This window comes from Qipengyuania polymorpha (assembly GCF_019711435.1).
In the GTDB taxonomy this organism is placed as follows: domain Bacteria; phylum Pseudomonadota; class Alphaproteobacteria; order Sphingomonadales; family Sphingomonadaceae; genus Qipengyuania; species Qipengyuania polymorpha.
Window position 1 is genome coordinate 898,826 of sequence record NZ_JAIGNK010000001.1, and the last position, 55,852, is coordinate 954,677.

Consider the following 55,852-nt stretch of genomic DNA (forward strand, 5'->3'; position numbering starts at 1 on the left):
GTCGGGCTTGGGATATTTGATCGGCGCGTAAAGATCGGCGCGCTGCAGCATCTCGTGATCGCGGTGGTGCTTCATGGTGATGGGCAGGCCGATTTTCAGCGTGCGCATCCACATGTCGATACCGGCGAGCACGGTGCCGAGGTCCTCGCCATATTTGGCGACGGCGGGCTGCGCGTTCTTCACCTTCTGGAGCTCGGTCGCAATCCAGCTGTCGCGCACGGCGGCGTCGTAATCCATGAGTTCGGTGTGCTCATGGCCCGCGGCGATGGCAGCAGCGATACTTTCGGCGGCGAGCATCCCGCTCTTCATCGCAGTGTGCGTGCCTTTGATGCGCGGCACGTTCACGAAACCTGCCGAACAGCCGATGAGTGCGCCGCCCGGGAAGGCGAGCTTGGGTACGGACTGCCAGCCACCTTCATTGATGACGCGCGCGCCATAGGCCACGCGCTTGCCGCCCTTGAGGATGGCAGCAACTTCCGGGTGGTGCTTCCAGCGCTGGAATTCCTGGTAAGGCGAGACGTAGGGGTTCTTGTAATCGAGCGCGGTCACGAAACCCAATGCAACCTGCCCGTTTGCCTGGTGGTAGATGAAGCCGCCGCCCCAGGTGCCGGTCTCGCTCAGCGGCCAGCCCTGCGTGTGGATGACCTTGCCCTGCTCGTAAACTTCGGGGTCGACGTCCCACAGTTCCTTGATGCCGAGGCCATAAACCTGCGGCTCGCAATCGGCCTCGAGGTCGAATTTGGCCTTCATCTTCTTGGTGAGATTGCCGCGCGCGCCTTCTGCAAAGAGCGTGTATTTCGCGTGGATTTCCATGCCGGGCTGGTAATCGCCCTTGTGGCTGCCATCCTCGGCGATGCCCATGTCCTGCGTCACCACGCCGGAGACAGCGCCCTTCTCGTCAAACAGGACTTCAGCGGCAGGGAAGCCGGGGAAGACCATCACGCCCAGCCCCTCGGCCTGTTCGGCCAGCCAACGGCAGGTGTTTCCGAGCGAGGCGGTGTAATTGCCGTCATTGCTCATGAAGGGCGGCAGGAGGAATTCGGGCAGGTCCGACTTGCCGCCTTCCGACAGCACCCAGTGGTGGTTCTCGGTTACCGGCGTTTCGGCGAGCGGGCAGTCCATGTTGCGCCAGTCGGGGAAGAGCTCGTTCATCGCCTTCGGGTCGACCACTGCGCCCGACAGGATATGCGCGCCGATTTCGCTGCCCTTTTCCAGCACGACGACCTCGAGGTCCTCGTTGATTTGCTTCAACCTTATGGCTGCCGAAAGGCCGGCCGGGCCGCCGCCGATGATGACGACGTCGCAGGGCATCGATTCGCGTTCGCTCATATCTCTCTCTTTTCGTCGCGTAAGCTTTGTCAGTGCCTTGATTGCTGCGCCGTTTAAGGTCAAGACCTTGGGCGGACGGACAATGCTGGCAGAAACACCGGAAACCCGCGAATTATCGCCTGCAGACGCGCTGGAAGCAGCGCTCGACTGGTGGCGCGAGGCAGGCGTCGAGGACGATTACCGCGACGAGACCACCAGCTGGCTGGCAGAGCCCGAAGAAAAGCAGGCCGTAGCGTCGCCCAAGCCCAAGAAACCGCCCGAAGAACCCAAGCAGACCCCGCTCCAGCGCGCTTTCGAAGGTACCGCCGCAGGGGAGCAAATGGGTGGTACGGCAGATACCTACCCCGACAGTCTCGAAAATTTTCGCGAATGGTGGATGAGCGAGAAATCGCTCTCGCCGCTTGGTCCTGAACGCCGCCTTCCGCCGCGCGGAGTCGAGGGGGCCAAGCTGATGGTGCTGGTGCCCGCGCCGATGGATAGCGACGAGGACGCGCTGCTGGCGGGCGCGCCGGGCAAGTTCGTCGAGGCCATCTTGCAGGCAATGGGTATCGCGCCGCACGAGGCGTATCTAGCCAGCGCCCTGCCCGCGGCCCTTTCGCTGCCCGACTGGAATGACATGGCTACACGCGGCTTGGGTGAACTCACCCGCCACCACGTCGCGCTCGCCAAGCCGCACCGCGTCTTGGCATTCGGCCGCAGCCTTGCCCCGCTATTCGATGTGCCACCCGAGATGGCGCGCGAGCCTGCTGTCGTAAAGGCGGGCGAGAACACCCTTCCCCTCATGCTTGCGCCCGAACTCGCCGAGCTTGCCCGCTCGGCCCCGCGTCGCATGAACTTCTGGAACCGCTGGCTGGACTGGACCGCATGACCCTACGCCCACTGCTCCTTGCGGCTGCTGCTGCAACTGCCACCCTCGCCGCCCCGCTCGCCGCGCAATCGGACAGCGTCGAGTATTTCTCGCGCTCGCATTCGGCTGCCCTGCCGCAGCTGCTTCAGGCCGAGGACCGGTTCTATTACGCCTCGCTGTTCGAGGCGATCGATGCGCAGAACTGGGACCGGGTCGAAGTCATGCTTGCCCAGCGCAGCGAAGGGCCGCTGCACGGGTCCGCGCTCGCCACTTATTACCTCGACCCGAAAAGCCCGCGTATCGAACTCGCGCGCATCGAGGACTGGCTACGGCGCTATCCTGACAATCCGCAGGTCGAGGGCATCATTCGCCTCGGCAAGACCCGCGGCCTCTCATGGGAGCCGGGCCTGCCGCGCGAAAACTCCCTCTCGCGCCAGCAGGGCATCACGCGTCGCACCCTGCCGCGCACAGTTAATGACGGGACCATGCCCGCGGATGTGGCCTCCGCCATCCTCGACCGAATCAAGAACGACGATCCCGACGGCGCGCGTTTGTTGCTCGACGGGGTGGATGCCTCGCTTTCCGGCCCCGCCCGCGCAGAGTGGCGCCAGCGGGTCGCGTGGAGCTATTACATCGAGAACCGCGATGCCGAGGCCTACGGCATGGCACAGCTGGTCTCGCAAGGGTCGGGCGAATGGGTGGCCGAGGGCGACTGGGTCGCCGGCCTCGCCGCATGGCGCATCGGGGACTGCAACCGCGCAGGCCAGTTCTTCAACGCGGCTGCTCAGGGGGCATCGAACCCCGAACTCAAGGTCGCCGCGCATTACTGGGCCGCGCGCAGTCTCATCCGCTGCCGCGATCCGCAGCCGGCCAATGCCCACCTGCGCGCCGCATCGCGCTATGACGAGACGCTTTACGGCATGCTCGCCGCCGAACAGCTCGGCAAGGATTTGCCCGCAGGCCATACCGCGCCCGACCTGACCGCCGAGGACTGGCGCCGCCTGTCCGGCGAACCGGCGGTGCGCGAAGCGGTGATGCTCGCCGAAATCGGCCGCCGCGATGTCGCTGACGAGGTCATCCGCTGGCAGGTCCGCTATGGCGACCCGGGCGATTTCCCCGCCCTCACCCGCCTCGCCCGCGCGCTGGGGCTGGCAGGGGCGCAGACATATATGGCCTATAACGCGCCGCGCGGGACCAGTTCGCCGGAAAACCTGCGCTGGCCGGTCGCCTATCACACCCCGCATGGCGGATGGCGTGTCGACCCCGCACTGGCCTTCGCCCACGCCTTGCAGGAATCCAATTTCCGCGAGCGTGTTGTCAGTCCTGCGAACGCCATCGGCCTCATGCAAATCCGCCCGATTGCCGCGCGCGAATATGCCTCTTCCATCAATATGAGCGCAGGCGCAGACCTCAAGGACCCGAGAACCAACCTCGCCTTCGGCCAACGTACGCTCGAGGCCCTTGCACAAGCAGGCTACACCCGGGGGCATCTTCCGAAAGTCATGGCGGCCTACAACGCCGGCCCAACCCCGGTTTCGCGCTGGAACAGCGAGATTAACGACCAGGGCGACCCGCTCCTGTGGATGGAGTCCATCCCCTATTGGGAAACGCGCGGTTACGTGAATATCGTCATGCGCAACTACTGGATGTATTTGCGCCAGGCCGATGCCGAGGCACCAAGCCGCAAGGAACTGGCCGAAAACGACTGGCCGATGTTCCCGAGGGCGCGCTGATGGGTATCGACGAGAGCCGCACATTCAAGCCGGTCAACATTGCGCTGCTGACGATTTCGGACACGCGCAAGCTGGCCGAGGATACCTCGGGCGACATCCTTGCCGACCGCATCAAGCTCGCGGGTCACAAGCTAGTCGCGCGCGAAATCAGCCGCGACGACAAGAACGAAATCGCCGCGCACCTTCACCGCTGGATTGACGACGAAGAGGTCGATGCCGTCATTACCACCGGCGGCACGGGCTTGACGGGCCGCGACGTCACGCCGGAAGCGCTCGACCGCGTGAAGGACAAGGACATCCCCGGCTTCGGCGAACTCTTCCGCTGGCTGAGCTTCGAGAGCATCGGCACCAGCACTATCCAGAGCCGCGCCTGCGCCGTCATCGCGCGGGGTACCTATATCTTCGCCCTGCCCGGCTCGAACGGCGCGGTGAAAGACGGGTGGGACAAGATCCTCGCACTCCAGCTCGACAGCCGCCATCGGCCGTGCAACTTCGTCGAACTGATGCCCCGGCTGCGCGAGCGCTGATGGCGAAGCGGCCAAGCAACCGGCTGGTGCGAAAGGCCATTCGCGATCTTATAGAACCGCAGATCGCCGCGCTCGGCTTCACCGGAAAATACCCCGAATTCCGCCGCGACTGGCAAGGCGAAACGCATTTCATCCTGTTCCAGACCCGCAAATATGGTGGCGGGTTTTCCTACAGCGGCGCGTGGCGCAAGCGGGTGCGCTATGTCCAGTCGCCGACCTATTCGCTGCCTGCCGATGAAGCGGCGTTCGTGCACACGGACTTCGACGACCGCGCGACCGTGGTCCGCATCAAGGAGGTCGGCCTTGTCTCGACCCGCGAACATGCGTGGCGCAGTGTCGGCGACTTCGATTACGAGCACATCGTTGAAGATGAAGCCGCATGTCGCAGCTTGGTGGAAGAAGCCCTGCTCCTGCTTCCTGCTCTCGACCATTGGCTGAAGACGCGCGAGGCCGACCGCGGAATCGATGCTCGCGGACACCGGATGCGCAGAGCGGTTTCGAACGAAGCGCTCTGGCATTTCGCCATGGCGAAGGTCGGCCAGTTTTCTCTCGAGAACCAGAGGCCCCAGACGCCTCACCTATCCGCTCAGGATCAAAGCGGTAAGGCACCCGAGTACTTAATCATCCGCAGTTGAAAGCCCGTAAATTTCGCTCGACAGGGATGGCTGTTCTCTATACGTTCTTCCCATGGAGAAACGTCTGGACCCGGCTGTCGCTGGCAGGGGTGCGCAATCGCGGGCCGTACCAACGCGTTTCGGCCTTGCATCGCGCGAACGCGATGGCGACTGGCGCGACCATATGGAGGCACTGGACGGCCCGCCCCCCAAGCTGCGCACCCATGTGACCGTGGAAAACCCGAAGACGATCCTCAGCTTCAACCAGTCACCGGACATCTTCTTCGACCGCTCCATCAACGCCTATCGCGGGTGCGAGCATGGCTGCGTCTATTGTTTTGCGCGGCCGACACACGCCTATCACGACCTTTCGCCGGGCCTCGATTTCGAGACACAACTTTTCGCCAAGCCCAATGCAGCAGAATTGCTGCGCGCGACGCTGGCGAAACCCAAATACCGCCCGAAACCGATTGCCATGGGGACGAACACCGACCCCTACCAACCCATCGAGCGCGAATACCGCATCACCCGCTCGGTGCTGGAAGTCTGCCTCGATGCACGACATCCGGTGACGATTACGACCAAGTCGGACCGCGTGCTCGACGACCTCGAATTGCTGGCGGAAATGGCCGGGCGGCGCCTGGTTGCGGTGGCGATATCGGTGACGAGCCTCGACCCGAAGCTGTCCGGCAAGCTCGAACCGCGCGCAGCTTCGCCCGCCAAGCGACTCGCGGCATTGCAGAAACTCTCCGAGGCCGGCGTGCCGACACATTGCTCGGTCGCGCCGGTCATCCCGGCCATCACCGATGAATTCATGGAGGAGATCGTGCAGCGCGCCGCCGCTATAGGAGCCGACAGCGTGGGCTGGATCCCCCTGCGCCTGCCGCATGAAGTCGCCCCGCTGTTCCGCGAATGGCTTGCGGTCCACTACCCCGAACGCGGCGACAAAGTGATGAGCATCGTCCAGTCGATCCGGGGCGGAAAGGACAACGACCCGAGCTTTTTCTCGCGCCTGAAACCCTCGGGCGTCTGGGCCGATCTCTTCCGCGCAAGGTTCCGCCTGGCGTGCAAGCGCGCAGGACTGGGCAAGGCGAAGTTCGAGCTGGATTGCACGCGGTTCAGGCCGCCGGCCGTGGGCGGACAGTTGCGGCTGCTTTAGTGAACGTGCGCGTCGGCCGTACCCTTATGGGTGGCGAAGACACGGTGATTTCCATCCTTGGCGACGAGGACCACCTGATAGGTTTCCGCCCGTCCGGGCACTTCCATGCCGGGCGAACCCAGCGGCATCCCGGGAACCGCGAGACCCACCGCATCGGGCTTCAGCGCAATCAGGGTGCGGATGTCTTCCGCCGGAACATGCCCTTCGATCGCATAGCCTTCGACCTTTGCCGTGTGACACGAGCGCAGGTTGGCGGGAATGCCGGCAGCACTCGCCACTTCGGACGTATCGGCCATCTCCTGCACATTCACGATGAAGCCTGCCTCGCGCATACGCTCCACCCAGACGCCGCAGCACCCGCAATTGGGGTTCTTCATGACCTCTATTGTGGAAGCGGCCGCAGCCTGCGCACAGGCAATCAGGGCAAGCGGCGCGGCGAGAGATGCGATTCGAAATTTTCTCATCGGAAAACCATGCCGCGAGACGCCTTGCCCCACAATGACTAACCGAATTCGGAACCAGTCGCCCCCGGCGAAAACCGCACCAGCCTGCTGTCGGCCAGCGCCGCCGTTCGGTTGACAACCGCAAGTTGGTAATCCGGGTCCTTGATCATCTCGAAGAAGGCGCCAGAGTCTGGATATTGAGCCACGAAGCCATCGTGCCAGCGCATGGCATCAGGGCCCGTCACCACCGTCTGGAAAGCACCGCGCCAAACAATGCTGCCGCCGACGCGGCGGAAGATGGGGCCGCTGGTCTTTCCGTATTCCTCATAGGCGCGGCGGCCGCTCCAGCCCTTAGCTGCATGCTCGTGGCCCGCGGGATATTCGGCCTCTTCGCGGTAGAGCAGGAGGTTGAGCATGTGGATGGGCTCGTCGCGCGGGAGGTTCTTGAAAGCCTCGAAATTGGCGCGACTCGGGTCGATGTAGCTCTCGGTCACGGCTCTCTCCTCATACCTCGATTTCACGGTAAGTGCCGGGTGCAATTCCGTCCACGCTCCACTCGCCGATGCGCCAGCGGATGAGGCGCAGCGTGGGCAACCCCACCGCAGCCGTCATGCGGCGCACCTGGCGGTTGCGGCCCTCGGTAATTTCCAAGGCAATCCAGCTATCTGGCACGCGCTTGCGATAGCGCACCGGCGGATCGCGGTCCCAGACTGGCGGCGAGTCGATACGCCTGGCGCGCGCTGGCCGGGTCATGCCGTCCTTGAGTTCGACCCCTCGCGCCAGCTTCGCCAGCGCCTCGTCCCCTGCCTCGCCTTCGACCTGCACGAGATAGGTCTTCGCCATCTTGTAGCGCGGCTCGGCAATGCGCGACTGCAGCCGACCGTCGTCGGTCAGCAGCAGCAGACCCTCGCTATCCTTGTCGAGGCGGCCAGCGGGATAGACACCCGGCACATCGACCAGATGCGCCAGCGTGTCCTCCACCCCATCCTTGCCACCGGTGAACTGCGAGAGCACGCCATAGGGCTTGTTGAGCAGGATGAGGCGGCTCACGCCGATCTACGCTTCGGGCAGCTTGTAATCGCTAAAGCGGTCACGCAGGTCCTTCTTGCTGATTTTGCCAGTCGCGGTGTGCGGGATGTCGTCGACGAATTCGACCGCGTCGGGCAGCCACCACTTGGCGACCTTGTCCGACAGGAAATTGACGATGCTCTTGTCGTCGCAATCCTGCCCGTCCTTCTTCACGACGAAGAGCACCGGGCGCTCGTCCCACTTGGGGTGGTACATGCCGATGCAGGCGGCTTCGGCCACGGCGGGGTGGCCCACCGCCGCGTTTTCGAGTTCGACCGAGGAAATCCACTCGCCACCCGACTTGATGACGTCCTTGGTGCGGTCGGTCAGCTGCAGTGTGCCGTCGGGATGCAGCATGCCGACATCGCCGGTGTTGAACCAGCCATCCTCGGTCACAGCGTCCTCTTCCGCCTTGAAGTAGCGTTTCACTACCCACGGCCCGCGAATTTGCAGCGCGCCCGAGGTCTCGCCATCGCGCGGCAGGACCTTGGTCGGGTCGTCGAGGTCGACCGTGCGCAGTTCGACGCCGAAAATCGGGCGGCCCTGCATCATGGTCTTGGCGACCTTGTCCTCGAAGCTGAGCTCGTCCCAGTCATGCGTCGGCCCGCCGACCGTGCCGATGGGGCTGGTCTCGGTCATGCCCCATGCGTGCTGGACGCGGGTGCCGTTCTTCATCAGCCGCTCGATCATGAACTTGGGCGCGGCCGAGCCGCCGATGGTGGCAGCGCGCAGCTTGGGCAGTTCGAGATTGTTCGCGTCACAATACTGGAAATGCGCGAGCCATACCGTCGGCACGCCAGCGCTGTCGGTTACCTTCTCGCGCTTCATCAGCATATCGAGCACGGCGGGGTCGTTGACCTGGCTGAAGACGAACTTCATCCCCGCCATCGCGCCGGCATAGGGCAGGCCCCAGCTCGCCGCGTGGAACATGGGCACGACGGGCAGATAAACCGACGATGTCATGCAGTTCAGCGCGCTCGGCTGGAGGCCCGCCATCGCGTGGAGGATGGTGCTTCGATGCTCGTACTGGACGCCCTTCGGATTGCCCGTGGTGCCGCTGGTGTAGCAAATCATGCAAGGGTCGCGCTCGCTGCCCTCGACCCATTCGAAATTGCCGTCCTCGGCGCCGATCCAGTCTTCGAAGGCAGTGGTGTGCTCGCCGCTGTCGAAACAGATATAATGTTCGACGTTCGGCCAGCGGTCCTTCATCTTGTCGATGATGGGCTGGAACATGGCGTCGTAGATGACCACGCGGTCATCGGCGTGGTTGATGATGTATTCGAGCTGGTCCTCGAACAGGCGCGGGTTCACCGTGTGGAGTACCCCGCCCATGCCCGCTACGCCGAACCAGCTGACGAGATGGCGCGCATGGTTCATTGCGATGCTGGCGACCTTGTCACCGGGATTGAGGCCCAGCTTCTGCAACGCCTGCGCCATCTTCAGCGCATCGCGGCGAATGCCTGCCCAGTCGGTGCGGGTTTCGGTCCCGTCCGCCCAATAGGTGAGGATTTCGCGCGTTCCGGCCTCACGTGCCGCGTGGTCGATCACATGCGTCACGCGCATGGTCCAGTCCTGCATCGCTCCGAGCATTCCAGCCTCTCTCCTTGCCTGTGCGCCTATTGGTGGCGCTTGCCGGTCAGGCGACGAGGCGAAGGTGCGAAGACCCGCCGCGCCGCTTGTCGAGCTGCACCTTGGCAAGGCCGGGCACGCTTGCCAAGCGTTCTGCAAGTTCCCCGTCGAGCGCAAAGTCGCGGCCGAGGCGCATGACGGGTTCGGTCTCGCCGCCAATCCGTAGCGTCACCATGACCTCGTCCTGCCCCTTGCCGGCTTCGGACAATTCGCGCTGGAGCGCCTCGACCGCCGCCACGTCAAGAATGTCGAGCGTGAGCATCATCGGTGTCGAGCCTTTCACTTCCGCGAGCGGGGTGCCGCCGCGCACGGTGATGCGGGGCGGCTCGTCGGGACTGGGCGAATCGAGTTCGACCTGCAGCAGGACGCAGGTCTGTTCCTCAGCCCATTTGAGGAACCGTTCGACCATGCCCTCCTCGAAACAGGCGGCGCTGAACTGGCCGGTGGCATCGGAAAAGTCGGCGCGGATGAAGGGTTTACCGCGGCGCGTGGTGCCCTTGTTCACCTTCTCGACCATCGCGGCCATGACCGCGTTCGAGCGGCCACCTGCTGGCGCACCGCCCGACATCAGCGAGGCATAGGTCCGCGCGCCATTGGCCGAGGCTATGTCCTTCCACGCGGCGACCGGATGGGCGGAGAAATAGAAGCCGAAATTCTCGCGTTCGCGTGCCATGCGTTCGGCGCGCGGCCAGTCCTCGACCTCGCGCAACCGGAGCGTCTCGCCGGGCGCATCGTCGCCGCCGAACATGCTCGCCTGCCCACTCGTGCGTTCACGGTCGGCCGCGTCTGCCACGGCCAGCAGCATGTCGGCGTTTTCGAAGACCTTGGCGCGGTTGGGCTCGAGGCTGTCGAGGCCGCCTGCACAAGCGAGCGCCTCCAGCTGGCGCGAGTTCATCGAGCCTTTGGGGATACGCTCGAAGAGGTCCTGCAGGCTATCGAACTGGCCCGAAACCTCGCGTTCGGCGACGATGTTTTCCATCGCCTTTTCGCCGACGTTGCGGATGCCAGCGAGCGCATAGCGGACGGCATAACCGGTGTCGGTCTGCTCGACGGTGAACTCGGCTTCGGACTTGTTGATACACGGTGGCTCGACCACGATCCCCTGCCGCCGCGCGTCGTCGACGAAGATGGTCAGCTTTTCCGACTGGTGCATGTCGAAGCACATCGAGGCGGCGAAGAACTCTTCCGGGTAGTGCGCCTTCAGCCACGCGGTCTGGTACGCAAGCAGCGCATAGGCGGCGGCGTGCGATTTGTTGAACCCGTAGCCTGCGAACTTGTCGATCAAGTCGAACAGCTCGTTGGCCTTGGCCTTCTCGATGCCGCTGATTTCCTTGCACCCGGCGACGAAGCGTTCGCGCTGGATGTCCATTTCGGCCTGGACCTTCTTACCCATCGCGCGGCGCAGCAAGTCTGCATCGCCGAGCGAGTAGCCCGCCAATATCTGTGCGGCCTGCATGACCTGTTCCTGGTAGACGAAGATGCCGTAGGTCTCGGCAAGGATGCCTTCCAGCTTCTCGTGCGGGTACTCGATGGGCACCTCGCCCGCCTTGCGCTTGCCGAACAGGGGGATGTTGTCCATCGGGCCCGGTCGATAGAGCGAGACGAGCGCGATGATGTCGCCGAAATTGGTCGGCTTCACCGCCGTCAGCGTGCGGCGCATGCCTTCCGATTCCAGCTGGAACACGCCCACCGTGTTACCCGCCTTCATCAATTCGTAGACCGCCGGGTCGTCCAGTTCGAGTTGCGACAAATCGATGGTGATGTCGCGTTTCTTGAGCAGGTCGGTCGCCTTCTTGAGCACCGACAGCGTCTTCAGGCCGAGAAAGTCGAATTTGACCAGCCCGCTGCTCTCGACATTTTTCATGTCGTATTGCGTGACCGGCATGTCGGAGCGCGGGTCGCGATAGAGCGGGACCAGCTGCGCCAGAGGACGGTCGCCGATGACAACGCCGGCCGCGTGGGTCGAGCTATTGCGGGGGAAGCCTTCCAGCTGCATCGCGAGGTCGATGAGGCGTTTCACCTCGTTGTCGTTGTCGTATTCGGCCTTGAAATCCGCCGCTCCGTTGAGCGCACGCGGGAGTGTCCAAGGGTCGGTCGGATGGTTCGGTACCATCTTGCAGATACGGTCGACGTGGCCATAGCTCATCTGGAGGATGCGACCCGTATCGCGCAGCACGGCGCGCGCTTTGAGTTTACCGAAGGTTATAATCTGCGCGACGTGGTCGTGACCGTATTTTTGCTGGACGTAACGAATGACTTCGCCGCGGCGCGTTTCGCAGAAGTCGATATCGAAGTCGGGCATCGATACGCGTTCCGGGTTGAGGAAGCGCTCGAACAGCAGGCCCAGTTGGATGGGGTCGAGATCGGTAATCGTCAGCGCCCAAGCGACGAGGCTGCCCGCACCCGAGCCGCGCCCTGGCCCCACGGGAATGTCGTGGTCCTTCGCCCATTTGATGAAGTCGGCAACGATAAGAAAGTAGCCGGGAAAGCCCATCTGGTTGATGATGCCGACTTCGTAATCGAGCCGGTCGAAATAGACCTTGCGCGCTTCCTCGGTCATCTCGCCATAGGGTTCGAGTCGCTTTTCGAGGCCCCGCCGCGCATCCTCCTCCAGCATCTTCGCCTCGCCTTCGAGGTCGCCTGCGAGGCTGGGCAGGATAGGCTTGCGATAAGGCGGCGCGTAGGCGCAGCGCTGGGCGATGACGAGCGTGTTGGCGACCGCCTCGGGCAGGTCGTCGAACGCCTCTTCCATCATGTGGGCGGTCTTGACGTAGCTTTCCGGATTGGACTTCGGGCGCTCTTCCGCATCCACATGGGTCGAGTTCGCGATGCACAGCATGGCGTCATGCGCCTTGTACATATGCGGTTCGGCGAAATTGGCGGGATTGGTCGCGACCAGCGGCAGGTCGCGTTCGTAGGCTAGGTCGATGAGCGCCGCCTCGGCCGCTTCCTCGACAGGATTTCCGCGCCGCGCCAGCTCGATATAGAGGCGCTGCGGGAACAGCGCTTCGAGCTTGTCGAGCATCGCCGTGGCGTGGCTGTTCTGCCCCTCGGCGAGCAGCCTTGTCACTGCGCCTTCGCTTGCGCCGGTCAGCGCAATCAGGCCCTCGGTGCGGCCTTTCAGGTCCTCGATACGGATATGCGGTTCGAACTCCAGCGGGCGTTCGAGATGCGCTTTCGAGACGAGATGGCAGAGATTGTCATAGCCCGCCTCGCTCTGCGCGTAGAGCGGGAGGTAATCGACCACGCGGCCTTCCTCATCGCGCGCCACGCCCAGCAGCGTGCCGGTAATCGGCTGCACGCCTTCGGCCTTGCAGGCATTGGCGAACATGACCGCGCCATAGAGGCCATTGCGGTCGGCCATGGCGATAGCGGGGAAACCTCGTTCCTTGGCAAGCTTGGCCATGGCCTTGGGGTCTATAGCCCCTTCTAGCATCGAATAGGCCGAGAGCACGCGCAGGGGGACGAAAGGCTTGTATGGCATGGGTCCCAAGGTAGGATTTCAGGCCGAAATCTCCAACACTCAGGCTACGGTTATTCTCCACCGCTTGTGGAGAACATCACCCTTCGTCGGATGCGGCAATCTTGCGGCGCGTGTCGCGGATGGTCGACCACGCGCCATAGGCGACGAGCGCCACGAGGAAGATCCAGACCCAGACCGGGATATTCTCACCCACTATCGCGAGATAGAGATAGGCGGAAACGAAGAAGAACCCCGCCAGCATGGTCGGCACGACGGTGGACTGCCCTGCCCTCGCCCGCTTTACCAGCCAAGCGATGGAGGCGAGGAAAAAGGGTATAGCGCCGACGTAAATTCCGCCGAAAATATACGGGTTCACGCCATAATCGGTGCCAAGCGAGAGGAACCAAAGATTGATATCGGAAAGCATGTTCCGCCTTTCGTAGCGCGCTGCGCGAAGGTTACAGCAGCTTCTCGATATCCTTGGCGATGCTCGCAGGCGCGTCGGCGGGACCATAGCGCTTCACGACATTGCCTTCGCGGTCGATCAGGAACTTCGTAAAGTTCCATTTGATTGATTTGGAGCCCATCAGGCCGGGCGCTTCCTTTTTCATCCAGTCGAACAGCGGGCTGGCATTGTCGCCATTGACCTCGACCTTCTGCATCAGCGGGAAGGTGAGGCCGAAATTGACCTTGCAGAACTGCTCGATTTCTTCCGCCTCGCCCGGCTCCTGCGCGCCGAACTGGTTGCAGGGAAAGGCGAGGACTTCGAAGTCCTTGTCCTTGTAGTCCTGGAACAGCTTTTCCAGCCCGTCATACTGCGGCGTGAAACCGCACTTGCTCGCGGTGTTGACCACCAGCAGCACCTTGCCGAGCTTGTCCTTCAGGTCGAGCTCGTCGCCCTTGTTGGTGGCAACGGTGAAATCGGCGATGCTGGTCATGAAAGGGTCAGTCCTTGCGTCGGTAGATGAGGTCGAAATAGTCGTTCCAGGTCAGGCCCTGGTCCTTGCTGGCCTGCCCGTGTTGCCGCACGCTGCCATCGTCCTGCAAGCTATATGTCATTCGCACGAGCAAAGGCGTTCCATCGCGCGCTTTGCCCCATGGCCCGGTGAGCACCATCTTCCCCTCGACAGCACCGCCGTCGAAGAAGGTGCGTCCGGGCGTCCCGCCGACCCATAGCTGATGCCAGCCTTCGGTCTTGGGGTCGTAGGCTGAAAGGCTGGTTCCGCCGCGGCCCTGCAAGGGCATCCATGTCTCGCGGATTGCACAGCCTGCGCTGACCTTTTCGATACGGCTGTCGGCGACCTTGGCTGGCTCGCCTTCGGCGGCGTTGGGATAGACATCCCATTCGCCGACCCAGAAGTCGAACGCCTCGTAATTCGCGCCTTTGCATTTCGGTGGCTGGGGCGGCGTGGCTGGCGGCACCTCGGGTGTCGCAGCCTGAGCGAAAATCAGCGAAAGAAGCGAAACGAACATGGAAACAGTCCTCCCGCTGTAAGCCGTAGCCGACAGCGGAAGGACCTCAATTCTTCATCTGCGAAGGGCTGTTCCGACCCTACGAGCGCGGGAAATCTGAGCGGCGCGAAAGGTCGGCCACTTCCTCCGCGTGGTATTCGCGGTCGCCGAGCTTTTCGATGTAATAGGCCGAGCGTTCCTCCTCCGGCATCAGCATCATGTGCTGCACCAATTCGGCGAAGCTGCCCGTGCGCAGGCCCTTGGCGCCATCGAGAACGCCGTCGCCGTCGTCCTTGCGGTGCAGCGCGGCGCGGTCGTCCCACTGGATGCCTTGGCGGTGGCAGTCGTCACCCTTGTAGGTGCTGGGATGGTCGGTCATGCAAAAATCCTCCTTTTGCATGCCTAACGGGCGAAAGCCGCTGCGGGTCCGCTATTCGAGCACGCCCTCGTGAAGCCGCACCACGCGGTCCATCCGCGAGGCAAGCCGCTCGTTATGCGTGGCGACCAGTGCGGCACTTCCCTCGCCCCGTACCAGCGCGAGGAATTGCTCGAGCACGCGGTCGGAGGTTGCCTCGTCGAGATTGCCTGTCGGCTCGTCGGCGAGGACGAGGTCAGGCCGGTTCGCAAGACCGCGCGCAACTGCGACACGCTGCTGCTCGCCGCCAGAAAGTTGGCTCGGGCGATGGTCGAGGCGGTGGCCGAGGCCCAGAGCGGTCAACAATTCTTCCGCACGCGCATCGGCCTCGTCGCGCGGCTTGCCCGCGACAAGCTGCGGCAGGACGACGTTTTCCTTTGCATCGAAGTCGGGAAGCAGGTGGTGAAACTGGTACACGAAGCCCAAGTGGTCACGGCGCAGTTCGGTGCGTGCGTTCGCATTGCTCTTTTCGGCGGAGTTTCCAGCGATGAGGATTTCGCCGCCGAAACCGCCTTCGAGTAGGCCAACCGCCTGGAGCAGCGTCGATTTGCCCGAGCCCGAAGGCCCCAGCAGCGCGACAATCTCGCCCGGCATGACTTCGAGATTCACGCCGCGCAGCACATCGATGCGCACACCGCCTTGCTCGAAGCTGCGGGTCAGGCCGCGAAGTTCGACCACGGGGCGCAGGTGACCATTACTCATAGCGCAGCACCTGTACCGGGTCCGTGCTCGCCGCCTTCAGGGCGGGATAGAGCGTGGCGAGGAAGCTCATGACCAGCGCGAGGCCGACAATCATGGCGATTTCGACGGGGTCGGGCTTTGAGGGAATGGTGCTCAGGAAGCGAACCTGCGGGTCCCACAGGTCCGCGCCGGTCGCCCAGCTGATGCCCTTCACGATTTGCTCGCGGAAGGTCAGCACCAGCGCGCCGAGCGCGAGGCCGGCCAGCGTACCGATGGCGCCAACGGTGAAACCGGTGGTGACGAAAATTTTCGTGAGACTCCGCCGCGATGCACCCATGGTTCGCATGATGGCAATGTCGCGGGTTTTCGCTCTCACCAGCATAACGAGGCTCGACAGGATATTAAACGCCGCCACCAAGACCATGAAACTCAACGCGAACGCCATCGCTGCACGCTCGACCTGCAGTGCCTCAAAGAGGGTCGCATTGATTGTCTTCCAGTCGCGGACGACCGCCCTGCCCGCCAGCGATTCCGTCACTGGCTGGAGAATTTCGCCGACCTCGTCGGGGTCGGTCACCTGCACTTCAATCATGCCGATGGTCTCGCCAATCAGCAGCAATGTCTGCGCGTCCTGCATTGGCATGACCACGAAAGCGCCGTCGTAATCATAGACGCCCACTTCGAAGATGGCCGCCACCTCGTAACCGACCTGACGCGGTACGGTCCCGAAGGGTGTTGAGCGTCCCTGCGGATTGATGATGGTAATCGTATCACCCACCCGCGCCCCGATATTCTCCGCAAGTCGCACGCCGATGGCGACCTTGCTTGCCCCAGGCTGGAGCCCGTCCATATTGCCCGCAATCACCTTCTGGCCAAGTTCGCGCAGGTCCTTGTTGGTATTGCCGCGAAGGAGGATGGCCTCGACCCGTCCGTTGAAGGTGGTCAGCAGCGGCTGCTCGATAAGCGGGGAGGCTTCGACCACGCCAGGTGTCTGCTCGATTTCCTGAAGCACTTCCTCCCAGTTATCGAGCCTTCCGCCATAGGCTTGCACAATGGCGTGACCGTTGAGGCCGACAATCTTGTCGAGCAGTTCAGCGCGGAAGCCGTTCATGACGCTCATCACGATGACGAGCATCGCGACGGAGAGCATGACGACGGTGATGGAAATGCCCGCGACCAGCGCGATGAATGCCTCGCTCCTGCCCGGGAGCAGGTAGCGTTTGGCGATGGTCCGTTCGAAAGGTGAAAGCAGCAAGGTGGCCCTTGGCGTTGTTTGGATGTCGGGACAGGCGTTTAGGCAGAGTTTCGTGGCGGCGCAATGAACGGCTGCAAAATCTCCCCCACGTCCTGCCTCACAAACCTTGTAATCGGGCCATAACATCGCCATTGGGGCGGCATTCGGTTGGCAGCGCGGACAGCTTCATGAATTGCACCCACCCCTTCCTCGACGCGGATGGCGACAAGCTGCGCGAAGAGTGCGGCGTTTTCGGCGCTATCAACGCGGCCGATGCGACCGCGGTTACCGCGCTCGGCCTCCATGCCCTGCAGCACCGCGGGCAGGAAGCTGCAGGCATCGTCGCGTGGGACGGAGCGGAATTCCGCACCCGTCGCGGGCTCGGCCATGTGGCGGAGAACTTCTCCAGTCAGGAAGCGATTGCCGAACTGCCCGGCCATATGGCGGCGGGCCATGTACGCTATTCGACCACCGGCGGCGCTGGCCTGCGCAATGTGCAGCCGCTCTATGCCGACCTCGCCAGCGGTGGTTTCGCCGTGGCGCATAACGGCAATATCTCGAATGCCGGCACCCTGCGCGAGGAACTCGTGCAACGCGGCGCCATCTTCCAGTCGACCTCCGACACAGAAGTCATCATCCACCTCGTCGCGACGAGCCGCTATCCGACCATCGTCGACCGGCTCATCGATGCGCTGCGCCTGCTCGAAGGTGCCTATGCGCTCATCGTGATGACGCCCGAAGGCATGATTGCCTGCCGCGACCCGCTGGGCATCCGCCCGCTGGTGATGGGCCGCATCGGCGATGCTACCGTCTTCGCCAGCGAAAGCGTGGCCTTCGACGTGGTTGGCGCCGAACTTATCCGCGAGGTCGAGCCGGGCGAACTCATCCGCGTAGATTACGACGGCAACATCGACTCGCTCCATCCCTTCGGTACCCACAAGCCGCGCCCCTGCATCTTCGAGCACGTCTATTTCAGCCGCCCCGACAGCTTCTTCGCCGGACGCAGCGTCTACGAAGCGCGCAAGGCCATCGGAGCAGAGCTCGCCAAGGAAACGCCGGTCGAGGCCGACCTCGTGGTCCCCGTGCCCGACAGCGGTGTTCCGGCAGCTATCGGCTATGCGCAGGAAGCGGGCATTCCGTTCGAACTCGGCATAATCCGCTCGCACTATGTCGGCCGTACCTTCATCCAGCCTTCGGATGGCGCGCGCCATTCGGGCGTGAAGCGCAAGCACAACGCCAACCGCAGCCTGGTCGCGGGCAAGCGCATCGTCCTCATCGACGACAGCATCGTGCGCGGCACGACCTCGCTGCAGATTGTCGAGATGATGCGCGATGCAGGCGCGGCGGAGGTCCATTTCCGCGTCGCCAGCCCGCCGACCGCGCATAGCTGCTTTTACGGCGTGGACACCCCCGAACGCAGCAAGCTGCTCGCCGCCCGCATGGATGTCGAACCGATGCGCGAATTCATCAAGGCCGACAGCCTCGCTTTCGTCTCCATCGACGGACTTTACCGCGCCGTGGGCGAAAAACCGCGCGTGAAGGAATGCCCGCAGTTCTGCGATGCCTGCTTCACCGGCGATTACCCCACCTCGCTGACCGACCTCGCCAAGCGCGACGACAAGCAGGCCCAGCTCGCATTCCCGGTGGGCAAGGTAGCGTAACATGACCAAGGTACTGGAAGGCAAGCTCGCCCTCGTCACGGGCGCCAGCAAAGGCATCGGTGCGGCAACGGCGCTGGCACTTGCAGAAGCGGGTGCTCACGTCGTGCTGACCGGCCGCGATGTTCGCGCGCTGGAAGCCATCGAAGACCGCATTCATGAGGCTGGCGGCGCATCCACAATCGCGCCCGTCGACCTTGGCGAGAGCGACGGGATAGCCCGCCTCGCCTCGGCCATCGCGAGCCGCTGGGACAAGCTCGACATCCTCGTGATTTCGGCGGCCTACCTGCCCGCCCTCACGCCGGTCACGCAAATCGACGGCAAGCAGTTCAGCCAGGCTGTGACGACCAACCTCCTCGCCACGCAGGCGCTGCTCGCCAATTTCGACCCGCTACTGAAGCGCGCCGAAGCCGGACGGGTCATCGGCCTCACCAGCAGCGTGGGCGAGAACCCGCGTGCCTACTGGTCGGCCTATGGCGCGACCAAGGCGGCGTTCGACAACCTCCTTGCCTCCTATGCGCAGGAGGTCGAGAAAATCGGCAATGTCCGCGTCGCCACCATCGACCCCGGCGCGACGCGCACGGCAATGCGCGCCAAGGCCTATCCGGGCGAAGATCCGGCGACGGTCAAGCCGCCCGAGGACGTCGCTACCCGTATCCTCGAGCTACTGGTTAACGACTACCCGACCGGCTACCGAGAGCGGGTAGAATAGCTGCGTTAACCCTCCCGCGTGACCTTTTCTTAATACTGGTGGGCGACACTCCGACAATTAACGCGCGCGTCTCCTGTGCGTGGAAAATCGGTATTCGAACTCAGGGCAAGGGATCGCCGGACATGAACTACCAGACGCAAGACCGCTATCTGACAGCCGCGCAGGAAGATCGCTGCGCACCGCGTACACGCATCACCATTCCGGGCCAGCTCCGCGCCAGCGGCGGCCGCGCTTTCCAGACGGTGGTGCACGACCTCTCCATCTCGGGCTTCTCGGCTGCTGCGATCAACCGCATGCACGAAGGCCAGATGTGCTGGCTGACGCTGCCGGGCCTCGAGTCTCTGCAGGCGCAGGTCGTGTGGTGGGAAAACTGCATGGTCGGCTGTGCGTTCAGCGAGTTGCTCTCGCCCATCGTGCACGACAACATCCTCGCCCGCTACAGCGGCCAGGGCGCTTACCGCCCTTACTAAGATTTTTCGCGAGACAGGCCCAAAGAAAAGGCGACGACACCGACAGCTTTGGCGGCGGCCTGATGGGCCTGGCCTGAACCTTGTCCGGATGGCTCGTCGTCGGTGGCGGTGCGCTCTCGTAGCCTCCGCCACCACTCGTATCGGGCTCCGACAGCCTACTGCGCGTTCATCGCAATCTGGCGCACCAGCGCCTGGAACTTCGCCCTATTTTCGGAGCTTGTCGCCGTCGGCCAATTGCTTGTTACGGCAACCACGAGATTGCGGCTCGGGTCGATCGTAATCGCCTGCCCGAAAATACCCTGCGCGCCGTAAAGCCCGCCGGGATAGGTCCACCACTGGTAGCCATATCCATAACCCTTGCCGAAATCGACCTGCGGCGCGCCTGCTTCGGCGAACCAACCATCGGGCACTACGCCCTTGCCGCCTTCAAGCACGAATTGCCCGAAGCGCGCATAATCAGCGAGGGTCAGCGAGAGGCAGCAGCCGCCGATATTCCCGCCGGTAAGGTCCTGCATCCAGAACAGCGGACCCTCGAAACCTGCCGGTCCCACGATCTTCTCGGCTGAATAGGCGGCGAGCGACTTCCCTGTCGCTTCCTCGACGAGCAGCCCGAGGAGATTGGTCTCGAGCGTCTTGTAAACGAACTTCTCTCCGGCAGGCGCTTCGCGCTTCAGCGTGCGGGCATAAGTGACCGCCTGCGATTCCCCCTCGACGGGAGTGACTGCGAGCATCTTTGCGACGTCGCTTGCAGGGTCGGTATAATCCTCGTTCCATGCCACGCCCGAGGTCATCGTCGCGACCTGGCCGACGGTCACACCGTCATAGGCTGTCCCGGCGAGCGCGGGAATGATGTCGGTAACCGGCGTGTCGAGGCTTTCGATGTCGCCATCCTTGATGGCGGCGCCGAGCAACGTGGAGGTAAAGCTCTTGGCGACCGAGAAGCTGGTCCAGCGGTCGTCGGGTTCCATCCCGAGGCCATATTCCTCGAACAGGATCTTGCCATCCTTGAGAACCATGAGACCCGCCGCATTGGTATCGGCCATGAACTGGCGCGCCATTGCGGCAGTCGCTGCATCAAGCGGGGTGCCTTCAAGGAAATCCACCGAGCGGTACGCGGGAGCAACCTCGAGCCCAGCAAACAACCCTTCCATGTCGCGAAAGGCTGCCGAACGTCGCTCGTCGCTCCAGAACAGGATGGAATCGGAAGGGTCGAGGCTGGCCATCTGCTCCGGCATCGACTGGGTCACAGTCGGCACGGCAATGGGCGCCGGAGGCGCATCGGCGACGTTCATGCACCCGGCAAGCGCAATCGCCAAAGCCGAAACCAGAACCTTCTGCATCCTCATTCTCCTTCTTTGACCAGCGTGACCTGGTGCACATCGATACCGCCGCCGCGAAAACCGCCCTCGCAATATCGCAAATAATAGCGCCACAACTCGCAGAATTGCGCGTCGAAGCCCGGTGGCAGACGACCCTCCTCAACCGCGCGGTCAAAGTTCTCAAGCCAGATGCGCAGCGTTTCGGCATAGTCGAGGCCGAAGTCGGCCTGGTCCTGCCATCTGAGGCCACGCTCTTCGGCAAGGCGGCGGAATTCGCTGGTGCGAATGAGCAGCCCGCCGGGGAAGATATAGGCCTGGATGAAATCGGCGCTCTTCGCATATTCATCGAACAGCTCGTCGCGCATCGAGATGTACTGGATGGCCGCGCGGCCGCCCGGTTTCAGGTTGCGCGCGATGCAGTCCATGAAAGTCGGCCAGTATTCGCGGCCGAGCGCTTCCACCATCTCGACGCTGACGATGCCGTCGAACCGGCCCGACGTATCGCGATAGTCCTGCCTGAGGAATTGCGGCCCGGGATGATGCTCTCTTGCCCAGGCAAGTTGCTGGTCTGAGAGGCTGATTGCCGTGACCTCGCTCCCGCGATCCTCGAAATAGCCGGCAAGCGCCCCCCACCCGCAGCCGATTTCGAGCAGGTGATGCGGCGTTCCGATTCTCTCGGCCAGCGCCTGCCATTTGCGCTTCTGCCCCGCTTCGAGCGAATTCGTGCCGACGTTTAGCGCCGAGGAATAGCTCATCGTCGGGTCGAGCCATTCACGGTAGAAATCATTGCCGAGGTCGTAATGCGCAGAGATGTTCTTCTGCGCGCCCGCATGCGTGTTGCGATTGACGAGGTGCGCCAGCTTCAACCCGTGGCGGAATGGCCCCTTGGCCCGCGCCGTGTCCCCAAGGCGCTCGGCGTGCTGGACGAAAAGCGCGAACAGCGGCACCGGGTCGGGGCTCCACCACTCGCCCGCTTCCCACGCCTGGTACCAGCCCACCGAGCCATTGCTGGCGAGCCGCACCAGCGCATTGTAGCTGCGCAGTTCGACGGTGCATTCGAAACCCGGAGCGCGGCCGCCCAGCACGCAGGGACTGCCATCGGGCAATGTGCCGTGGATGGTCCCGCTGGTAAGCGCTGCGTCGATCTTGCCGAGTATCTTGGAGAAGGCGGGAGAAATCAGCCGGGCGAGCCACCCCGGCTTGCGCGCAAAAGGCTTGGAGCCTTCGACAAGGTCGCGTCCGCGCTGGCTGGTCTGCATGTCCATACAGGCCGCCCTATGCCGCGCCCTGCCCCATGCGACAAGTCCGCTACGGCTTGCTTGCCCGATAGGCATCGAGCGCCCGCTCGCGCGCTTCCTTGTGGCCTATCATCTTGACCGGATAGTCGCCGCGCTTGTCGTCGGGCGGGTCGTGGATGCAGTCGTCGCCCAGCTCCGCCAGTTCGGGGACATATTCGCGGATATAGCCCGCCGCGTCGAACCTTTCGCTCTGTGTCAGCGGCGCCATGATGCGGCTGAACATATTGCTGTCGACGCCAGTGCCCGAAATCCACTGCCAGTTGACACCATTGTTGCCGTAATCGGCATCGACGAGGCAGTCCCAATACCATTGCTCGCCGTGTCGCCAGTCGATGAGCAGGTGCTTTACGAGGAAGCTGGCGCAAATCATCCGCACGCGGTTGTGAAGCCAGCCCGTCTGCCACAGCTGCCGCATACCGGCATCCACTATGGGGTAACCGGTCATCCCCTTCTGCCAGCACTTGAGGTCTTCTTCGATAAGGTGGCCCGCATTGGGGTTCCGCCACAGGGTGCGCTCGTCATAGTCGCGATAGCTGTCGCGCGGATAGTCGGGGAACTGGTCGATGACGTTCTGCGCATAGTCCCGCCAGATGATTTCCTTCGCGAAGGTCTTCCACCCTTCGCTGCGCTTGTCCTTGAGCTTGTGCCACGCCTGCGCGGGACTGATTTCACCCCAATGGAGATGCGGCGAGAGGCGCGAGGTGATGTCCTGCGAGGGGAGGTTGCGGCCCTCGTCGTAATCGGCAACCTCGTCCGCCCACCAGTCGAGGCGGTCGTGCGCGGCGGCCTCGCCGAACTCCCAGAAGTCGCGAATACCCCCTGCCCAGTCAGGCTTCGTGGGGAGCAGTTCCCAGTCGGCAAGGTCATCGCTCTCCGGCCAGCTGTCAGGCGAGGAAATGGTCTCAGGCTCGCCCAGCACATCGCGCGGGGGCATGACCTCCAGCATCGCCTTCGAGAAGGGCGTGTAAATCTTGTACGGGTCGCCCGAACCTGTCGTGACCGAGCCCGGCGGCAGCAGGTAATTGCCATCGTAGAGGCATAGTTTCGTATCCTCGCCCAGCGCATCGCGAAGCTCGTCCTCGGCTTCCTTCCACCACGGCTCGTAATGGCGGATGGCGTGGATGCAACTTGCGCCTGTCTGGTCGGCAATGGCGGCGAGTACTTGCGGCGCATCGCCCTTGCCCAGGACTATCTGCGAGCGGCGGCTGCCGAACGATTTGCCGAGGCTCTCAAGCGAATAGTGCAACCAGACCTTCGACGCGCCGCCATAGGCATGGTCCCCTGCCCTCTCGTCGTCGAGGACATAGACCGGGATGACGGGGCCGGCCTGGGCTGCGGCATGGAGGGCGGGCTGGTCGGCCATGCGCAGGTCGCGCCTCAGCCAGACTATCTGCGGGGAACTCATGCCAGCGGAACGGAAATGCGCGGCCAAATGTTCCTCCCCTCATGGAAAGCACGCAAACCGCCGCCGGGCAGGACGAAGCCCCCATCCCCGCCGAGACCATGGTGGTGCCCGAGCGCGGCTTCACAATCAACCGCAAGAAGGCGCTGGTGGCGTCCGCAATCCTGTGGACGGGCTTTGCCATCATGGTCTGGCTGGTCCTGACCGGACGCACCGGCAGTTTCGACCAGTGGGGCCTGATGTCCTATCGCACCGGCGAAGAACTCGGGCCGAGCGGGCCAGAACTCGTTTTCGAGAGCGTGCGCGACGTGACGGCTCTGGGCGGCGTGTTCCTGCGCAACCTCTTCGCATTGGTTGCGGTGGTGGCGCTGCTGTTCCTCAAATTGAGGCGCGAGGCATTCCTCTACGCCGCTACCGTCATCACCGGCTGGCTCGCCAACACCGGCGTCAAGCTGCTGGTCGGACGCGAGCGCCCGCAAATCGTGCCGCATTTGACCGAGGCGGGCGGCGAAAGCTTCCCCTCCGGACACAGCTTCTCGGCAGCGGTGGTCTACATCGGCATGGCCATCGCCTTTGCCGCGCTGAGCAAGAACCACACGGTGCGCTACACCATCATCGGTTTCGCCATGGTGCTCTCCGCCATGGTCGCCTGGAGCCGCGTGATGCTCGGCGTGCACTTCCCGAGCGATGTGACAGCGGGCTGGCTGGGCGGCGCCGGCTGGGCGTTTCTCGCTGCGGCGCTGCTCTATGCACCAGCTAAGGCGGCGGCGGATAGCGAGGCCGGGAAGAAGCTAGGTCCCGCTACTTAGGCGGGTCGCATTTCACATCGGGCAACGCAACGGTGAACCGATCACGCGCGCGAGGATCGTAAAAGCGAGCGTCTCGAAGGAGTACGGAGCCGTCTTCCTGAGTATCCATTATCGGAATCCTCGACCAGAATAGGAAAGCGCGCACCTCCCTGTCATCAGTCTGCAGATCCTTTGCCGAAACGCATTCGATCCCGAACAGGAAATCAGCGTTACCTATCGGCGTCTCGTGATCAGATAGACCTTGCGCTAACGTCCACTTCCTAACGCCGACGTCCCAAACGAAGGGACCGCCTTCGACGAAACCAATGACTTCGCGTTCCCAAAATTTCAGGGGAACCGGTGACGATACGGCGGAATGGAAGAAATGCTGCTCTTTCGGATAGTCCGCAGCTGACTGCGCACTGAGGGCCCCATTCACTCCGATATACGCCAGTGCCACCGCTATCGCCGCGCGCGCAGGTCGCTTCCACTCCCCGCCCCGCTTCTCGCGCCGGAACGAGAACCATGTCGCGAAGCCCATCAGCGCCCATAGCCAGACGTCGATGATGAACAGCGTGTCGCCGTAGAACCACTGGCTAGAAAACGGCTCGAGCAGGCGGATGCCATAAACGTTGAGCCAGTCGAGCGCCGGGTGGGTCAGGCAGCCGATGAAGCTCAGGAGGAACAGCCATTGGAAACTGACCGGCAGACGGTCCTCCGGCCGCTTCCCCCGCTTGGCCTGCCAGCGGTCGAAGCCGTAGAGCAGCCCCGCCAGTATCAGCGGCAGCAGCACCAGTGCGGGAGGGCCATGCGTGATGCCACGGCGAAAGCCGAGATGCTCCGCGCCCTCCAGCCAGAAGAAGCACGCCGCATCCACATCGGGCAGGTTTGCCCCGATGATGAGCGCGGGCATCGCGAGCCCAGTCTTTTTCTTCAGCCCCGCCTGCCCCAGCAAAGCGCCGACTAGGCTGTGCGTCAGATTGTCCATCCTTCGGGGCTACCCGACCCTAGACCGGATCCTGCGCCGTGCCGCTGACGGTCCAGGTCTGGCCCTTGCCGAGCAGCTTGGCGAGGTTAGCTTCCTTGCCCTCGCTGGCCATCTTGCGCTCCTGGATGACCGCATCTTCGAAGGTCGGGCGCGGGTCGTCGTAAAGGACGCCGAGCGCCATCGGGAATTCGCCGAAGGGCATCTCGATGAGCATGTGCGCGACCGAGCGGTTGGTCACGTCGTGGACGATGACGCCCGCGCTTTCCCAGTCGCCGTCTGTCAAATCGACAACTTCGAGGCACAGCTTCTCGCGGTTCAGTGCGATACCCTTGGTGTCCTTGGCGAACAGCATGGGCTTGCCGTCTTCGAGCCAGAGCTGGCGGTCCTCCGCTCCCTTGGGCGCGGCGAAATCGTTGAAGACGTCCTTGTTGTAGACGATGCAGTTCTGGAAAATCTCGATGAAGGCCGCGCCCTTGTGGGCATGCGCTGCCTTGAGCACGTCGGGCAGGTTCTTCGACACATCGAACCCGCGCCCGATGAAACGCGCACCGCTGCCGAGCGCAAAGGCGGCCGGGCGCGCGGGGTGGTCGTAGCTGCCGATCGGGGTCGAAGGCGATTTGGTGCCTTCGCGGCTGGTGGGCGAAGCCTGACCCTTGGTGAGGCCGTAAATCTCGTTGTTGAACAGCATGATTTGCATGTTCACGTTGCGGCGCAGGACATGCATCAGGTGGTTGCCCCCGATGGAAAGTCCGTCGCCGTCACCCGTCACCAGCCACACGTCGAGCTCCGGATTGGCAAGCTTCGCGCCCGTCGCAAAGGCAGGCGCGCGGCCGTGAATGGTGTGGAAACCGTAGCTCTCGACGTAATAGGGAAAGCGGCTCGAACAGCCGATGCCCGAGATGAAGACGGTGTTCTTCGGATCCGCACCAATCTGCGGCAACGTGCGCTGCACGGCCTTGAGGATGGCATAGTCCCCGCAGCCTGGACACCAGCGGACCTCCTGGTCGGTTTCCCAGTCCTTGAGCGTGGTTTCGATCTTGGTCATCTCATTCATCGACCGATGCTCCTTCGGCATTGGCGGGGGCGGTAAACCGCTCCGGTCCGAACACTGCCTTCAAAATTTCGTCGCGGTAATTGCCGTCGGCTTTCTTGGAAAATGCCGAAACGATCACACGGATGAGAACGCCATCGTGATAGGCAACCCAGGTCCGGCGAAGGCCGATGTTCGTGTTGTAGACACCTTCGAAAACCACGGCTTCGGGAGCATGGCGCAACTTCACACGCTTCTCGCGAATAATCTGGCGCAGGCTGGATTCGTGGAAAGTTTCGCGCGTGTGGTGCTTGAGGTCATCGAGCGTCATCGCCTTGTCGACCGGTGTTAGAGTGACACCGACGTTCGGCTCTTCGAGAACACTGCCCCCCATGCACATCACCGCCTTGGCCTTGCCCATGTCATGCGGTCGGCAATCATTGCCTAGAAGGCTGGAAGGAAGCTCCGCCGACATTGCGGGACGCGCGAAATCTTCAGCCGATGCCGGACTTGCCAGCGCGAAAAGAGCCACGGCCAGTATCGGTTTGATCATTTTGCACCTCCTTCCGTGCTCGGAAGCTGCTGGTCGTTGGCCGCGACCTGGCCGCCCTCGTTGCCATCGATACCGTCGAAGAACTTGGCAATCTCGGCCTCGAGTTCGGCAATCTGGAACGGCTGGCCGCTGGTCTTGGTAAGCGGCTGCGCGTCGACGAGGAACTGGTCGCGCAGCACGGTCTTAAACTGGCCGGTATTCATTTCGGGTACGAGGATATGCTCGAAGCCCTTGAGCAGCTCGCCCAGGTTCTTCGGCATGGGCCAGATGTGGCGCACGTGGATGTGGCTGACCGAGCAGCCCTTGGCGATGCTGCGGCGCACGGCCTGATGGATGGGGCCATAGGTGCTGCCCCAGCCCACCACGGCGAGCTTGCCGGTAGTCTCGCCCAGCGCCACGTCCTGGTCGGGCACGATGATGCCCTCGACCTTGTTCTTGCGCGCATCGGTCATGCGCTGGTGGTTGTCGGGCGAATAGTCGATATTGCCGGTAAGCTCGTGCTTCTCGATACCGCCGATGCGGTGCATCAGGCCGGGCGTGCCGGGCTTGACCCACGGGCGCGCACCCTTCTCGTCGCGCTTGTATGGCAGGAAGTTGTCGCCGTCGTTTGGCTCTTCGAGGAAGCTTGCCGGGAATGGCTCGAAAGTATCCGGGTCGGGGACTTTCCAAGGCTCGGCGGCGTTGGCGATATAGCCGTCGGTCAGCAGCATGACCGGGGTCATGTACTGCGTCGCAATGCGGCAGGCCTCGATGGCAACCTCGAACGCGTCCGACGGACTGCGCGCGGCAATCACCGGCATCGGCGCATCGCCATTACGGCCATAGACGGCCTGGTAGAGGTCGCTCTGCTCGGTCTTGGTCGGCAGGCCGGTCGAGGGGCCGCCGCGCTGCGAATTGACGATGACCAGCGGAAGCTCGGTCATGATGCCGAGGCCGATGGCTTCGGTCTTCAGCGCAATGCCCGGCCCCGAAGAGCTGGTGACACCCAGCTGCCCGGCATAGCTCGCCCCGATGGCGGCGCAGATGGCGGCAATCTCGTCTTCCGCCTGGAAAGTGGTGACGCCGAATTCCTTGAGCCGCGCCAGATGGTGCAGGATGGCCGAGGCAGGGGTGATGGGATAGCCGCCGAAGAACATCGGCAGTTCAGCCAGCTGCGCACCGGCGACGAGGCCCAGCGACACCGCTTCCGCGCCGGTAATCGTGCGGTAGAGGCCCGGCTCGCTCTGCACCGGCGGCATGGTCAGCTGCTTGACCGGTCCGGCCAGTTCCGCGGTCTCGCCATAGGCATGGCCCGCGTCGAGCGCGGCGATGTTGGCATCGGCGATGTCGGTCTTGGACTTGAACTTGGCCTTCAGCCAGTCATGGATCGGCTCGCGCGGACGGTCGAACATCCACAGCGCAAGGCCCAGCGTCCACATGTTCTTCGAGCGCAGCGCGTCCTTGTTGCCAAGGCCAAAGGGCTTGACCGCCTCGATGGTCTTCTCGCTGATGTCGAAGGCGAGCACGTCGAACTTGGCGAGGCTGCCATCTTCCAACGGATTGGCTTCGTAATGCGCCTTGTCGAGGTTGCGCTTCGTAAAGGCGCCGGTGTCGGCGATGATGAGGCCGCCGGGCTTCAGCGCCGCGAGGTTCACCTTGAGCGCTGCCGGGTTCATCGCCACCAGTACATCGGGCGCGTCGCCTGCGGTGTTGATCGAGCGGCTGCCGAAATTGATCTGGAACGCCGAGACCCCGAACAGCGTGCCCTGCGGCGCGCGGATTTCCGCCGGGAAATCGGGGAAGGTCGCAAGATCGTTGCCTGCCAGCGCGGTCGACAGGGTGAACTGCCCGCCAGTGAGCTGCATACCGTCACCGGAGTCGCCGGCGAACCGCACAACGATGGCTTCGGGGGTTTCGGGGAGGCCGCTTTCGGCCTGATTGGCGGCTGTTGCCATCCAGAAAATTCCTTGTCGCGCGCCGTACTCGGCGCTGTCTCTCGGTGGCGGCACCTAGGCCCCGCCCACCTCTCTCGCAATGAAGTTTCTCTGCTAGCGGGAAAAAGGCAGGTGGAAAAGCACTTGGCCTTCGCTAAGTCCCTTTTTGCAACGCGAAGAGGAGAGACCCGTGGCCGATACCGAACACTATGTCCGCGAGGATGTGCGCGCATTCCTCGATATGCTCGAAGCCATGGGCGGCAAGGGCGTGGACGAAGTCGGCGCTATCGAGGGTCGCACGCAGATGAAGACGCTGGGGGCACTGGCCGAAAGCCCGCCGCGCAACCTCGCCGTCATCAAGGACCTCTCCTGCCCCGGACCCGCTGGGGACATCCCGCTGCGGCTTTACGATGCGAAGAAGGAGCGCGGCCCCTCGCCTTGCGTGGTCTTCATCCACGGTGGCGGCTTCGTCATCGGCGACCGCGATGTCTACAATTCGCTCTGCACCGAGATTGCCTCGCGGCTCGACCTGCCAGTGGTGTCGGTGGAGTACCGCCTCGCGCCCGAGCACCCCTTCCCCGCCGCACCCGACGATTGCGAGGCGGCAGCGCGCTGGATTGCCACTTCACCTGAGGCACTGGACCGCGAGATTACCGGCCTCGTCATCACCGGTGACAGCGCGGGCGGCAACCTCACCATCGTGACCACCAACCAGCTGGCGAACGATCCCGCCCAGGTGCCGGTCATCGTGCAGGCGCCCATCTATCCGGTCGCCAACGATGTCTCGCAGCACAAGTCCTATGCCGATTTCGCGGAAGGCTTCCTGCTGACCGGCGCGGCCATGGGCTGGTTTACCGAGCAATATGCCGCCGACCCGAAGGACCCGCGCAACATGCCGATGGTGGGCGACTGCTCGAACACCCCGCCGACGGTGGTGTGCACCGCCGGTCTAGACCCCTTGCGCGATTCCGGGCGCGATTACGCCGCGCATCTGGTCCAGCAGGGAACCGAAGTGGTCTATCTCGAATTTCCCGGTATCATTCATGGCTTCACGACCTTGCGGAAGGCCATGCCCAGCGGCCAGAAGGACCTCGATGCCTTCCTTGATGCGGTCGAAATGATGGTGGAGCGTTACAAGTGAGCGAACTCGGTTACCGGCCCTGTGTCGGCGTGATGCTGGTCAATGGCGAGGGCCGCGTATTCGTCGGCCGCCGTATCGACAACAAGGAAGGCGACTGGTGGCAAATGCCCCAGGGCGGCGTCGACGAGGGCGAGGATTTGAAGGAAGCCGCCTTGCGCGAACTCGCCGAGGAAACCGGCGCGAAGGCAGAGCATGTCAGCCTCATCCAGCAGACCCGCGAACCCATTCGCTACGATTTGCCCGAGGAACTCATCGGCAAGCTATGGGGCGGCAAATATCGCGGGCAGGAGCAGGTCTGGTTCCTCGCGCGCTTCTCCGGCGCGGATGAGGACATCGACCTCGAAGCCCACGACCCGCCCGAATTCTGCGACTGGAAATGGGTCGATGCCGAGCAGCTTCCCGAGCTGATAGTCCCGTTCAAGAAACGGGTCTATCGCGCTGTTCTGGAAGAGTTTCGTGAGTTGGTTTGAATATCTGATACCCTAACCATCCGCCGAAGAAACATATGAGACAGTGAAAGAAGTTTGAGAACCAAATCCATTCTGGATATTCGGGTTCGTGGCTCCTGGTAAACATCGCGAAGGCTGCGCAAAAATACGAGACTGCCAGACCCGCAACGAGCCAAACGATGATGTTACGAAACGTAGCGAAGCGGTCAGCCAGCAGTATCAACACCAAAGCAATAATCAGCGGAAAGAAACCGAAAACTGGTGACAGCAAAACCCAGATTGGCGTCAATGCAACTTCAAGGAGCACGTCGCCTACTTCGATTTCGGAAAGCTGATATTCGAACCCGTTTAGCAATCTCGACGGCGGCATCGTGAGCCCGAACCCAATGGCATTGCCAATCAGGGCAAACCAAACCGGACGCCGCACACTCACCTTAAAGTTTTCGGTTCTTCTCAGTTCTGCTGCGGTTGCGCAGGAACGCTGGCCTCTGCCGTCATGACCGGCTGGCGCGGGCCGGCGGCGATGGCGCTCGCTAGCTCGCGTGTTTCGGGGCAGCTTTCGCCGCATAGCGACTGGACCTTGGCGAGGTTCAGGCGGGCTTTTTCCAGCGCGCCCTTTTCGGCCATCGCCGCGCCCTCGCCCGCGATGGCGGCGAGGTTGTTCGGGTCGCGCAGCAGGGCCTCGCGGTAATAGCGGATGGCCTTGCCCTGCAAATCGTCTTCGCGCGCAGCTTCGGCGAGGTGGAGGAAAATCGGGGTGTAGCCCGGGTCCACCGCCAGCGCGGCTTCGTAGGAATCGATGGCGCCCTGCGTGTTGCCAGCTTCCAGCGCGGCTTCACCCTGCGCAATCAGCATCGCCGCGCGCGGGTCCGGTTCTCGCGATTGCCCGACGCTGACGCTGGCGGTCATGGCAAGGGCCAGTGACAGGGCGGCGGCGGCAGGGGCAAAACGCATAATCGTCTCCGTTAGCGAGGGTTTCGCGGATGGCTGGGTGCTAACCATAGAGCGAAAGCTATCACGGTCTAGCTGCACAGGCGATGAAAAATCCGTCCGTACCGTCGTGATACGGAGTGAGCCGCATCCCGTTCCCGCGTTTACGACCTGCAGGGAGGGAAAAGTCCTGCGCTTCGAATATGTTAACCCTGTCCAGAAAGGTTGAAAACTGCCCCGACCCTTCCTCGTCGAGCAGCGAGCATGTGACGTAGATGATCCGCCCTCCCGGTTTCACGAGCCTTGCGGCAAGGTCGAGCAGTTCGGCCTGGAGCGTGGTGAGCCGCGCCAGTTCCGCCTCGTCGAGCCGCCAGCGCGCCTCGGGATTGCGGCGCCATGTGCCGGTACCCGAGCACGGCGCATCGACCATCACTGCATCGGCCTGGCCTTCGAGGTCGGCCAGAGCTTCGAACTCGCGCTTGGGGTCGAGCAGGCGGGTCTCGATGATGGTGGCTCCTGCCCGCTCGGTACGCGGCGCGAGGCGCGATAGGCGGCCACGGTCGGTATCCGACGCGATGAGGCGCCCGAGATTGTCCATCGCTGCGGCAAGAGCGAGAGTCTTGCCCCCTCCCCCGGCGCACAGGTCGATGATGGTTTCGCCCGGCTGCGCATTCACTGCAAGGCAGGCAAGCTGCGAGCCGGTGTCCTGCACCTCTACCTTGCCCTCGCGCCATTCAGGCCATTGCTCGACCTGCGTTCCCGCTTCGAGGCGGAGGCCATGGGGCGCGGCGGTGTGTTCGGCTTCGAGAGGTAGCGTGAGCGTAGCACGCTCGGCCTTCAACGTGTTGACGCGCAGGTCCAGCGGGGCGCGGCCGAGCAGGGCATCGGCTTCTGCACCTTCGATGTCGGACGCGGCCAGCTTTTCTGACAGCCATACCGGAGCGATACCGCCCTCAGCTGCCTCCTCGCCGTCACCGATTGCGGCGGGACCGTAATTCGAGCCATCGAACAGCGGTGCAATGCTCTCATCGGTCTCCGCGAGACGCAGCATAGCAGCGCGGCCGTTTGCCGGAACCGGCCCGCAGGCGCGAATGGCAGCATAAACCAGTTCGCGGATGGCGCGACGGTCTTTCGACCCGGCGAAGCGGTTATTGCGAAACCACTCGGCGAGGATACGGTCGGCCGGCGCGCCCTTGGTACGCGCGGCTTCAATGATGGTGTCGAGCAGCTCTATCGAGGTCTGGACACGGGCTGCAGGGGTCATAGGCTTGGCTCAATATCCGTTCGGTTCGAGCGAAGTCGAGAACCGCTGCACAACGTGTCTCGACTTCGCTCGACACGAACGGTGAAGTGGGCGCGACTACCGCGTCGGATAGTTCGGCGCTTCACGCGTGATCGACACGTCGTGCACGTGGCTCTCGGTCAGGCCGGCATTGGTGATGCGCACGAAATTCGCGTTCTTGCGCAGGTCCTCGATGGTGGCGCTGCCCGTGTAGCCCATCGCCGCCTTGATACCGCCGACAAGCTGGTGGACGACCGCGCTGGCCGGGCCCTTGTAGGGGACCTGCCCCTCGATGCCTTCGGGCACCAGCTTCTGCTGCGATACATCGGCCTGGAAATAGCGGTCGGCGCTGCCGCGTGCCATTGCGCCAACGCTGCCCATGCCGCGATAGCTCTTGTAGCTGCGCCCCTGGTAGATGAAGGTTTCGCCCGGCGCTTCCTCGGTGCCGGCCAGCATCGAGCCGACCATGATGGAGGACGCGCCGCCCGCAAGCGCCTTGGCCGCATCGCCGCTGGTGCGAAGGCCGCCGTCGCCAATGACCGGAACGCCCTGCTTGTCGGCTTCCTCGGCGCTGTCCATGATCGCGGTAAGCTGCGGCACGCCGACACCGGCAACCACGCGCGTGGTGCAGATGGAGCCCGGCCCGATGCCGACCTTCACCGCGTCCGCGCCCGCGCCGCACAGCGCCTTGGTCGCTTCGCCCGTGGCGACATTGCCCGCGATGACCTGCACCGCGTTGGAGAGCTTCTTCACGCGCTCGACCGCAAGAGAAACCTGCTTGTTGTGGCCATGCGCGGTGTCGATGACGACCACGTCCACGCCCGCGTCGATGAGCGCTTCGGTGCGCTCGAAACCCTTGTCGCCAACGGTGCTGGCAGCGGCCACGCGCAGGCGGCCCTGCTCGTCCTTGGTGGCGTGCGGGTAAGCGACGGCCTTCTCGATATCCTTGACCGTGATGAGGCCGACGCAGCGACCGCCATCATCGACCACCAGAAGCTTCTCGATACGGCGCTGGTGGAGCAGCTTGCGCGCTTCCTCCTGGCTCGTGCCGAGCGGCACGGTGGCGAGGTTTTCGGTGGTCATCAGCTCGCTGACCGGCTGGCGCGGGTTCTCCGCAAAGCGCACGTCGCGATTGGTGAGGATGCCGACCAGCTTGCCGCTACGGTCGGTCACCGGAATACCGCTGATGCGGTTGGCGGTCATGATCTGCTGCGCATCGCCCAGCGTCGCGTCGGGCAGGATGGTGATGGGATTGACCACCATGCCGCTCTCGTAACGCTTCACCGCGCGCACGGCGGCGGCCTGTTCGTCGACTTCGAAATTGCGGTGCAGCACGCCGATGCCGCCCAGCTGCGCCATGGCAATGGCCATGTCCGCCTCGGTCACCGTGTCCATCGCACTGGAGAGGACCGGGATGTTGAGCTGGATGTCCTTCGTCAGCCGCGTGGCGGTGTTGGCCATCGAAGGCAGGATGTCGCTCTCGGCCGGACGCAGGAGAACGTCGTCGAAGGTAAGGCCGAGGGGGATGTCGAGATGTGCCACTATGAGAATCGCCTGCCGAGGGGGAAATGTGGCGGCCCATGTAACGACGGTGTGGGGGATTAGCTAGTGGGGGGCGAGGTTCAGTAAAGAAAGAATATACCGGTCGCAGCGATGACGTTCCAACCGACATGCGCGACCACCGGCGAAACCAAGCGCTTGCCACGCCACCAGTAAAGTAGCGACAATGTCAGGCCTCCATAAAGGCCGGTGTCGATCACACCTGCCCAGCCCTGATATCCATGGCTCAAGCCAAAAACTATGACGACGATGACGGTTGCGGCGGTTCGGGCGGCAATTCCATCGCGAAAAAGCAGTGCGATCCCTCCAAGCAAGAGACCGCGAAACAGGAATTCCTCTGCACTCGAACCAAATAACGCGAGCCCCATGAAGGCGGCCAAGTCCGACCATTCCTTACCCAATTGGGCAGAGTTTGCGATAACATCGCTTCGCTCGGCTCCGCCCGTGGCGGGTATGATGAGGAGAAATTGGATCGCCGCGAAAATCAACGCCACAGCGGCACCCACAAGGAAGTCACCCCGCGCCTTGTCGAATGTGAAGCCCGCCTCGACTGGGTTCATGCGCGCCAATTTCATTGCCAGTAGCACCACCGCGCCTCCGCCAATAAATTGCCCAATACCAAGCAGAGTGTATCGCAGACCTTGTTCAAGCCCGAGACCCTTCGTCACGGCGAAGTCGATTGAAATGGCCACCGCATACCATGCGACAAAGCCGAAAATCAGCGAGAAGAAGAGACGAAGGCTGTTGTTCATGCGACTTGCTGTATTGCCATAGCAATACAGAATCAAGCCCGCTCAGTTCTAAGGGACTTTCTTCTCACTCCGCAGTCCACCCACCATCGACGCTCCAGTTGGCGCCGTTCACGTTCTGCGCTTCGTCGCGGCACAGGAACACCGCCAGCGCGCCGATTTCCTCAGGCTGGACGAATTTCTTGGTCGCCTGTTTCACCAGCAGCACGTCGTTGATGACTTCTTCGCGGCTCATTCCGCGTGCCTTCATCGTGTCGGGGATCTGGTTCTCGACCAGCGGGGTCCAGACATAGCCGGGGCTGATGCAGTTGGCCGTGATGCCGTCGGCGGCCAGCTCCAGCGCGATGGTCTTGGTGAAGCCGTCGAGGCCGTGCTTGGCGGAATTGTAGGCGCTCTTGAAGGGCGAGGCGACCTTGGAGTGCGCGCTGGCGGTATTGATGATGCGGCCCCAGCCCTTCTTCTTCATCCCCGGTACGGCGAGCCGCGTGGTGTGGAAGGCAGCGGTAAGGTTGAGCGCGATGATCGTGTCCCACTTGGAAACCGGGAATTCCTCGACCGGCGCGACATGCTGCATCCCCGCGTTGTTGACGAGGATGTCGATGCCGCCCGCTTCCGCCATCATCTCCTCGATTTGCGGCACGTCGGTGAGGTCCGCGCCCGAATGCGTCGCACCCAGTTCCTCGCACAATTTTGCGATTTCCGCCTCGTCACCGAAGCCGTTGAGGACGACGCTGGCGCCCTCCTTTGCCAGCGCGCGGGCGATGGCGAGGCCGATGCCGCTGGTCGATCCGGTAACAAGGGCGCGCTTACCTTCGAGAAACATTTGGCTCTCCGAGCGTTAGGTGAACAATTACCAACGGCCATCGCGCACAGGGAGCGCGCTGTAAAGCGGCCAATCCAAAGGGGAGACACATGCGGCTCAATCCGTTCAACACCGGCGATATCAAGGTCCGTTCGAGCAGCGGAGGCGGTGTGGGCAAGGCCGGCGGTATCGGCTGCGGCACCATCATCATCGCTGCGCTTGGCTATTTCGTGTTCGGCCTCGACCCGTTCCAGACTGCGGCGACGGTCGAAAGCGTGCAGCAGGGCACGCAAACCTCGGGTCCGGCCAACACCAATGAGCAGGAAATCTGCACCAGCAGCCAGTATGCGCGCGAAGCCTGCGACGGGCTGACCTCGCTCAACCGCACCTGGGCGCGCGTGTTCGAGGAGCAGGGCCTCGGCGACCGCTTCCAGCAGCCGACGCTCGACCTCTACAGCGGCGCGGTACGCACCGCCTGCGGCTCGGGCAATTCCTCGATGGGACCGTTCTACTGCCCCGGCGACCAGACGATTTACATCGACACCAGCTTCTATGACCAACTGGCGCGTATGGCGGGGAACAGCGGCGACTTCGCGCGCTATTACGTCCTCGCGCATGAGTATGGCCACCACATCCAGACCATCACCGGTATCTCGGGGCAAATCCGCAGCGCACAGCAACGCGCCACGAGCCGTGGTCAGGCGAACCAGCTGCAGGTGCGCATGGAATTGCAGGCAGACTGCTATGCCGGTGTCTGGGCAGGCAAGAACCGCAACCTCATCGAGCCGGGCGATATCGAGGAAGGTATGGAGGCCGCTGCAGCCATCGGCGACGACCGCCTAACGCAGGGACGCGTCTCGGCCGAGAACTTCACCCACGGCACCAGCGCTCAGCGGAGCCAGGCGCTTCGCACCGGTCTTCGTGGTGACGACAAGGCCTGCGACGAATACACCATCGTTCGCTGAGCCACGTCAGCACGAGAGAGAGGCGCGGACCGGTCGTGGTCCGCGCCTCTTCCTTGTTGCAGTGCCAAACCTATTCGGCCGAGCGCTCATCGCCCTTGGTCACTTCGGACCATTCGACGTTGCGGGTTGCATACATCACGCCCGCCAGTGCCATGAACATCATCACCGAGCCGACGATGAGCGAGGCGTCTTCGAGGCTTAGCAACACATAGAGCACGCCATAGAGCACGGTCAGCAGCGTTCCGATGAAACCCGCCCGCTTCCATCCTCCCAGCACCGCCGCGCTATAGGCGGTCAGCAATCCGATGATGGCGGCGCTCGCAATCACATAGGCGATGGCAAAGCCGGTCCACTCGGCAAAGGCCAGCAGCAGCACGAAGAACAGGATCAGTCCAGCCCCGGTCAAAAGGTACTCCGCCGCCGCCACGCGCGCGCCACCGACCACGTCGAACAGCAGGAAGGCAACGAAGGTGAAACCGATGAACAGGAATCCGTATTTGACGCTGCGGTCGACCTGCGCGTAAATATCCCCCGGTTCGACCAGGCTGATGGTGGCGGTCTCGCTGTCTTCGCTTTCGTAATAGCCCTCCGGCACCATCCCGTCATAGGCTTCGCGCGCCATGATGTGGGGAGGCTCGAAATCTTCCGCTGCCACCATCGGCTGGTTCAGCGCCAGGTTCCCGATCGACCAGCGTGCGGAGAACCCGTCGTTGCCGATATCCCTTTCATCAGGGATAAAGCCGCCGCCGAATGCGGGATGCGGCCAAGTCGAGGTGACGCTCCAGTCGGTCTGCCCGCCAAGCGGCATGAGCGTAATCTGGCGGCTGCCGCGCAGCGTGTAGTCGTAGTTTACAACCAGCGGCTTGCCACCCGACCAGTCGATTGCCCCGTGAAAGCCCGCACCATCGCTGGCGCGTGTGCCGCCGCCGGGCTCAAGGGCGAGCGGCTTGCCGCCAACGCGCACATTTGCTGCGGCCCGTAACCCCCTCGGGTCCGACGCGCCGAAGCGAATTTGCGCCTCGCCTAGTAAAAGACGGTCGCGGGATACGCCGGGAATCGAGAATTCTTCCGGCAGCTCGAACCGCGCCTTTCCCTCCATGTCTGCAAGATAAATCACGGTCTCGTAGAGCGCCTTCTTCTTTCGCTCCGGTGCCAGTCCGGTCTCAAGCTGGTGCCGAACCGGCGACACGAAAATCGACTTGCGCACGAGATTGGTGCGGACGACCGGATTGCCGTCGACCACCTCATTGACCGTGCGCACTTCGTTGTAGGGGATCTCGATCACCGGACCCGAGACGACCTGCGCCCCGCCCGAACCGGCGGTTATCGTGCGCTCGGCAATGCGCGCCTGCCCTTGCCGGTCGTTCACCAGAGCATAGACCATGAGCAGGGGCACCAGCAGCACGAAGCCGCAAAGGCCTGCCATGAATAATTTGAAGCCGGGGGATTTGTCTCTCATCGCGTTTCTCCATCGTTACCTGCGATGAAGCGTTCTGTGTGAGCGATGAATTGAATTCAGGGTGAATTGCTCCTGCATGAACGAAAAACGGCCGATCCCCCGCTGTGAGGGACCGGCCGCTTCGCCCGCAGGGGGGGCCTTGGCGTTAGTTGGAACTTTGCAGCGCGGCCATCTCCTGATCGATGGAGCGCAGCGCTTCTGCGCGTTCTTCGGGTGTCAGGCTGCGTTCGGTTTCAATCGCGGCACGGGCGGTGCGCAGCGCACCCATCGCCAGCTTGTCGGCATTCGCCTCGCACACGAACATGGTGACCTTGCCATCCGAACTTTCTTCGGTGTGGATGAGCTTTTCCTTGTCCTTGCATTTCATCACGACGCGCGGAGCAGAGGCCATGGCCTCGGCACGTGCCTCGGCAGCCCCCGCCTGTGCTTCGGCGACAGCAAGCCGGATTTCACGCCGCATCTCGCCATTCTCCCCGAGCTCGCGGCGCAATTCGCGCATCTCGCGGCGCAGTTCGCCATCCTCGGCGAATTGCTGGCGAAGGCTGGCCATTTCCTCGCGGAACCGTGCCCGTTCGGCCTCGCTCATCTGCTCCCAGCCCTTGCCGTTGTAACGGATCTTGCGCTTGACGATCTTGCCGTCCTCGCCGCGTTCGATCTCGCGCTCGATCTGCACGATCCTGTGTTCGGCTTCGTCGAGTTCGCGCTCGGCGCGGGTGAATTCTTCCTCGGCTTCGTCGAACTGGCGTTCGATGTCGATCTCGACTTCGGTCATCCCGTCCTGCTCCTGCTGGACATCGGCCTCGGTCCACACATCGACCTCGGCGGCCTGAGCTGCTGCAACGAGCGCAGTCGGCGCACCTTCGGCGTAACAGATGGACGCGGTGAGCGGCACGGCCAGGAAAGCACTGGCAATTGCGGCGCGCCCGGTAAGGCGGCGACGCGGCGAAATATCGGACATGGATAAGCTCCTCAAACGATGGATTATCGATTTGTCCCCCAGAACCGGACAGGCCATCGGTGCAGCCAGCGCGGGGCGCGGCGCTACCGAGGTGTGGCGTGCGAAATCGGCGATAATGCCGGCATAGGCGGCGCGCTCTTCCCGCGGACGGGTGGCGACAACACGGGCATCGCAAAAGGCTTCCTGGTCGCGGCGCAAGGCCTGCCAACCGAGCCAGCCAAGCGGATTGAACCAGTGGATGGCGAACAGCGGCTGCACGGCCATGTTGGCGAGCAGGTCGCCGCCGCGGTGGTGTGCCAGCTCGTGCTCGATGGCGAGGTCGCGCTGGTGGCGGTTGCGGCTGGTCATGAAACCCACCGGCAGCGCAATGACGCGGTCGATGACACCGAAGGCCATGGGGCCCGAAATGGCCGGCGTTTCGACCAGGCGAATGGACCCGACATCACCGACCGGACGCGCATCCTCGAGCAGTTCGCGGCGCAGTTCGAAATAGAGCCAGAAACGTCGCACGAGGAAGACCAGCGCCCCGCCCAGCCACAGCAAGAGCATGGGCGTGAGGAAATCCACCGGCGGCTGGCTCGCAGCGACGACGGTCGGCGCACTCGCGCCCGGCTCGGCGAGTGGCAGGACGACAGCATCCGACTGGTAAGCGAAAGTCGGGGCTTCCACCGGCGCAGCGGTCTGCTGCACCGTATGCGCCAGCGGGCGCATCCACTGCGGAAGGGTGAACGGCGGAAAAAGAAGGCGCGCCAGTGGCAGGAACCACAGCGCATAGGCCGCCCCTGCCCCGAAATAACGCGCCACAGGGCGGCGCAGCAGCATGACCAGCGCAATCAGCGCCCCGGTCCACAGCAGCGTGTCGAAAAGGAACCAGTTCCAGTATTCGCGCAGAAGCTCGGTCATTTGCGCATCTCCCTCAAGAGCGCCTCGATTTCCTCGAGGTCGGCATCGCTCAGCGCCTCGTTCTCGGCCAGATGCGCGAAGAGCGGCGCTGCCCGCCCGCCGAACAGCCGGTCGACCAGGCGGCGGCTTTCCCCGCCGACATAGTCGGAGCGTTCGATAAGCGGATGGTAGAGGAACTTGCGTCCCTCGGGCTCGGTGCCGACTGCGCCCTTGCTGACGAGGCGGCTGAGGAGTGTCTTGACGGTCGGGATAGACCAGTCGTTGGCCTTGCAGACCCGCTCGCAAACATCGGATGCGGCGAGCGGGCTCTTGTCCCACAGCGCTTCCATCACGGCGTGCTCGGCTTCGCTGATACGCTCTCCGACAGCCTGTTTGCGCTTACCCATTTCGACTCACTCCCTGACAAGGCGCTTCGTGTTCGATTACGCCTGTAGCCATAATGACTACGTTTGTAAACATGAAGCGTGGATGAATGCTTGTTCAGCTTCCGGTCGCAGGGTCAGAATGCAAACGCTCTTCTACCTGACCACAGATTCTATCGACCAGCGCTCAGCATTCCTCTGCCGTGTTGAGCGGCGGCGGTCCGGGAGGCACGCGCGCCTCGCGCATCCAGAAGGGGTCCGATTTCAGGCGATGGTTGTCGCCATAGGCCTGCGCCAATGCGGCGTAGAGCTTGGGGTCGTAGGCCTCCAAGTCGGGATGGTTTAGGATTTGCCGCCCGTCTATCATCACCCGCCGGTTCGAATTGAACCAGATTTGCGTGCCTTCCGCCCAGTACTCCTGGATGGTCGTGGTGGCATATTCGTTGAGCCAGAGGTCGTTCGCCAGCGCATTGGCATAGGCCGCCACGACCTCCGCATACAGCGCCGGGTCGACCGCCTCGATGGCGAAGAGGACATTATGCGCCATCTCGTGGACGAAGATGGTCTCGCCCCAATAGCGCGTGCTGGGCAGCCCCAGCACGTCCTCTTCCGAGCCGACAGTACGCTTGCCGCCAATCCCCCTCGCCCGCGCATCCCAGTAGGCGCGGTCTGTCAATGCGCCGATGCGGACATCGTAATGTTTGAGTTCGCATCGCGTGAGGCGTGGATCGTCCCGCGCTGGCTTGGACCAGTGCGCCTTTTCGGGAAGGTCGAGCAGGGCTTCTTCCTCGGCGATGATCGCGACGCGGTAGTCGTTTCCGACCAACCAGTCGGCAAGATCGGGCCGATAGGCCAACAGGCCCGAGGCCATGTCGCGCGCGGCGAGCAAGGCTTCGTCGGGCACGCGGTCGGAGGAGAGGATGGGGATGCCTCGGGCAGAGACGTACTTCTTGTAGAACTGTTCGGCTCCGATGTCGGTAGGCGGAGATCCCACACTTGCGCAAGCAGCGACAGCGAAGCAGGTGACAATAGCCGTCGCAGCAGTTGCAGCTTTTCTCACTTGACCATGCCCGCCCGAAAACGCCGCAGGTCCACAGCCATCTGGGCCGGACGGAATCCCCTGCCGGCAAGCAGGCGACGAAAATCGGCCAGGTGGTCGAAATGCTGCAGTTGGCGATGATAATAGTTCACATATTCGAGTACCGCCAATGTGCTGCACACGCTTGCCGTAATGCGGTCGGCAAGGGAAACCGACAGACCAGGGTCCAGCCATGAGGCGATCGCTGCTAGGAAAGCTGCACCACTCAGGATCGCGAGCGGAACCTGCCACCGGTCCGCCTGGGCGAGTACACGACCAAGCCGGGCAGCTCGCCCTTCGAGCGCATCGAGCTTTCCGCGCCAGTAAAGCCCGCCTACGACAAGCAAGCCACTCATAGGCACGAAGCTGAGCCATGACAGCCAGCCAAGTTCCGAATGGCTGGTTGAGGTGAGGAAAATGGCCAACGCGGGGATCATAACCGCGTTGGCCAGTTCGAGCTTCCAATAGCCGGCAAGGCGATTGCGAATGTCCGTCCGATTGGGATTGGCACTCATTCGCGACTCTTTATCGGGCGGGAGCGATCAGTAAACCCGCTTCTTCGGCTCGATATACTTCACATCGTCGGTGAGCGTGTATTCGTGGACCGGGCGGTAGTCGATTTTCACGCCGCCGCCCTGGCCGCCCCAGCCTTCAAACCAGGCGATGGTGTGCTTCATCCAGTTCTTGTCGTCACGCTCGGGGAAGTCCTCGTGCGCGTGGGCGCCGCGGCTTTCCTTGCGGTTCTCGGCCGAGGCCATGGTGACATTGGCCTGCGCCATGAGATTGTCGAGCTCGAGCGTCTCGATGAGATCGCTGTTCCAGATCAGCGAGCGGTCGAAGACCTTGATGTCCTCCATCCGCTTGTTGACGTTCTTGAGGACCTCAACACCTTCGGCGAGCAGCTTGCTGTCGCGGAACACGGCGGCGTGCTTCTGCATGCCCTTCTGCATTTCCGCGCGCACCTCTGCCGTAGGCGAAGCACCGTCAGCATGGCGGAAGTGGTCGAGACGACCCAGTGCCATATCCGCGCTGTCCTTGGGCAGTTCGGCATGGCTCGCGCCGGGCTTGATGATTTCCTTCAGGCGATGGCCGGTTGCGCGGCCGAAGACCACGAGATCGATCAGCGAGTTCGAGCCAAGGCGGTTCGCGCCGTGGACCGAAACGCAGGCCGCTTCGCCGACCGCGAACAGGCCCGGGACGATCTTTTCCGGATCCTTCGGGTCGCCCGCCATGACTTCGCCGTGGAAGTTACAGGGGATGCCGCCCATGTTGTAATGCACCGTCGGAGTGACGGGCAGCGGCTGCTTGGTCAGGTCGACACCGGCAAAGATCTTGCCGCTTTCGGTGATGCCCGGCAGGCGCTCGCCCAGCACCTTGGGATCGATATGGTCGAGGTGCAGGAAGATGTGGTCGCCATCGGGACCGACGCCGCGGCCCTCACGCATTTCCAGCGCCATCGAACGCGACACCACGTCACGCGAGGCGAGGTCCTTGGCCGAGGGGGCGTAGCGTTCCATGAACCGCTCGCCTTCGGAGTTGGTGAGGTAGCCGCCCTCGCCGCGCGCGCCCTCGGTGATAAGCACGCCCGCGCCGTAAATGCCGGTCGGGTGGAACTGGACGAACTCCATGTCCTGCAGCGGCAGGCCGGCGCGCAGCACCATGCCGCCGCCGTCGCCGGTGCAGGTATGGGCCGAAGTCGCGGTGAAGTAGCAGCGGCCATAACCGCCTGTCGCCAGCACGACCGCCTGGCTGCGGAAGCGGTGGATGGTCCCGTCGTCGAGGCACATGGCAATGACGCCGCGGCAAACCTTGCCGTCGGGTCCGTCTTCCATGATGAGGTCGAGCGCGAAATATTCGATGAAGAAGTCCGCGTCATACTTCAGGCTCTGCTGGTAGAGCGCGTGGAGCATGGCGTGGCCGGTACGGTCGGCAGCGGCGCAGGTGCGCTGCACCGGCGGGCCTTCGCCCATGTTCTGCATGTGGCCGCCGAAGGGGCGCTGGTAGATCGTGCCATCCTTGTTGCGGCTGAAGGGCACGCCGGCATGTTCCAGCTCGTAAACCGCCTGCGGGGCTTCGCGGACCATGTATTCGATGGCGTCCTGGTCGCCGAGCCAGTCGGAGCCCTTGACGGTATCGTACATGTGCCAGGACCAGTGGTCGGGCGTGTTGTTGCCAAGGCTGGCCGCGATGCCGCCCTGTGCTGCAACCGTGTGCGAACGCGTCGGGAAGACCTTGGTGATGCAGGCCGTCTTCAGGCCGGCTTCCGCGCTGCCCATGGTTGCGCGCAGGCCCGAGCCGCCCGCGCCCACGACGACGGTGTCATAGGTGTGGTCGATGATGGGGTAGCTACGACCGCCGATTTCGAAAGTGTCGGTGCGGGCCATCAGGCGGCTCCTCCGAGAGCGATGCGGGCGATGGACACGAGGCCGAACGCTGCGCCGCCGATTGTTGCAAGGTTGAGAAGGGCGAGCGTGGCAAACTTGGTGCCCGCTTCGTGGACATAGTCTTCGACCAGCACCTGCAGGCCGAGGCGTGCGTGCCAGAATACGCTGACGATGAGCAGCGCCAGCGCGGTCGCGGGAAGCGTCTGCGAGGCCCATTTGGTCATGGTGGCGTAGTCGTAGGCCGGCAGCAGCGCGAGGCTGGTCACGAGGAACAGCATCAGCACGAGGTTGCCGATGGCGGTGAAGCGCTGCACCAGCCAGTGATGCGCGCCCTCATGCGCCGAGCCGAGCCCGCGCACGCGTTTGATGGGAGTGTCGTGTGCCATGTCTTGCGATGCCCTTAGCGAAGCAGGACGACTGCCCAGAAGGCAGCGGTCAGGAGAATTGCGATGATGGGCGAGAGAACCGACCACGTCTTGTTGGTGTCGAGTTCGTAACCTGCGCCGATGTCGAGGACGAAGTGGCGAAGGCCGCTCATCATGTGGGTGAAGAAGGCCCAGCTCAGGCCCACCAGCACCACCATGCCCACGGGCGAGCCCATCACTTCGGCGAAGGTGGCGTAGCTTTCCGCCCCGCCTGCCATCGCGCCCAGCCACCACAGCAGCACGGCTAGGCCGACGATGGCGAGGCCGTCCCCGGTGACACGGTGGAGGATGGAGACCAGCATGTGCGGGCCCCATTTCCAAATTTGCAGATGCGGTGAAAGCGGGCGATTTGCCATGGAGTTTACGTCCGTTGCGAGAATTTTCGTCGCGCCTCCTTAGCGAAGCTGGCGGGTGGTGCAAGGCGCGCGGCCTCGACATTTGCCGCAAAGTTTCGAATAGCGTGGTGCATGACATGCATTCTTCTCACCGGCGCTTCGCGCGGGATAGGCGCGGCGGCGCGCGAAGCCCTGGAAGCGCGCGGCGCCAAGGTCATCGGCCAATCGACCAGCGGGGAAGGCTTCGGCACGCTGGCCGCCGACTTTCGCGACCCGCTCGCACCCAAGATGCTGTGGGAAGCCGCGCTCGAACAGGCGGGCGGCGAGATTGACGTGCTGGTGAACAATGCGGGCCTGTTTGCGCCGAACCCGGTCGATGTGTCGGACATCGAATGGCTAGACGCGTGGGAAGACACCATGCGTATCAACTTGACTGCCTCGGCCCAGCTCAGCCGGTTCGCCGTGCGCCACTGGCAGGAAACGGGCAGCAGCGGACGCATCGTTCATGTCGCGAGCCGCGCAGGACACCGCGGCGATTCGCCCGCGCACTGGCACTATGCCGCGAGCAAGGGCGGGATGCTGGCGATGCACAAGAGCATCGCACGCGCCTATGCAGCGATGCGCATTTATAGCTTCGCAGTCACGCCCGGTTTCACCGACACTGCGATGGCGGGAGACTATCTTGAAAGCCGCGGCGGCGACGGCCTGCTCGCCGATATCCCGCTGGGACGCGTCGCCGAACCTGCCGAAATGGCGCGCATCATCGAATTCTGTGCACTCGACGCCCCGCCCAGCATGACGGGGGCCACGCTCGATGCCAATGGGGCAAGCTATGTCCGTTAGATCGCTGCTACCACTCGCTTTCGTGCTTGGCCTTGCTGGCTGCACGGCCACGGCACCTGTCGACAGTGAGGTCGCGGCGGCTCCGCCCGCGCCGACCGTCGAACTCGACCCGAAGATGCTCCAAGCCAAGAAGCTCGCTTTCCTCGACACCTGCGAAGCGTGGGACGAGTGGGACAAGCCCGCCCCGCCCTTCCAGCTTCTGGGCAACAGCTTTTACGTCGGCACATGCGGTATTTCTGCCATCCTCGTAACCGGCGATGCAGGCCACGTACTGCTCGACAGCGGCGTGCCTTCGGCGGCTCCGCTCGTCCTCGCCAACATCCGTGAACTCGGCTTCGATCCGAAAGACGTTCGCTACATCCTGATGAGCCATGAGCATTTCGACCATGTCGGCGCTCACTCGGCTTTGGCGGATGCGACCGGTGCGAGGATCGTGGCCTCCGCCCGCGCGAAAGCCGTACTTGAAAGCGGAGACCTCGCTGCGGACGACCCCCAGGCTGCCAGCGGCCATCCCGCCACGACTTCGGTTAAGGTCGACAAGGTCATGGCGGATGGGGAAGTGCTCCGGCTGGGAGGGCTGGAGTTCACAGCCCACACGACGCCCGGCCATTCACCCGGCGCGATGAGCTGGACATGGAATTCGTGCAGCCTGCCCTTCGAACCGCCGATTTGCAGCCGCACTGCCTATGTCGACAGCCTCTCCGCGGTCTCGGCGGATGGCTACCGCTTCAGCGACCGCCCCCAGTATGTCGCCGCTTTCCGCGACAGTATCGACAAGGTGCGTTTCCTGCCCTGCGACTACATCGTCACCCCGCACCCTTCGGCGAGCGGTATGCTCAGGGGCATGAAGGAGGGAAGCTACGGCAAGCCCGGGCCATGCCAGCGTTATGCCGATGCGCTGACCGAAAAGCTCGACGCGCGCCTTGCCAGGGAGGCCGCCGAATGAGCGCGTGGAAACTCTCGGGCGAAGGCACGAAGTCAGTCGTCCAGGCAGCCCTCCTCGCGCATGAGGATGCGTGGGACTTCCCCGAGGAATTGGTCGTCTCGGGCCGCGAGATCGCAGAGGACAAACCCGACGACTGGATTCTCGAAGTCTGGCTCGACCACAAGCCGACTACTGCCGACAAGAAAGCCGTCGCAGCGCTGTTCGCCGATGGCGCGCCGAAGCTGGTCGCCGAGAAACTGCCCGACGAAGACTGGGTGACACTGAGCCAGCAGGGTGTCGAACCCATCCGAGCAGGCCGTTTCCATGTCCGCACGCCCGAATATCCGGCGGACGAGACGCTCGTCGATTTCGTCATTCCCGCCAGCCAGGCCTTCGGGACCGGGCAGCACGAGACCACCGCCGCCTGCCTCGCCATGCTCGACCTCATGAAGCGCGAGGGGCTGGTGGTGAAGAACCATGCCGACATCGGCACCGGCACCGGCCTGCTCGCCTTCGCCGCGATGCACCTTTGGCCTCACGCCAAGGCGACCGCATCCGATATCGACGCGGTTTGTGCGAGCGTGGTCGAGGACAATTGCGCCACCAATCGCGTTGCGGCGGGCGCAGGCGCGGGTGAACTCACCATGGTCATCGCGCCGGGCACCGATGACGCCCTGATTCAGGCCCGCGCGCCCTATGATTTGCTCATCGCGAACATCCTCGCCGGACCTCTGGTGGAACTCGCACCCGACTTCGCTTCCGTAACCGCGCCGGGAGGCAGCCTACTCTTGGCAGGCCTGATCCAGACGCAGGAGGCCGAGGTCCGCGCAGCCTATCGCAGGCAGGGCTTCCGCCTCGCCCGCCGCGTTACCAATGGCGACTGGTCCATCCTCTGGATGCGCAAGAGCCGCTTTAGGTGAGGAAGAAGCGCGCGGTGAGAGCGGCCTTGTGGCTCCTCGCCATCCCCGTGGTTGCGACCATCCTCTTCCTGCTTTCCGCATGGGTAGGCAGCTCAATTCCGCGCAATTCGGGCTGGGAGGAACCGGAAGGCGGTGTCGAAATCATGGTCGGCGACAACGGCATCCATACCGAAATCGTCATGCCCCTGGTCTCTCCGCTCAAGGACTGGCGCGAAACCTTTCCGGCGTCCGACCTTAAGGCACCCTATCGCGCCTACACGCATGTCGCGGTGAGCTGGGGCGAGCGGGAGGTGTTCCTCAACACACCGACCTGGGGCGACCTCACCATCTCCAGCGCCTTTCGGGCAGCCTTCGGCGGTGACGGCCTCATCCACGCCTCGCATTACGTGCGCCCTGCCCCCGGCCCGTCCAACCGGCCTCTGCGCCTGAGCGAGGAGCAATATGCCCTGCTGGTGTCGCTAATCGAAGCGCAAATTCCGCCTTACGAAGGACGCGAAACTTATCCCGGCTATGGCACCTACGACGTGTTCTACGATGCGCCCGGGACCTACCACCTCGGGAATACGTGCAACCAGTGGACCTCGGACACGCTCGCCGCAGCGGGTGTCAAAGTCGGACGCTGGACGCCGCTTCCGGGCGGCGTGATGAAATGGGTGGAAGAGCCCGTCGCCGACTAGGCAGTAGTCCTGCCCAGCTGCCCCTCGTGATAGCGAACGACGCTGCGCGTGACCTCCTGCATCATCGCCATGCGCGCAGCGTATGAGGCGCGCGTGCGCCCGATGAACACGACCAGCGCATATTGCGAGCCGTCGGGCGCGGTAAGGATGCCGACATCGTTGTATCCCGACTGGACCCCGTCGAAATATTGGCCCGTCCCGGTCTTGTGCGCGATGCTCCAGCCATCCGGCACACCACCCTTGAGGCGGCGCGGCCCGCTCTTGGTTTCCTCCATGATGGAGAGCATGAGTTGGGTCGATTTCTCAGACAGCAGATCTCCCCGTGCCAGCCTCGCCAGCGCCTTCGACATGGCTGCAGCCTTCGCCCCGTCCATCGGATCGGCAAGATAGGCGTTGAAGGCACGGCGACGGTCTTTTTCCGGCACGCGGTCGCGCGCTTCGTAGAAAGCGTTTTCGATGGAGTAGGACTGCCGCCACTTGAGACCGGCAATTTGGCTCTGCTTGGTACGCTCGTCGGTGCCGAACTGGACCCCCGCAATGCCATTGCGGCGCATGAAGGCCTCCACCGCCTGCGGTCCGCCGACGCGGCGCAGCAAACGGTCGTTCGCGGTGTTGTCGCTCTGCGTGATTGCGCGGCTCATCAGGTCGCCATAATCGGTGCTGAAGGAACCACGCGATCGGACTAGGTTACGCGTCGGCTGGTAAAAAACGGTGAGGTCTTCGGCGCGCAGCGTCACCGGCTCTTCGAGGTCCAGCGCGCCATTGTCGACAAGGTCGAGTGCGGTCATCGTCACCCACAGCTTGCTGACGCTTTGCTGCGGGAACGGCGTGTCGCCATCATGCGCCATGGTGGCCATCGTTTCGACCTCGGTTACCGCAATCCCTGCAACCCCATCGAAGTTCTCGCCCAGTTCGACCAGCTCCCGCTCGAGTGCTTCTTGCGCCTCGTCGAGTTCGGGTGCGGGCGGCGTCAGATCCTTCTCGGCCAACACGATGCGCTGCTGGAACTGCTCGGCGGATTCGCCCGGCGTGCTCAGCCGCGTGGCTAGGACAAGGAAAGCGCCGACAATGGCGATTGTCAGGAACAGGACTGGGGAACGGCTCACATCACCCTAACGAGAGGTAAGCCGATGGTTTCCGAACAATTTGTTCAGCGGGTGTCGTCGCTATGCTCATCGCTGTCGCGACCCTCGGCATCACGCTCGTCCTCTTCCTTGAACGCCGCGCTGAACGCCACCGCGAAACAAAGCCCGATTGCGATGCCGAGCACGAAATTGCCCATGGTGGCAGCGAACATCACACCAAAAACCGCGCCCAAAGCCATGACGCGCGCGTTCATCGCTCAGCCCGCCTGCGCCACGATTTCGGCCCATCCCGCTTCGTCGATCACCTCGATACCGAGTTCGGCGGCTTTCTTGAGCTTGCTGCCCGCGCCCGGCCCCGCGACCAGCAAATCGGTCTTGGCGCTAACCGATCCGCTGGCCTTTGCGCCGAGGCGTTCGGCCTGTGCCTTGGCTTCGTCGCGGCTCATGGTTTCGAGCTTGCCGGTGAAGACCACAGTCTTGCCGCTGACCGGGCTTTCCCTCGTTTCGATGACATAGGGCAATGGTGCGACTTCGGAAAGGATGTCGTCCCACACGGCCTTGTTGTGGTCCTCGTGGAAGAAGTCGCCCAGCGCCTCGACCACCGCGCCGCCGATGCCATCGATGGCGGTGAGCGAGGCTGCGGCGTCCTCGTCGCCAGCACGCGCGGCCTCGGCAGCTGCGCGCAAGGCTGGCAGTTCGTGGAAATACTTCATCAAGTCGCGCGCCGTCACTGCTCCGACATGCCGGATGCCGAGCCCGAACAGCAGTCGCGCCGCATCGGGAGCGCGCCGCGCCTCGATGCTGTCCACAAGTTTATCCACAGACCGTTCCTGCCAGCCTTCGAGTGCGAGGATGGCGTCACGACGCTGGTGGAGGCGGAAGATATCGGCGGGGCTTTCGAGCCATCCCAGCGCGAAGAACTGGTCGATGGTCTTTTCGCCCAACCCGTCGATATCAAGCGCACCGCGACTGACGAAATGCTTCAGTCTTTCCGTACGTTGCGCGGGACATATGAGACCGCCTGTGCAGCGCACATCGACCTCGCCCTCTTCTGCCACGGCTTCGCTGCCGCATTCGGGGCAGTGGTCGGGGAAGTGAAACGGCTCGCGGGGGGTCTCGCGGGTGAGGTTATCCACAAGCTGTGGAATAACGTCGCCCGCGCGCTGGACGACCACGCGGTCGCCCGGTCTCACGCCGAGCCGCGCAATCTCGTCGCGGTTGTGGAGGGTGACATTGGTGACCGTCACCCCGCCCACCAGCACGGGCGCAAGACGGCCCACCGGCGTCAGCTTGCCCGTGCGCCCGACCTGGATGTCGATCGCTTCGAGCGTGGTCTCCGCCTGCTCGGCAGGGAACTTGTGCGCCAGCGCCCAGCGCGGTGCCTTGGCGACGAAGCCCAGTCGCTGCTGCCAGTCGAGCCGGTCGACTTTGTAAACGACGCCATCGATTTCATAAGGCAGGTCAGGGCGTTCGCGGCCAATCCTCTCATAATGTGCGAGCATCGAAGCGACGTCATGCACGCGCGTGAACAACGGCGAGACCGGCACGCCCCAACCTTCGATTTTCCGCACAACCTCTTCCTGCGTCGCGCCCGGCACCTCAGAGGCGGCACCCCAGCCATGCGCCCAGAACTTCAGCGGACGCTTTGCCGTCACGCTGGCATCCTTTTGCCGCAACGAACCGGCAGCAGCATTGCGTGGATTGGCGAAAAGCTTGCCGCCCGCCACTTCCTGTGCCGCATTGAGCGACTGGAAGTCGGCTTTGGACATGTAGACCTCACCCCGGATTTCGAAGACCTCGGGCACATCGCCGGAAAGCTGCTGCGGAATGTCGGAAATATGCGCGACATTGGGCGTCACGTCTTCTCCCACTTGCCCGTCCCCGCGCGTAGCGGCGCGCACCAGTCTGCCGTTTTCGTAGCGCAGCGAGCAGGACAGGCCGTCGATTTTGTCCTCGGCGGTGATGGCGACTTCCTCACCGTCGTCCAACGAGAGGAACCGACGCACGCGCGCCACCCACTCCTCGACCTCCTCGGGCGAAAAGGCGTTGTCGAGGCTCATCATGCGAACCTCGTGCGTCACTTTCGACAGCGGCGAGGCAGCAATCTCGTGGCCGACCGCTTTCGAGGGCGAATCCTCGCGCACAAGATGCGGGAAAGCCTCCTCCAGTTCGGCGTTGCGCCGCACCAGGGCATCGAACTCCTGGTCGGTAATCTCGGGATCGTCTTTCGCGTGATAGAGCTTGTTATGCTTCGCAATCTCGCGCGCAAGGCGCATGAGCTCGTTCGCTGCGTCGGCTTCCGTCATGTCCATGCAGCAAGGCTTAGGGGCGAGATTGGGGATTCGCCAGTAGGGGTGACGCTAGGTCAGCACGATACCTAGGTCGCGCGGCCTGATCTTCCATTCCCGGCCGTTCCATTCGATCCAGTACCAGCTCCAGCCGTGCTGGCCGTTGGCATAATAGCCGCCCCAGGCGCTGCATTTGACCGCGCTTTCGCATTCAAGCTCGTGCACGTCGAACAGCGCCGCCTCGACGCCCGTATCGCGGTCCTTGACCGACAGCCCCTCACGCTTGCAGCCGCTTGCCGGAGTAAGCGAGGGAAAGCGCCGCATCAGCCTGCGTTCGGTCGCCGGGTCCAGCGGGACGGGCGGATCTTGCTGGCTGCTTTGAACATCGCTGCCATCAACAGCGCAGACCGTTTCGTAAGGCTGGTCGTCGCGCGCAAAATAGCTGGCGAGGCGGAACTCGAGCAGGGCAAGGTCTGGCCGCTGCTGGTCCTCGTAAAATCCTGTCGGGGCTGCATCCGCTGGCACGGTATAGCGCGGCAAAGACGGCGCGCATGCCGAGACAGCTAACACAAGCAAAAGAGCGAGAGGTAAGCGCATCGGGCAATCAACGCTCATTGCCGCGCCGAGTGCCCGGCACCCCCGCGCTCACTCGCCGCGCGCAACTCGCAAGAGCGCAGGTGCGATTAAAGCGAAGTCGGTCGTTCCCGGGACCAGCATGTCGAAGTGCCTTTTCTGCGTGAGCGAGATTGTCTCTACGATAGCTCCCTTTGCGCGAAGGGCTTCGACGACTGCCGCGCCGGGCAAGGGCTCGACAGCCTCGACAATCAGAAAGCGCTCAACGCTCACACCCTCCGCAGCGGCGTCAAGCATCGCATAGTTATCGGGGACCACACCCGGCAAACCGCCCATCACCGCCGGTAGCGAGGTTTCACTGCAGAGGCCGCTCATATCCTGCTGCGCAAAGGCCCCAAGGAGGACCGGTGCATCGAGTACCGCCGCCGATACCACCTCGGGCAAGCCTTCCATGCCGATTTCACTGGCCGGCTCCTCCATGGACAGCAACAGAGGAGCTGCAGCACCCGCCGAATGCCCGATGACGCTGATGCGATTTGTATCGAGCGGATAGCGCTCCGCAAGACTCCCGATATGCTTAAGCGCAGTTGCCAGGTCGATAAACAGGTTTGGCCATTCCCCTCCGGAACCGATTTCGCGGTAGCCGACTGACCAGCTTGCCACGCCATTCGCGGCCAGCCAGTCTGCAATCGGACCAAAGTCTGCCGGCGAACCGAAATCGCGCCAGCAGCCGCCATGAACCAGCATGGCAACGGGAAATGACCCCTCGCCCTCGGGCAATCTGAGCATGCCAACCTGCTCAGCCGATTGCTCGGCGTAATTTTCAACCAGCACCGGTTCCGATGCTGGCAACGCGGCAACTTGGGGCGGAGTAAAAGGCTCGGAGAAAGTGACGGGTGGAAGGAAGATATCCGGCGGGGTCGGATCAGTGGCGGTGCATGATGCAAGAAGCACCATCGACGCTGTTGCCAATATTGCCTGCTTACCTCTCCAACGCATTCAAACCCCCTCCAACAACCTGTCCGCCTGCGCCCTCGCCTCGGGCGTCACTTCCGCGCCCGACAGCATTCGTGCGATCTCTTCCTGCCGTCCGGCCTCGTCGAGCAGGGCCACGCTGGTGCGCGTGACGGTGCCGTCGCTGCTCTTGGCGATCATGTAATGCGTGCGGCCGCGCGCGGCGACTTGCGGGCTGTGCGTTACGGCGAGCAGCTGTCCGTCGCTGGCCAGGCGCGCGAGGCGTTCGCCGATGGCGCTGGCGACGGCCCCGCCCACGCCGCGGTCGATTTCGTCGAAAATGACCGTGGCCGCTCCGCCTTGCTCGGCCAGCGCGACCTTCAGCGCGAGGATGAAGCGCGACAGCTCGCCGCCGCTGGCAATCTTGTTGAGCGGGGCGAAATCGGCACCGGGATTGGTGGAGATGAGGAATTCCACGCTGTCCAGCCCATGCGCGCCCCAGCGATCTTCGGGCAGTTCGGCCACCGCCGTCCTGAACCGTGCCGCGTCGAGCTTGAGCGGCGCGAGTTCGCGCGCCACGGCCTCGTCGAGCCGCAGCGCGGCTGCCACGCGGTTTGCATGGAGCGCCTCGGCCTCGGCGCGGTAGCGATTGCCTGCCTCGGCGGCAGCCGCCTCCAGCGCATCGAGTTCCGCCTCGCCGCCTTCGATGGAATCGAGCTGGCTGCGCATGGTCCGCATGACTTCGGGAAGCTCGTCGACCTCGCAGCGATGCTTGCGCGCTAGCGCGCGCAGTTCGAACAGGCGGGTCTCGGCTTCTTCCAGCGCAGCCGGGTCATGCACAAGCGCATCGGCGGCCTTCTCGAGTTTCTCCTCCGCCTCGCCAGCCTCGATGACCGCACGGTCGAGGGCAGCCAACGCTTCGGCGAGCAGCGGGTGCTCAGGCGCAATTCGGTCGAGCTTGCGCGCGGCAACGCGCAGCGATGTCAGCGGGGAATCCGAGCCCTCCCAAAGGTGCCGCAATTCCTCGAGATCGCCCGACAGGCGCTCGCCCTTCTGCATGTCGGCGCGCGCACCGGCGAGACGAGCTTCCTCGCCCGCCTGCGGTTCGAGCGCGGTCAATTCGGCGAGGTGCGCCAGCAGCAGGTCCTGGTCGAGCTTTGCCTGCTCGACCGCATCGCGCGCGGTGGCGAGACGTTCCTCGGTCTCGCGCCATTTGGTCCACGCCTGTTCAACACGCGCCGTGTCGGCTCCGGCGAACCGATCGAGCAAAGCACGGTGGCCTCGCGGATTGACGAGGCCGCGGTCGTCGTGCTGGCCGTGGAGTTCGACCAGCGCACCGGCAATCTCGCGGAGCAGGGCCACGCCGACCGGCTGGTCGTTGATGAACGCCTTGCTCCCCCCGTCTGCCTTCAATTGGCGACGGATGATTAGCGGCTCTCCCTCCTCGACTTCAATGTCCGCATCATCGAGCGTATCGGCGATAGCCGGAGGCAGGGTTGCAAATTCGAAGCTGGCCGAGACGCTGGCCTTTTCCTCCCCAGCGCGCACCAGTCCGCTGTCGGCGCGATTGCCCAGCACCAGCCCGAGCGAATCAAGCAGGATGGACTTGCCCGCCCCGGTCTCGCCCGTAAGCACACCCAGCCCACGCCCGAAATCGAGGTCGAGCGCCTCGATCAGCACGATGTTGCGGATGGACAGGCGGGTCAGCATTTGAGCGGTGTCTAGCCTGTCGCGGCCCGCCCGTCATCCTTTCGCGCGCAGTTTCAAACAGGCGGGCGTGCGTCCCTTGCCTCGGGCTCGGCAGGCCAGTCCTCTTCCTCCCCGCCGCGTGTCTTCCACAAGGAGTAGAGCACGCCCGCCGCAATCAGTCCGAAGGTTACGCCGAGGCTGATCCACGCGGGCATCTTTCCGCCGTCGAGCAGGAAGTCGGTCACGAAGATCTTGCTGCCAATGAAGACCAGAACGGCCGCCAACGCATACTTCAGGTAGTGGAAGCGGTGCACCATCGCCGCCAGCGCGAAATAGAGCGCGCGCAGGCCGAGAATGGCGAAGATGTTTGAAGTGTAGACGATGAATGTGTCGGTGGTGATCGCGAAAATCGCAGGCACGCTGTCGAGCGCGAAGACGAGGTCGGCAAGATTGATGACCACCAGCGCGAGGAACAGCGGGGTGGCCGCCGTCACCAGCTTTCCGGTCTTGCTGTCGGGGATCTTCACGAAGAAATGCTGTGCGTGGAGTTCCTTGGTCACCCGCATATGTTTGCTGATCCAGCGGATGACCGGGTTCTTGCCCACGTCCATCGGCTCGTCACCGGCGAAGAACATCTTTATGCCGGTGACGATCAGGAAGGCGGCAAAGAAGTAAAGGACCCAATAGGCCTCTGCCAGCAGCGCAGCGCCGCCCGCAATCATCAATCCGCGCAGCACGATCACCGCCATGATGCCCCACAGCAGCGCGCGGTACTGGTACTTCGGCGGGATGGCGAAGTAGGTGAAGATGAGGCTGATGACGAAGACATTGTCGATCGACAGCGCCTTCTCGATGAAGAAGCCGGTATAATATTCCATGCCTGCGGTCGCTCCGCGCTCGCCCCAGACCCAGGCGCCGAACAGCAGGGCGACGCCGATATAGAAGGCCGACAGCTTGAGGCTCTCCCCGATGCCGAGTTCCTTGTCTTCCTTGTGCAGGAAGCCGAGGTCGAACGCGGTCAGGACGATGACAATGGCGAGGAAGGCAGCCCAGAACCATACGGGAGTGCCGAGCCAGTCGGTGAAGAGAAAATCCATCAGTCGATACTTTCAGGAGCGGCTTCACGCGGAAGCGCGCGGTTGAGCAGGAGATAACCGGCGAGTGCCGCAATGGTCGAACCGGCAAGAACGCCGATCTTGACCGCGTCGATCTGCGCGGGGTCGGCAAAGGCGAGGTTGCCGATGAAGAGGCTCATGGTGAAGCCGATTGCCGCGAGCAGGCTCATCGCATGGAGTTGCGCCCAGCTTACACCTGCGGGCAGCGAAGCGAGCTTCAGTTTCACAGCAGCAAAGGCAAAGCCGAAGATACCGATCTGTTTGCCGACCAGCAGG

56 protein-coding genes (2 of these 56 cut by a window edge) are annotated in these 55,852 nt (G+C 63.4%); 16 read left to right on the forward strand and 40 right to left on the reverse strand.

The genetic code is table 11. The features are described 5' to 3' along the window. Positions 1-1,362: the 5' portion of an electron transfer flavoprotein-ubiquinone oxidoreductase gene (locus K3152_RS04460; RefSeq protein ID WP_345719765.1), read on the reverse strand. Its footprint begins 318 nt before the window's first position; the window shows 1,362 of its 1,680 coding nt (coding positions 1-1,362); it begins with the start codon at positions 1,360-1,362; its stop codon lies off the left edge, out of view. 49 nt (positions 1,363-1,411) lie between these two features. Here K3152_RS04460 and K3152_RS04465 point away from each other — a divergent pair, with 49 nt between their 5' ends. Genes K3152_RS04465 through K3152_RS04485 form a run of 5 tightly spaced genes read left to right on the forward strand, consistent with a single transcriptional unit; the run spans position 1,412 to position 6,209 of the window. After that, positions 1,412-2,197, forward strand: a complete 786-nt coding sequence (locus K3152_RS04465; RefSeq protein ID WP_221572794.1) for a hypothetical protein — start codon at positions 1,412-1,414, stop codon at positions 2,195-2,197. Then, on the forward strand, positions 2,194-3,909 hold the full coding sequence (locus tag K3152_RS04470; RefSeq protein WP_247713139.1) for a lytic transglycosylase domain-containing protein: 1,716 nt from the start codon (positions 2,194-2,196) through the stop codon (positions 3,907-3,909). Before K3152_RS04465 ends, K3152_RS04470 begins: the two co-directional genes overlap by 4 nt. Beyond that, positions 3,909-4,436: a molybdenum cofactor biosynthesis protein B gene (moaB, locus tag K3152_RS04475; RefSeq protein WP_221572795.1), complete on the forward strand. Its 528-nt coding sequence runs from the start codon at positions 3,909-3,911 to the stop codon at positions 4,434-4,436. The genes K3152_RS04470 and moaB overlap by 1 nt, the downstream gene beginning before the upstream one ends. Continuing rightward, complete coding sequence (locus K3152_RS04480; RefSeq protein ID WP_221572796.1) at positions 4,436-5,071, forward strand: hypothetical protein; 636 nt, start codon at positions 4,436-4,438, stop codon at positions 5,069-5,071. Before moaB ends, K3152_RS04480 begins: the two co-directional genes overlap by 1 nt. A 52-nt stretch (positions 5,072-5,123) precedes the next feature. After that, entirely contained in the window at positions 5,124-6,209 is a 1,086-nt protein-coding gene (locus tag K3152_RS04485) for a PA0069 family radical SAM protein (RefSeq protein WP_221572797.1), read from the forward strand. Here the strand turns inward: K3152_RS04485 and K3152_RS04490 are convergent. The 11 genes from K3152_RS04490 to K3152_RS04540 form a co-directional block, all read right to left on the reverse strand. After that, on the reverse strand, positions 6,206-6,586 hold the full coding sequence (locus tag K3152_RS04490; protein ID WP_247713140.1) for a DUF411 domain-containing protein: 381 nt from the start codon (positions 6,584-6,586) through the stop codon (positions 6,206-6,208). The two genes, K3152_RS04485 and K3152_RS04490, sit on opposite strands and share 4 nt — an antisense overlap. Positions 6,587-6,711: 125 nt before the next feature. Further along, a complete protein-coding gene (locus K3152_RS04495) occupies positions 6,712-7,146 on the reverse strand; it encodes a DUF1330 domain-containing protein (protein ID WP_221572799.1) in 435 nt (144 codons plus the stop codon). Positions 7,147-7,156: 10 nt separating this feature from the next. After that, the gene (locus K3152_RS04500; RefSeq protein ID WP_221572800.1) at positions 7,157-7,702 is read right to left on the reverse strand and encodes a pseudouridine synthase; all 546 of its coding nucleotides are present in this window, start codon (positions 7,700-7,702) and stop codon (positions 7,157-7,159) included. Positions 7,703-7,708: 6 nt separating this feature from the next. Beyond that, positions 7,709-9,310 (reverse strand): long-chain fatty acid--CoA ligase, encoded by a 1,602-nt coding sequence (locus K3152_RS04505; RefSeq protein ID WP_221572801.1) that lies wholly within the window; start codon positions 9,308-9,310, stop codon positions 7,709-7,711. Between the two features lie 46 nt (positions 9,311-9,356). Further along, positions 9,357-12,833 carry a DNA polymerase III subunit alpha gene (gene dnaE, locus K3152_RS04510; RefSeq protein WP_221572802.1) on the reverse strand — a complete coding sequence of 1,159 codons (3,477 nt, stop codon included), beginning with the start codon at positions 12,831-12,833 and terminating at the stop codon, positions 9,357-9,359. A 76-nt stretch (positions 12,834-12,909) separates the two neighbouring features. Continuing rightward, positions 12,910-13,239, reverse strand: a complete 330-nt coding sequence (locus tag K3152_RS04515; protein WP_221572803.1) for a hypothetical protein — start codon at positions 13,237-13,239, stop codon at positions 12,910-12,912. Between the two features lie 31 nt (positions 13,240-13,270). Beyond that, positions 13,271-13,750: a glutathione peroxidase gene (locus K3152_RS04520; RefSeq protein ID WP_221572804.1), complete on the reverse strand. Its 480-nt coding sequence runs from the start codon at positions 13,748-13,750 to the stop codon at positions 13,271-13,273. A gap of 7 nt (positions 13,751-13,757) precedes the next feature. Next, the gene (locus K3152_RS04525; RefSeq protein ID WP_221572805.1) at positions 13,758-14,285 is read right to left on the reverse strand and encodes a hypothetical protein; all 528 of its coding nucleotides are present in this window, start codon (positions 14,283-14,285) and stop codon (positions 13,758-13,760) included. Between the two features lie 79 nt (positions 14,286-14,364). Next, positions 14,365-14,643: a hypothetical protein gene (locus tag K3152_RS04530; protein WP_221572806.1), complete on the reverse strand. Its 279-nt coding sequence runs from the start codon at positions 14,641-14,643 to the stop codon at positions 14,365-14,367. 51 nt (positions 14,644-14,694) lie between these two features. Next, the gene (locus K3152_RS04535) at positions 14,695-15,381 is read right to left on the reverse strand and encodes an ABC transporter ATP-binding protein (protein ID WP_221572807.1); all 687 of its coding nucleotides are present in this window, start codon (positions 15,379-15,381) and stop codon (positions 14,695-14,697) included. Further along, positions 15,374-16,615 carry a lipoprotein-releasing ABC transporter permease subunit gene (locus tag K3152_RS04540; RefSeq protein WP_221572808.1) on the reverse strand — a complete coding sequence of 414 codons (1,242 nt, stop codon included), beginning with the start codon at positions 16,613-16,615 and terminating at the stop codon, positions 15,374-15,376. Before K3152_RS04540 ends, K3152_RS04535 begins: the two co-directional genes overlap by 8 nt. A gap of 167 nt (positions 16,616-16,782) precedes the next feature. Here K3152_RS04540 and purF point away from each other — a divergent pair, with 167 nt between their 5' ends. The 3 genes from purF (at position 16,783) to K3152_RS04555 (ending at position 19,434) form a co-directional block, all read left to right on the forward strand. Beyond that, on the forward strand, positions 16,783-18,255 hold the full coding sequence (gene purF / locus K3152_RS04545) for an amidophosphoribosyltransferase (RefSeq protein ID WP_221572809.1): 1,473 nt from the start codon (positions 16,783-16,785) through the stop codon (positions 18,253-18,255). A 1-nt stretch (position 18,256) separates the two neighbouring features. Continuing rightward, positions 18,257-18,964, forward strand: coding sequence for an SDR family NAD(P)-dependent oxidoreductase (locus K3152_RS04550; RefSeq protein ID WP_221572810.1), 708 nt, complete (start codon positions 18,257-18,259; stop codon positions 18,962-18,964). 122 nt (positions 18,965-19,086) lie between these two features. Next, positions 19,087-19,434 (forward strand): PilZ domain-containing protein, encoded by a 348-nt coding sequence (locus K3152_RS04555; protein ID WP_221572811.1) that lies wholly within the window; start codon positions 19,087-19,089, stop codon positions 19,432-19,434. Between the two features lie 155 nt (positions 19,435-19,589). Here K3152_RS04555 and K3152_RS04560 read toward each other — a convergent pair whose 3' ends face one another. Genes K3152_RS04560 through K3152_RS04570 form a run of 3 tightly spaced genes read right to left on the reverse strand, consistent with a single transcriptional unit; the run spans position 19,590 to position 23,456 of the window. Then, positions 19,590-20,774 (reverse strand): serine hydrolase domain-containing protein, encoded by a 1,185-nt coding sequence (locus tag K3152_RS04560; protein ID WP_221572812.1) that lies wholly within the window; start codon positions 20,772-20,774, stop codon positions 19,590-19,592. Positions 20,775-20,776: 2 nt separating this feature from the next. Further along, positions 20,777-22,018 carry an SAM-dependent methyltransferase gene (locus tag K3152_RS04565; RefSeq protein ID WP_221572813.1) on the reverse strand — a complete coding sequence of 414 codons (1,242 nt, stop codon included), beginning with the start codon at positions 22,016-22,018 and terminating at the stop codon, positions 20,777-20,779. Between the two features lie 43 nt (positions 22,019-22,061). After that, positions 22,062-23,456, reverse strand: a complete 1,395-nt coding sequence (locus tag K3152_RS04570) for a cryptochrome/photolyase family protein (protein WP_221573090.1) — start codon at positions 23,454-23,456, stop codon at positions 22,062-22,064. Between the two features lie 41 nt (positions 23,457-23,497). On the opposite strand from K3152_RS04570, the gene K3152_RS04575 reads away from it, so the two are divergent. Further along, positions 23,498-24,262 carry a phosphatase PAP2 family protein gene (locus K3152_RS04575; RefSeq protein ID WP_221572814.1) on the forward strand — a complete coding sequence of 255 codons (765 nt, stop codon included), beginning with the start codon at positions 23,498-23,500 and terminating at the stop codon, positions 24,260-24,262. Here K3152_RS04575 and K3152_RS04580 read toward each other — a convergent pair. Genes K3152_RS04580 through K3152_RS04595 form a run of 4 tightly spaced genes read right to left on the reverse strand, consistent with a single transcriptional unit; the run spans position 24,255 to position 28,746 of the window. Beyond that, positions 24,255-25,229 carry a metal-dependent hydrolase gene (locus tag K3152_RS04580; protein ID WP_221572815.1) on the reverse strand — a complete coding sequence of 325 codons (975 nt, stop codon included), beginning with the start codon at positions 25,227-25,229 and terminating at the stop codon, positions 24,255-24,257. The two genes, K3152_RS04575 and K3152_RS04580, sit on opposite strands and share 8 nt — an antisense overlap. A 19-nt stretch (positions 25,230-25,248) precedes the next feature. After that, entirely contained in the window at positions 25,249-26,283 is a 1,035-nt protein-coding gene (locus K3152_RS04585; protein ID WP_221572816.1) for a 2-oxoacid:ferredoxin oxidoreductase subunit beta, read from the reverse strand. Then, positions 26,276-26,812 (reverse strand): hypothetical protein, encoded by a 537-nt coding sequence (locus K3152_RS04590; protein ID WP_221572817.1) that lies wholly within the window; start codon positions 26,810-26,812, stop codon positions 26,276-26,278. Before K3152_RS04590 ends, K3152_RS04585 begins: the two co-directional genes overlap by 8 nt. Further along, a complete protein-coding gene (locus K3152_RS04595; RefSeq protein ID WP_221572818.1) occupies positions 26,809-28,746 on the reverse strand; it encodes a 2-oxoacid:acceptor oxidoreductase subunit alpha in 1,938 nt (645 codons plus the stop codon). Before K3152_RS04595 ends, K3152_RS04590 begins: the two co-directional genes overlap by 4 nt. A gap of 169 nt (positions 28,747-28,915) precedes the next feature. Between K3152_RS04595 and K3152_RS04600 the strand changes: the two genes are divergently transcribed. After that, positions 28,916-29,866 carry an alpha/beta hydrolase gene (locus K3152_RS04600; protein ID WP_345719759.1) on the forward strand — a complete coding sequence of 317 codons (951 nt, stop codon included), beginning with the start codon at positions 28,916-28,918 and terminating at the stop codon, positions 29,864-29,866. Then, entirely contained in the window at positions 29,863-30,336 is a 474-nt protein-coding gene (locus tag K3152_RS04605) for an RNA pyrophosphohydrolase (protein ID WP_221572819.1), read from the forward strand. Before K3152_RS04600 ends, K3152_RS04605 begins: the two co-directional genes overlap by 4 nt. A gap of 432 nt (positions 30,337-30,768) precedes the next feature. Here the strand turns inward: K3152_RS04605 and K3152_RS04610 are convergent, their stop codons facing one another. From K3152_RS04610 to K3152_RS04630, 5 genes are all read right to left on the reverse strand, one after another. Continuing rightward, positions 30,769-31,269, reverse strand: coding sequence for a hypothetical protein (locus tag K3152_RS04610; protein WP_221572820.1), 501 nt, complete (start codon positions 31,267-31,269; stop codon positions 30,769-30,771). Between the two features lie 61 nt (positions 31,270-31,330). Then, positions 31,331-32,509: an RsmB/NOP family class I SAM-dependent RNA methyltransferase gene (locus K3152_RS04615; protein WP_221572821.1), complete on the reverse strand. Its 1,179-nt coding sequence runs from the start codon at positions 32,507-32,509 to the stop codon at positions 31,331-31,333. Between the two features lie 96 nt (positions 32,510-32,605). Then, positions 32,606-34,069, reverse strand: a complete 1,464-nt coding sequence (gene guaB / locus K3152_RS04620) for an IMP dehydrogenase (RefSeq protein WP_221572822.1) — start codon at positions 34,067-34,069, stop codon at positions 32,606-32,608. Between the two features lie 80 nt (positions 34,070-34,149). Further along, positions 34,150-34,839 carry a CPBP family intramembrane glutamic endopeptidase gene (locus K3152_RS04625; protein WP_221572823.1) on the reverse strand — a complete coding sequence of 230 codons (690 nt, stop codon included), beginning with the start codon at positions 34,837-34,839 and terminating at the stop codon, positions 34,150-34,152. Between the two features lie 64 nt (positions 34,840-34,903). Further along, on the reverse strand, positions 34,904-35,659 hold the full coding sequence (locus tag K3152_RS04630) for a 3-hydroxybutyrate dehydrogenase (protein ID WP_221572824.1): 756 nt from the start codon (positions 35,657-35,659) through the stop codon (positions 34,904-34,906). Between the two features lie 89 nt (positions 35,660-35,748). On the opposite strand from K3152_RS04630, the gene ypfJ reads away from it, so the two are divergent. After that, a complete protein-coding gene (gene ypfJ, locus K3152_RS04635) occupies positions 35,749-36,603 on the forward strand; it encodes a KPN_02809 family neutral zinc metallopeptidase (RefSeq protein WP_221572825.1) in 855 nt (284 codons plus the stop codon). 70 nt (positions 36,604-36,673) lie between these two features. Here ypfJ and creD read toward each other — a convergent pair whose 3' ends face one another. The 8 genes from creD to sdhC all read right to left on the reverse strand — a co-directional run bounded on the left by creD (position 36,674) and on the right by sdhC (position 44,528). Beyond that, positions 36,674-38,062 carry a cell envelope integrity protein CreD gene (creD, locus tag K3152_RS04640; protein ID WP_221572826.1) on the reverse strand — a complete coding sequence of 463 codons (1,389 nt, stop codon included), beginning with the start codon at positions 38,060-38,062 and terminating at the stop codon, positions 36,674-36,676. A gap of 145 nt (positions 38,063-38,207) precedes the next feature. Next, entirely contained in the window at positions 38,208-39,923 is a 1,716-nt protein-coding gene (locus tag K3152_RS04645; RefSeq protein ID WP_221572827.1) for a M56 family metallopeptidase, read from the reverse strand. Beyond that, complete coding sequence (locus K3152_RS04650; RefSeq protein ID WP_221572828.1) at positions 39,920-40,309, reverse strand: BlaI/MecI/CopY family transcriptional regulator; 390 nt, start codon at positions 40,307-40,309, stop codon at positions 39,920-39,922. The genes K3152_RS04645 and K3152_RS04650 overlap by 4 nt, the downstream gene beginning before the upstream one ends. A 163-nt stretch (positions 40,310-40,472) precedes the next feature. After that, complete coding sequence (locus tag K3152_RS04655) at positions 40,473-41,279, reverse strand: glycoside hydrolase (RefSeq protein ID WP_221572829.1); 807 nt, start codon at positions 41,277-41,279, stop codon at positions 40,473-40,475. A gap of 62 nt (positions 41,280-41,341) precedes the next feature. Further along, positions 41,342-41,878, reverse strand: coding sequence for a hypothetical protein (locus K3152_RS04660; protein WP_221572830.1), 537 nt, complete (start codon positions 41,876-41,878; stop codon positions 41,342-41,344). Between the two features lie 27 nt (positions 41,879-41,905). Further along, positions 41,906-43,747, reverse strand: coding sequence for a succinate dehydrogenase flavoprotein subunit (sdhA, locus tag K3152_RS04665; RefSeq protein WP_221572831.1), 1,842 nt, complete (start codon positions 43,745-43,747; stop codon positions 41,906-41,908). Then, positions 43,747-44,133 carry a succinate dehydrogenase, hydrophobic membrane anchor protein gene (gene sdhD, locus K3152_RS04670; protein ID WP_221572832.1) on the reverse strand — a complete coding sequence of 129 codons (387 nt, stop codon included), beginning with the start codon at positions 44,131-44,133 and terminating at the stop codon, positions 43,747-43,749. Before sdhD ends, sdhA begins: the two co-directional genes overlap by 1 nt. Positions 44,134-44,147: 14 nt before the next feature. Next, positions 44,148-44,528: a succinate dehydrogenase, cytochrome b556 subunit gene (gene sdhC / locus K3152_RS04675; RefSeq protein WP_221572833.1), complete on the reverse strand. Its 381-nt coding sequence runs from the start codon at positions 44,526-44,528 to the stop codon at positions 44,148-44,150. Between the two features lie 111 nt (positions 44,529-44,639). Between sdhC and K3152_RS04680 the strand changes: the two genes are divergently transcribed. The 4 genes from K3152_RS04680 to K3152_RS04695 are packed head-to-tail and all read left to right on the forward strand — an operon-like array spanning position 44,640 to position 47,872. Next, positions 44,640-45,350, forward strand: a complete 711-nt coding sequence (locus K3152_RS04680) for an SDR family NAD(P)-dependent oxidoreductase (protein WP_221572834.1) — start codon at positions 44,640-44,642, stop codon at positions 45,348-45,350. Next, complete coding sequence (gene bla / locus K3152_RS04685) at positions 45,340-46,296, forward strand: subclass B3 metallo-beta-lactamase (RefSeq protein WP_221572835.1); 957 nt, start codon at positions 45,340-45,342, stop codon at positions 46,294-46,296. Before K3152_RS04680 ends, bla begins: the two co-directional genes overlap by 11 nt. Further along, on the forward strand, positions 46,293-47,195 hold the full coding sequence (locus tag K3152_RS04690; RefSeq protein ID WP_221572836.1) for a 50S ribosomal protein L11 methyltransferase: 903 nt from the start codon (positions 46,293-46,295) through the stop codon (positions 47,193-47,195). The genes bla and K3152_RS04690 overlap by 4 nt, the downstream gene beginning before the upstream one ends. Continuing rightward, positions 47,192-47,872, forward strand: coding sequence for a DUF2459 domain-containing protein (locus K3152_RS04695; protein ID WP_345719760.1), 681 nt, complete (start codon positions 47,192-47,194; stop codon positions 47,870-47,872). Before K3152_RS04690 ends, K3152_RS04695 begins: the two co-directional genes overlap by 4 nt. Here K3152_RS04695 and K3152_RS04700 read toward each other — a convergent pair. From K3152_RS04700 to nhaA, 8 genes are all read right to left on the reverse strand, one after another. Further along, a complete protein-coding gene (locus tag K3152_RS04700; RefSeq protein WP_221572837.1) occupies positions 47,869-48,978 on the reverse strand; it encodes a serine hydrolase in 1,110 nt (369 codons plus the stop codon). The two genes, K3152_RS04695 and K3152_RS04700, sit on opposite strands and share 4 nt — an antisense overlap. A 44-nt stretch (positions 48,979-49,022) precedes the next feature. After that, entirely contained in the window at positions 49,023-49,211 is a 189-nt protein-coding gene (locus tag K3152_RS04705) for a glycine zipper domain-containing protein (protein WP_221572838.1), read from the reverse strand. Between the two features lie 3 nt (positions 49,212-49,214). Next, positions 49,215-51,269 (reverse strand): NAD-dependent DNA ligase LigA, encoded by a 2,055-nt coding sequence (gene ligA, locus K3152_RS04710; RefSeq protein ID WP_221572839.1) that lies wholly within the window; start codon positions 51,267-51,269, stop codon positions 49,215-49,217. 48 nt (positions 51,270-51,317) lie between these two features. Further along, a complete protein-coding gene (locus K3152_RS04715) occupies positions 51,318-51,770 on the reverse strand; it encodes a hypothetical protein (protein ID WP_221572840.1) in 453 nt (150 codons plus the stop codon). Between the two features lie 120 nt (positions 51,771-51,890). Beyond that, the gene (locus K3152_RS04720; RefSeq protein ID WP_221572841.1) at positions 51,891-52,817 is read right to left on the reverse strand and encodes an alpha/beta hydrolase family protein; all 927 of its coding nucleotides are present in this window, start codon (positions 52,815-52,817) and stop codon (positions 51,891-51,893) included. Further along, a complete protein-coding gene (gene recN, locus K3152_RS04725; protein WP_221572842.1) occupies positions 52,818-54,482 on the reverse strand; it encodes a DNA repair protein RecN in 1,665 nt (554 codons plus the stop codon). A 53-nt stretch (positions 54,483-54,535) separates the two neighbouring features. Beyond that, positions 54,536-55,558 carry a TerC family protein gene (locus tag K3152_RS04730; protein WP_221572843.1) on the reverse strand — a complete coding sequence of 341 codons (1,023 nt, stop codon included), beginning with the start codon at positions 55,556-55,558 and terminating at the stop codon, positions 54,536-54,538. Then, positions 55,558-55,852 carry the 3' portion of a Na+/H+ antiporter NhaA gene (gene nhaA, locus K3152_RS04735; protein ID WP_221572844.1) on the reverse strand. It continues 896 nt past the right edge of the window, so only the last 295 of its 1,191 coding nucleotides appear in the window; its start codon lies off the right edge, out of view; the stop codon is at positions 55,558-55,560. The genes K3152_RS04730 and nhaA overlap by 1 nt, the downstream gene beginning before the upstream one ends.

Bases quoted from the DNA above. Each gene is read 5' to 3' on its own strand.
- K3152_RS04465 (WP_221572794.1), top strand. From the start codon at position 1,412: ATGCTGGCAGAAACACCGGAAACCCGCGAATTATCGCCTGCAGACGCG.
- K3152_RS04470 (WP_247713139.1), top strand. From the start codon at position 2,194: ATGACCCTACGCCCACTGCTCCTTGCGGCTGCTGCTGCAACTGCCACC.
- moaB (WP_221572795.1), top strand. From the start codon at position 3,909: ATGGGTATCGACGAGAGCCGCACATTCAAGCCGGTCAACATTGCGCTG.
- K3152_RS04480 (WP_221572796.1), top strand. From the start codon at position 4,436: ATGGCGAAGCGGCCAAGCAACCGGCTGGTGCGAAAGGCCATTCGCGAT.
- K3152_RS04485 (WP_221572797.1), top strand. From the start codon at position 5,124: ATGGAGAAACGTCTGGACCCGGCTGTCGCTGGCAGGGGTGCGCAATCG.
- K3152_RS04490 (WP_247713140.1), bottom strand. From the start codon at position 6,586: ATGAAGAACCCCAATTGCGGGTGCTGCGGCGTCTGGGTGGAGCGTATG.
- K3152_RS04505 (WP_221572801.1), bottom strand. From the start codon at position 9,310: ATGCTCGGAGCGATGCAGGACTGGACCATGCGCGTGACGCATGTGATC.
- dnaE (WP_221572802.1), bottom strand. From the start codon at position 12,833: ATGCCATACAAGCCTTTCGTCCCCCTGCGCGTGCTCTCGGCCTATTCG.
- K3152_RS04515 (WP_221572803.1), bottom strand. From the start codon at position 13,239: ATGCTTTCCGATATCAATCTTTGGTTCCTCTCGCTTGGCACCGATTAT.
- K3152_RS04520 (WP_221572804.1), bottom strand. From the start codon at position 13,750: ATGACCAGCATCGCCGATTTCACCGTTGCCACCAACAAGGGCGACGAG.
- K3152_RS04525 (WP_221572805.1), bottom strand. From the start codon at position 14,285: ATGTTCGTTTCGCTTCTTTCGCTGATTTTCGCTCAGGCTGCGACACCC.
- K3152_RS04530 (WP_221572806.1), bottom strand. From the start codon at position 14,643: ATGACCGACCATCCCAGCACCTACAAGGGTGACGACTGCCACCGCCAA.
- K3152_RS04535 (WP_221572807.1), bottom strand. From the start codon at position 15,381: ATGAGTAATGGTCACCTGCGCCCCGTGGTCGAACTTCGCGGCCTGACC.
- purF (WP_221572809.1), top strand. From the start codon at position 16,783: ATGAATTGCACCCACCCCTTCCTCGACGCGGATGGCGACAAGCTGCGC.
- K3152_RS04550 (WP_221572810.1), top strand. From the start codon at position 18,257: ATGACCAAGGTACTGGAAGGCAAGCTCGCCCTCGTCACGGGCGCCAGC.
- K3152_RS04555 (WP_221572811.1), top strand. From the start codon at position 19,087: ATGAACTACCAGACGCAAGACCGCTATCTGACAGCCGCGCAGGAAGAT.
- K3152_RS04560 (WP_221572812.1), bottom strand. From the start codon at position 20,774: ATGCAGAAGGTTCTGGTTTCGGCTTTGGCGATTGCGCTTGCCGGGTGC.
- K3152_RS04565 (WP_221572813.1), bottom strand. From the start codon at position 22,018: ATGGACATGCAGACCAGCCAGCGCGGACGCGACCTTGTCGAAGGCTCC.
- K3152_RS04570 (WP_221573090.1), bottom strand. From the start codon at position 23,456: ATGAGTTCCCCGCAGATAGTCTGGCTGAGGCGCGACCTGCGCATGGCC.
- K3152_RS04575 (WP_221572814.1), top strand. From the start codon at position 23,498: ATGGAAAGCACGCAAACCGCCGCCGGGCAGGACGAAGCCCCCATCCCC.
- K3152_RS04580 (WP_221572815.1), bottom strand. From the start codon at position 25,229: ATGGACAATCTGACGCACAGCCTAGTCGGCGCTTTGCTGGGGCAGGCG.
- K3152_RS04585 (WP_221572816.1), bottom strand. From the start codon at position 26,283: ATGAATGAGATGACCAAGATCGAAACCACGCTCAAGGACTGGGAAACC.
- K3152_RS04590 (WP_221572817.1), bottom strand. From the start codon at position 26,812: ATGATCAAACCGATACTGGCCGTGGCTCTTTTCGCGCTGGCAAGTCCG.
- K3152_RS04595 (WP_221572818.1), bottom strand. From the start codon at position 28,746: ATGGCAACAGCCGCCAATCAGGCCGAAAGCGGCCTCCCCGAAACCCCC.
- K3152_RS04610 (WP_221572820.1), bottom strand. From the start codon at position 31,269: ATGCGTTTTGCCCCTGCCGCCGCCGCCCTGTCACTGGCCCTTGCCATG.
- K3152_RS04615 (WP_221572821.1), bottom strand. From the start codon at position 32,509: ATGACCCCTGCAGCCCGTGTCCAGACCTCGATAGAGCTGCTCGACACC.
- K3152_RS04625 (WP_221572823.1), bottom strand. From the start codon at position 34,839: ATGAACAACAGCCTTCGTCTCTTCTTCTCGCTGATTTTCGGCTTTGTC.
- K3152_RS04630 (WP_221572824.1), bottom strand. From the start codon at position 35,659: ATGTTTCTCGAAGGTAAGCGCGCCCTTGTTACCGGATCGACCAGCGGC.
- ypfJ (WP_221572825.1), top strand. From the start codon at position 35,749: ATGCGGCTCAATCCGTTCAACACCGGCGATATCAAGGTCCGTTCGAGC.
- creD (WP_221572826.1), bottom strand. From the start codon at position 38,062: ATGAGAGACAAATCCCCCGGCTTCAAATTATTCATGGCAGGCCTTTGC.
- K3152_RS04645 (WP_221572827.1), bottom strand. From the start codon at position 39,923: ATGACCGAGCTTCTGCGCGAATACTGGAACTGGTTCCTTTTCGACACG.
- K3152_RS04650 (WP_221572828.1), bottom strand. From the start codon at position 40,309: ATGGGTAAGCGCAAACAGGCTGTCGGAGAGCGTATCAGCGAAGCCGAG.
- K3152_RS04660 (WP_221572830.1), bottom strand. From the start codon at position 41,878: ATGAGTGCCAATCCCAATCGGACGGACATTCGCAATCGCCTTGCCGGC.
- sdhA (WP_221572831.1), bottom strand. From the start codon at position 43,747: ATGGCCCGCACCGACACTTTCGAAATCGGCGGTCGTAGCTACCCCATC.
- sdhD (WP_221572832.1), bottom strand. From the start codon at position 44,133: ATGGCACACGACACTCCCATCAAACGCGTGCGCGGGCTCGGCTCGGCG.
- sdhC (WP_221572833.1), bottom strand. From the start codon at position 44,528: ATGGCAAATCGCCCGCTTTCACCGCATCTGCAAATTTGGAAATGGGGC.
- K3152_RS04680 (WP_221572834.1), top strand. From the start codon at position 44,640: ATGACATGCATTCTTCTCACCGGCGCTTCGCGCGGGATAGGCGCGGCG.
- bla (WP_221572835.1), top strand. From the start codon at position 45,340: ATGTCCGTTAGATCGCTGCTACCACTCGCTTTCGTGCTTGGCCTTGCT.
- K3152_RS04690 (WP_221572836.1), top strand. From the start codon at position 46,293: ATGAGCGCGTGGAAACTCTCGGGCGAAGGCACGAAGTCAGTCGTCCAG.
- K3152_RS04705 (WP_221572838.1), bottom strand. From the start codon at position 49,211: ATGAACGCGCGCGTCATGGCTTTGGGCGCGGTTTTTGGTGTGATGTTC.
- ligA (WP_221572839.1), bottom strand. From the start codon at position 51,269: ATGGACATGACGGAAGCCGACGCAGCGAACGAGCTCATGCGCCTTGCG.
- K3152_RS04720 (WP_221572841.1), bottom strand. From the start codon at position 52,817: ATGCGTTGGAGAGGTAAGCAGGCAATATTGGCAACAGCGTCGATGGTG.
- recN (WP_221572842.1), bottom strand. From the start codon at position 54,482: ATGCTGACCCGCCTGTCCATCCGCAACATCGTGCTGATCGAGGCGCTC.
- K3152_RS04730 (WP_221572843.1), bottom strand. From the start codon at position 55,558: ATGGATTTTCTCTTCACCGACTGGCTCGGCACTCCCGTATGGTTCTGG.